The 57,671-nt window shown below is 50.1% G+C and carries 53 protein-coding genes and 2 riboswitches (1 of these 55 running past the window's edge); of the genes, 21 read left to right on the forward strand and 32 right to left on the reverse strand.

Annotated features, from left to right (window positions below; genetic code table 11):
• The coding region (locus tag ACYVJG_RS09820) for a zinc ribbon domain-containing protein (RefSeq protein WP_460430962.1) at nucleotides 1-167 on the forward strand (167 nt) is incomplete at its 5' end.
• A gap of 41 nt (nucleotides 168-208) precedes the next feature.
• On the opposite strand, the gene nadA is transcribed toward ACYVJG_RS09820, so the two are convergent.
• Nucleotides 209-1,126, reverse strand: a complete 918-nt coding sequence (gene nadA, locus ACYVJG_RS09825; protein ID WP_460430901.1) for a quinolinate synthase NadA — start codon at nucleotides 1,124-1,126, stop codon at nucleotides 209-211.
• A gap of 235 nt (nucleotides 1,127-1,361) precedes the next feature.
• Here nadA and ACYVJG_RS09830 point away from each other — a divergent pair, with 235 nt between their 5' ends.
• The 5 genes from ACYVJG_RS09830 to rplS all read left to right on the forward strand — a co-directional run bounded on the left by ACYVJG_RS09830 (nucleotide 1,362) and on the right by rplS (nucleotide 6,085).
• Nucleotides 1,362-4,046, forward strand: coding sequence for a bifunctional acetate--CoA ligase family protein/GNAT family N-acetyltransferase (locus ACYVJG_RS09830; protein ID WP_460430902.1), 2,685 nt, complete (start codon nucleotides 1,362-1,364; stop codon nucleotides 4,044-4,046).
• An 86-nt stretch (nucleotides 4,047-4,132) separates the two neighbouring features.
• A complete protein-coding gene (gene rpsP / locus ACYVJG_RS09835) occupies nucleotides 4,133-4,387 on the forward strand; it encodes a 30S ribosomal protein S16 (protein WP_460430903.1) in 255 nt (84 codons plus the stop codon).
• Between the two features lie 21 nt (nucleotides 4,388-4,408).
• Nucleotides 4,409-4,930, forward strand: a complete 522-nt coding sequence (rimM, locus tag ACYVJG_RS09840) for a ribosome maturation factor RimM (protein ID WP_460430963.1) — start codon at nucleotides 4,409-4,411, stop codon at nucleotides 4,928-4,930.
• Nucleotides 4,931-4,944: 14 nt separating this feature from the next.
• Nucleotides 4,945-5,709 carry a tRNA (guanosine(37)-N1)-methyltransferase TrmD gene (trmD, locus tag ACYVJG_RS09845; protein WP_460430904.1) on the forward strand — a complete coding sequence of 255 codons (765 nt, stop codon included), beginning with the start codon at nucleotides 4,945-4,947 and terminating at the stop codon, nucleotides 5,707-5,709.
• 4 nt (nucleotides 5,710-5,713) lie between these two features.
• Complete coding sequence (gene rplS / locus ACYVJG_RS09850; RefSeq protein WP_460430905.1) at nucleotides 5,714-6,085, forward strand: 50S ribosomal protein L19; 372 nt, start codon at nucleotides 5,714-5,716, stop codon at nucleotides 6,083-6,085.
• A gap of 59 nt (nucleotides 6,086-6,144) precedes the next feature.
• Here the strand turns inward: rplS and clpA are convergent, their stop codons facing one another.
• Together clpA and clpS are read right to left on the reverse strand one after the other, a co-directional pair.
• Nucleotides 6,145-8,436, reverse strand: coding sequence for an ATP-dependent Clp protease ATP-binding subunit ClpA (gene clpA / locus ACYVJG_RS09855; RefSeq protein WP_460430906.1), 2,292 nt, complete (start codon nucleotides 8,434-8,436; stop codon nucleotides 6,145-6,147).
• Nucleotides 8,433-8,747 carry an ATP-dependent Clp protease adapter ClpS gene (gene clpS / locus ACYVJG_RS09860; RefSeq protein WP_460430907.1) on the reverse strand — a complete coding sequence of 105 codons (315 nt, stop codon included), beginning with the start codon at nucleotides 8,745-8,747 and terminating at the stop codon, nucleotides 8,433-8,435. The genes clpA and clpS overlap by 4 nt, the downstream gene beginning before the upstream one ends.
• Before the next feature lie 248 nt (nucleotides 8,748-8,995).
• Between clpS and ACYVJG_RS09865 the strand changes: the two genes are divergently transcribed.
• A complete protein-coding gene (locus ACYVJG_RS09865) occupies nucleotides 8,996-9,199 on the forward strand; it encodes a cold-shock protein (RefSeq protein ID WP_027405071.1) in 204 nt (67 codons plus the stop codon).
• 43 nt (nucleotides 9,200-9,242) lie between these two features.
• Here the strand turns inward: ACYVJG_RS09865 and ispH are convergent, their stop codons facing one another.
• The 8 genes from ispH to ACYVJG_RS09905 all read right to left on the reverse strand — a co-directional run bounded on the left by ispH (nucleotide 9,243) and on the right by ACYVJG_RS09905 (nucleotide 18,357).
• Nucleotides 9,243-10,175 (reverse strand): 4-hydroxy-3-methylbut-2-enyl diphosphate reductase, encoded by a 933-nt coding sequence (gene ispH, locus ACYVJG_RS09870; protein WP_460430908.1) that lies wholly within the window; start codon nucleotides 10,173-10,175, stop codon nucleotides 9,243-9,245.
• A gap of 3 nt (nucleotides 10,176-10,178) precedes the next feature.
• The gene (gene lspA / locus ACYVJG_RS09875; RefSeq protein ID WP_022652746.1) at nucleotides 10,179-10,682 is read right to left on the reverse strand and encodes a signal peptidase II; all 504 of its coding nucleotides are present in this window, start codon (nucleotides 10,680-10,682) and stop codon (nucleotides 10,179-10,181) included.
• Nucleotides 10,675-13,554 carry an isoleucine--tRNA ligase gene (ileS, locus tag ACYVJG_RS09880; RefSeq protein ID WP_460430909.1) on the reverse strand — a complete coding sequence of 960 codons (2,880 nt, stop codon included), beginning with the start codon at nucleotides 13,552-13,554 and terminating at the stop codon, nucleotides 10,675-10,677. The genes lspA and ileS overlap by 8 nt, the downstream gene beginning before the upstream one ends.
• A gap of 23 nt (nucleotides 13,555-13,577) precedes the next feature.
• The gene (locus ACYVJG_RS09885; RefSeq protein ID WP_460430910.1) at nucleotides 13,578-14,504 is read right to left on the reverse strand and encodes a bifunctional riboflavin kinase/FAD synthetase; all 927 of its coding nucleotides are present in this window, start codon (nucleotides 14,502-14,504) and stop codon (nucleotides 13,578-13,580) included.
• 108 nt (nucleotides 14,505-14,612) lie between these two features.
• On the reverse strand, nucleotides 14,613-15,254 hold the full coding sequence (locus ACYVJG_RS09890) for an OmpA family protein (RefSeq protein ID WP_460430911.1): 642 nt from the start codon (nucleotides 15,252-15,254) through the stop codon (nucleotides 14,613-14,615).
• 224 nt (nucleotides 15,255-15,478) lie between these two features.
• Complete coding sequence (locus ACYVJG_RS09895) at nucleotides 15,479-15,982, reverse strand: DUF934 domain-containing protein (protein WP_022652743.1); 504 nt, start codon at nucleotides 15,980-15,982, stop codon at nucleotides 15,479-15,481.
• The gene (locus ACYVJG_RS09900; protein WP_460430912.1) at nucleotides 15,966-17,624 is read right to left on the reverse strand and encodes a nitrite/sulfite reductase; all 1,659 of its coding nucleotides are present in this window, start codon (nucleotides 17,622-17,624) and stop codon (nucleotides 15,966-15,968) included. The genes ACYVJG_RS09895 and ACYVJG_RS09900 overlap by 17 nt, the downstream gene beginning before the upstream one ends.
• Before the next feature lie 31 nt (nucleotides 17,625-17,655).
• Nucleotides 17,656-18,357: a phosphoadenylyl-sulfate reductase gene (locus ACYVJG_RS09905; RefSeq protein ID WP_460430913.1), complete on the reverse strand. Its 702-nt coding sequence runs from the start codon at nucleotides 18,355-18,357 to the stop codon at nucleotides 17,656-17,658.
• Between the two features lie 122 nt (nucleotides 18,358-18,479).
• Here ACYVJG_RS09905 and cysB point away from each other — a divergent pair, with 122 nt between their 5' ends.
• A complete protein-coding gene (gene cysB, locus ACYVJG_RS09910) occupies nucleotides 18,480-19,415 on the forward strand; it encodes an HTH-type transcriptional regulator CysB (protein WP_460430964.1) in 936 nt (311 codons plus the stop codon).
• Here the strand turns inward: cysB and ACYVJG_RS09915 are convergent.
• From ACYVJG_RS09915 to mltA, 3 genes are read right to left on the reverse strand one after another with little or no spacing between them, the layout of a single operon-like run.
• Nucleotides 19,390-22,494, reverse strand: coding sequence for an efflux RND transporter permease subunit (locus ACYVJG_RS09915; RefSeq protein WP_460430914.1), 3,105 nt, complete (start codon nucleotides 22,492-22,494; stop codon nucleotides 19,390-19,392). The genes cysB and ACYVJG_RS09915 overlap by 26 nt on opposite strands.
• Nucleotides 22,495-22,512: 18 nt before the next feature.
• Nucleotides 22,513-23,586 (reverse strand): efflux RND transporter periplasmic adaptor subunit, encoded by a 1,074-nt coding sequence (locus ACYVJG_RS09920; protein WP_460430915.1) that lies wholly within the window; start codon nucleotides 23,584-23,586, stop codon nucleotides 22,513-22,515.
• Between the two features lie 20 nt (nucleotides 23,587-23,606).
• Entirely contained in the window at nucleotides 23,607-24,854 is a 1,248-nt protein-coding gene (gene mltA, locus ACYVJG_RS09925) for a murein transglycosylase A (protein ID WP_460430916.1), read from the reverse strand.
• Nucleotides 24,855-24,966: 112 nt separating this feature from the next.
• On the opposite strand from mltA, the gene ACYVJG_RS09930 reads away from it, so the two are divergent.
• Nucleotides 24,967-27,057 carry a methyl-accepting chemotaxis protein gene (locus ACYVJG_RS09930; protein WP_460430917.1) on the forward strand — a complete coding sequence of 697 codons (2,091 nt, stop codon included), beginning with the start codon at nucleotides 24,967-24,969 and terminating at the stop codon, nucleotides 27,055-27,057.
• 234 nt (nucleotides 27,058-27,291) lie between these two features.
• Nucleotides 27,292-27,618 (forward strand): hypothetical protein, encoded by a 327-nt coding sequence (locus tag ACYVJG_RS09935; RefSeq protein WP_460430918.1) that lies wholly within the window; start codon nucleotides 27,292-27,294, stop codon nucleotides 27,616-27,618.
• Nucleotides 27,619-27,962: 344 nt separating this feature from the next.
• Here ACYVJG_RS09935 and ACYVJG_RS09940 read toward each other — a convergent pair whose 3' ends face one another.
• From ACYVJG_RS09940 to smpB, 3 genes are all read right to left on the reverse strand, one after another.
• A complete protein-coding gene (locus tag ACYVJG_RS09940) occupies nucleotides 27,963-29,594 on the reverse strand; it encodes a methyl-accepting chemotaxis protein (RefSeq protein ID WP_460430919.1) in 1,632 nt (543 codons plus the stop codon).
• 283 nt (nucleotides 29,595-29,877) lie between these two features.
• A complete protein-coding gene (gene guaA / locus ACYVJG_RS09945; RefSeq protein ID WP_460430965.1) occupies nucleotides 29,878-31,461 on the reverse strand; it encodes a glutamine-hydrolyzing GMP synthase in 1,584 nt (527 codons plus the stop codon).
• Between the two features lie 33 nt (nucleotides 31,462-31,494).
• On the reverse strand, nucleotides 31,495-31,944 hold the full coding sequence (gene smpB / locus ACYVJG_RS09950; protein ID WP_022652712.1) for an SsrA-binding protein SmpB: 450 nt from the start codon (nucleotides 31,942-31,944) through the stop codon (nucleotides 31,495-31,497).
• Nucleotides 31,945-32,080: 136 nt separating this feature from the next.
• On the opposite strand from smpB, the gene ACYVJG_RS09955 reads away from it, so the two are divergent.
• Both ACYVJG_RS09955 and ACYVJG_RS09960 read left to right on the forward strand, forming a co-directional pair.
• Nucleotides 32,081-32,518, forward strand: a complete 438-nt coding sequence (locus ACYVJG_RS09955) for a type II toxin-antitoxin system RatA family toxin (RefSeq protein WP_027405064.1) — start codon at nucleotides 32,081-32,083, stop codon at nucleotides 32,516-32,518.
• 11 nt (nucleotides 32,519-32,529) lie between these two features.
• On the forward strand, nucleotides 32,530-32,838 hold the full coding sequence (locus ACYVJG_RS09960; protein ID WP_460430920.1) for an RnfH family protein: 309 nt from the start codon (nucleotides 32,530-32,532) through the stop codon (nucleotides 32,836-32,838).
• A 73-nt stretch (nucleotides 32,839-32,911) separates the two neighbouring features.
• On the opposite strand, the gene ACYVJG_RS09965 is transcribed toward ACYVJG_RS09960, so the two are convergent.
• The 5 genes from ACYVJG_RS09965 to ACYVJG_RS09985 form a co-directional block, all read right to left on the reverse strand.
• The gene (locus ACYVJG_RS09965; RefSeq protein WP_460430921.1) at nucleotides 32,912-34,774 is read right to left on the reverse strand and encodes a GGDEF domain-containing protein; all 1,863 of its coding nucleotides are present in this window, start codon (nucleotides 34,772-34,774) and stop codon (nucleotides 32,912-32,914) included.
• A 62-nt stretch (nucleotides 34,775-34,836) separates the two neighbouring features.
• A complete protein-coding gene (gene ftsB, locus ACYVJG_RS09970) occupies nucleotides 34,837-35,115 on the reverse strand; it encodes a cell division protein FtsB (protein ID WP_460430922.1) in 279 nt (92 codons plus the stop codon).
• A 9-nt stretch (nucleotides 35,116-35,124) separates the two neighbouring features.
• Nucleotides 35,125-36,408: a phosphopyruvate hydratase gene (gene eno, locus ACYVJG_RS09975; RefSeq protein ID WP_460430923.1), complete on the reverse strand. Its 1,284-nt coding sequence runs from the start codon at nucleotides 36,406-36,408 to the stop codon at nucleotides 35,125-35,127.
• A 45-nt stretch (nucleotides 36,409-36,453) separates the two neighbouring features.
• On the reverse strand, nucleotides 36,454-37,308 hold the full coding sequence (gene kdsA, locus ACYVJG_RS09980) for a 3-deoxy-8-phosphooctulonate synthase (protein ID WP_460430924.1): 855 nt from the start codon (nucleotides 37,306-37,308) through the stop codon (nucleotides 36,454-36,456).
• 16 nt (nucleotides 37,309-37,324) lie between these two features.
• On the reverse strand, nucleotides 37,325-38,971 hold the full coding sequence (locus ACYVJG_RS09985; protein ID WP_460430925.1) for a CTP synthase: 1,647 nt from the start codon (nucleotides 38,969-38,971) through the stop codon (nucleotides 37,325-37,327).
• 247 nt (nucleotides 38,972-39,218) lie between these two features.
• Between ACYVJG_RS09985 and rpmB the strand changes: the two genes are divergently transcribed.
• Together rpmB and rpmG are read left to right on the forward strand one after the other, a co-directional pair.
• Complete coding sequence (gene rpmB, locus ACYVJG_RS09990) at nucleotides 39,219-39,452, forward strand: 50S ribosomal protein L28 (protein WP_022652720.1); 234 nt, start codon at nucleotides 39,219-39,221, stop codon at nucleotides 39,450-39,452.
• A gap of 21 nt (nucleotides 39,453-39,473) precedes the next feature.
• The gene (gene rpmG / locus ACYVJG_RS09995) at nucleotides 39,474-39,629 is read left to right on the forward strand and encodes a 50S ribosomal protein L33 (protein ID WP_460430926.1); all 156 of its coding nucleotides are present in this window, start codon (nucleotides 39,474-39,476) and stop codon (nucleotides 39,627-39,629) included.
• Between the two features lie 78 nt (nucleotides 39,630-39,707).
• Here rpmG and ACYVJG_RS10000 read toward each other — a convergent pair whose 3' ends face one another.
• From ACYVJG_RS10000 to ACYVJG_RS10040, 9 genes are all read right to left on the reverse strand, one after another.
• Nucleotides 39,708-40,424 (reverse strand): uracil-DNA glycosylase, encoded by a 717-nt coding sequence (locus tag ACYVJG_RS10000; RefSeq protein ID WP_460430927.1) that lies wholly within the window; start codon nucleotides 40,422-40,424, stop codon nucleotides 39,708-39,710.
• Nucleotides 40,421-40,903, reverse strand: coding sequence for a GNAT family N-acetyltransferase (locus ACYVJG_RS10005; RefSeq protein WP_460430928.1), 483 nt, complete (start codon nucleotides 40,901-40,903; stop codon nucleotides 40,421-40,423). Before ACYVJG_RS10005 ends, ACYVJG_RS10000 begins: the two co-directional genes overlap by 4 nt.
• Entirely contained in the window at nucleotides 40,890-41,555 is a 666-nt protein-coding gene (gene tsaB / locus ACYVJG_RS10010; protein ID WP_460430929.1) for a tRNA (adenosine(37)-N6)-threonylcarbamoyltransferase complex dimerization subunit type 1 TsaB, read from the reverse strand. The genes ACYVJG_RS10005 and tsaB overlap by 14 nt, the downstream gene beginning before the upstream one ends.
• A 76-nt stretch (nucleotides 41,556-41,631) precedes the next feature.
• Nucleotides 41,632-42,849 (reverse strand): EAL and HDOD domain-containing protein, encoded by a 1,218-nt coding sequence (locus ACYVJG_RS10015; protein ID WP_460430930.1) that lies wholly within the window; start codon nucleotides 42,847-42,849, stop codon nucleotides 41,632-41,634.
• A gap of 20 nt (nucleotides 42,850-42,869) precedes the next feature.
• Nucleotides 42,870-44,792, reverse strand: a complete 1,923-nt coding sequence (locus ACYVJG_RS10020; protein ID WP_460430931.1) for a chemotaxis protein CheA — start codon at nucleotides 44,790-44,792, stop codon at nucleotides 42,870-42,872.
• A gap of 68 nt (nucleotides 44,793-44,860) precedes the next feature.
• Nucleotides 44,861-45,958, reverse strand: coding sequence for a protein phosphatase CheZ (gene cheZ / locus ACYVJG_RS10025; protein ID WP_460430932.1), 1,098 nt, complete (start codon nucleotides 45,956-45,958; stop codon nucleotides 44,861-44,863).
• Between the two features lie 27 nt (nucleotides 45,959-45,985).
• The gene (gene cheY, locus ACYVJG_RS10030; RefSeq protein ID WP_022652727.1) at nucleotides 45,986-46,384 is read right to left on the reverse strand and encodes a chemotaxis response regulator CheY; all 399 of its coding nucleotides are present in this window, start codon (nucleotides 46,382-46,384) and stop codon (nucleotides 45,986-45,988) included.
• Between the two features lie 70 nt (nucleotides 46,385-46,454).
• Nucleotides 46,455-47,399: a chemotaxis protein gene (locus ACYVJG_RS10035; RefSeq protein ID WP_460430933.1), complete on the reverse strand. Its 945-nt coding sequence runs from the start codon at nucleotides 47,397-47,399 to the stop codon at nucleotides 46,455-46,457.
• 60 nt (nucleotides 47,400-47,459) lie between these two features.
• Nucleotides 47,460-48,404 carry a chemotaxis protein gene (locus tag ACYVJG_RS10040; protein ID WP_460430934.1) on the reverse strand — a complete coding sequence of 315 codons (945 nt, stop codon included), beginning with the start codon at nucleotides 48,402-48,404 and terminating at the stop codon, nucleotides 47,460-47,462.
• Between the two features lie 187 nt (nucleotides 48,405-48,591).
• Here ACYVJG_RS10040 and ACYVJG_RS10045 point away from each other — a divergent pair, with 187 nt between their 5' ends.
• The 6 genes from ACYVJG_RS10045 to gcvP all read left to right on the forward strand — a co-directional run bounded on the left by ACYVJG_RS10045 (nucleotide 48,592) and on the right by gcvP (nucleotide 55,944).
• A complete protein-coding gene (locus tag ACYVJG_RS10045) occupies nucleotides 48,592-49,758 on the forward strand; it encodes a sensor histidine kinase (protein WP_460430935.1) in 1,167 nt (388 codons plus the stop codon).
• Entirely contained in the window at nucleotides 49,751-50,272 is a 522-nt protein-coding gene (locus tag ACYVJG_RS10050; protein ID WP_460430936.1) for a chemotaxis protein CheD, read from the forward strand. The genes ACYVJG_RS10045 and ACYVJG_RS10050 overlap by 8 nt, the downstream gene beginning before the upstream one ends.
• Nucleotides 50,269-51,174, forward strand: a complete 906-nt coding sequence (gene gluQRS, locus ACYVJG_RS10055; protein ID WP_460430937.1) for a tRNA glutamyl-Q(34) synthetase GluQRS — start codon at nucleotides 50,269-50,271, stop codon at nucleotides 51,172-51,174. The genes ACYVJG_RS10050 and gluQRS overlap by 4 nt, the downstream gene beginning before the upstream one ends.
• A 2-nt stretch (nucleotides 51,175-51,176) precedes the next feature.
• Nucleotides 51,177-51,267, forward strand: a riboswitch (glycine riboswitch).
• Between the two features lie 8 nt (nucleotides 51,268-51,275).
• Nucleotides 51,276-51,385, forward strand: a riboswitch (glycine riboswitch).
• Nucleotides 51,386-51,422: 37 nt separating this feature from the next.
• Nucleotides 51,423-52,514, forward strand: coding sequence for a glycine cleavage system aminomethyltransferase GcvT (gcvT, locus tag ACYVJG_RS10060; protein WP_460430938.1), 1,092 nt, complete (start codon nucleotides 51,423-51,425; stop codon nucleotides 52,512-52,514).
• Between the two features lie 105 nt (nucleotides 52,515-52,619).
• Entirely contained in the window at nucleotides 52,620-53,006 is a 387-nt protein-coding gene (gene gcvH / locus ACYVJG_RS10065) for a glycine cleavage system protein GcvH (protein ID WP_460430939.1), read from the forward strand.
• Between the two features lie 79 nt (nucleotides 53,007-53,085).
• Complete coding sequence (gene gcvP, locus ACYVJG_RS10070) at nucleotides 53,086-55,944, forward strand: aminomethyl-transferring glycine dehydrogenase (protein ID WP_460430940.1); 2,859 nt, start codon at nucleotides 53,086-53,088, stop codon at nucleotides 55,942-55,944.
• Nucleotides 55,945-56,078: 134 nt separating this feature from the next.
• Here gcvP and ACYVJG_RS10075 read toward each other — a convergent pair whose 3' ends face one another.
• Entirely contained in the window at nucleotides 56,079-56,603 is a 525-nt protein-coding gene (locus tag ACYVJG_RS10075; RefSeq protein ID WP_460430941.1) for an REP-associated tyrosine transposase, read from the reverse strand.
• Nucleotides 56,604-57,470: 867 nt separating this feature from the next.
• Here ACYVJG_RS10075 and ACYVJG_RS10080 point away from each other — a divergent pair.
• Nucleotides 57,471-57,671, forward strand: the start of a protein-coding gene (locus ACYVJG_RS10080; protein WP_460430942.1) for a DUF4440 domain-containing protein. Its footprint extends 336 nt past the window's final position; the window shows 201 of its 537 coding nt (coding positions 1-201); the start codon lies at nucleotides 57,471-57,473; its stop codon lies off the right edge, out of view.

Genomic DNA, 57,671 nt, shown 5'->3' on the forward strand with positions numbered 1-57,671 from the left:
AACACCGTTTCGAGTGCCCTCACTGTGGTCTGCGGGCGCACAGCGACTTGAATGCAAGTCGGAACCTTGCCCGCATTGGCGAGACTGCCGTCTCGCCAAGGGCGGCTGTAAATACGCCTGATGTTGGGAGTGTGGATATGGGCAACCATGTCTGCGCTTCACAATAAAGCCTGCGACTTTAGTCGCGGGTTATTTACGTTTTGCTCTGTTAGGCGTAATAGCGCTGGCTGAACTCCAGCATACGCTCAATTGGCAATCGGGCCGCATCCATCTGTTCAGCGCTGAGGTAATCAATCCGTGTGCCCTCACCTGCTTGTGCCCGACGCACCGCTTCGATGGTATTCATCTTCATGTAAGGACAGGAATTGCACTGACAACCAGCGTAAATCGGCGCTTGGCGCAAATCTAGGTCAGGGCGTGCTTGGCTCATATTGAACAAAATACCATCTTCGGTGGCGACAAAAATCGGTGCTGTCACCGCACCTTGATAGGCTTTTACCCAATTCAACATACCAGAGGTTGAACCGACATAGTGCGCTTGTTTCAGCACAGGCAAGGGGCTCTCTGGGTGAGCAATTAAAGAATACGGGCCTTCGACTTCCGCAAAAGCGGCTTGTAAGGCTGCTTCATTAAATTTGTCGTGAACTTCACAAACCGCACTCCACAAAGGCATATCATACCCATATTGATAATTCAAATAGGCGCCCATATTGCGGTCAGGTGAGAAAATGACTTTTTTCCCTTCGGCATACAAATGCGCAATGATATCGTCAACATTGCGTGAAGTCACAATCCAGTCGGATAAAGCTTTATGTTCGGCAGAAGAATTGATATACGAGACATGAACATAATCACCATGTCTTTCACGCCAAGCGCGTAAGGCATTGACATCGGTTTGTGTCACCAAAGAACACGTGGAACCTGCATCCGGCAAGATCACTTCGGCTTGCGGGTTCAAGATTTTGGCGGTCTCCGCCATAAAACGCACGCCAGCAAACACAATGATGTCTGCTTGGGCATCGCGGGCAAAGAGCGAGAGTTCCAAACTGTCACCCACCTTGTCGGCCATGCCTTGAATCTCGGGAGTGGTGTAGTAGTGGGCGAGCGTGACAACGCGTTTGCTCATAATGAAGAAGCTCCTGAAATGCCGCCAGACGACGTATCGATGTGCGGAATAAGACGAAATAAAGCGGTCAAACATAGCAAAAAAGCGACAACACGGCTAGGCAAAAGCCGGCAAAGCGGTATTCATTTTTGTGATCAATTCTATTTTCAGCGCATAATTGCTGCATTGCACAATCGAAAAACTTGGCTGGACACGCAACCCGCACCCCAGCCACCTTCATACGGGAATAAACATCATGAAACCTCACTATCTCACCCCTCTGTTTGCGCCAAAAGCGGTTGCAGTGGTGGGTGCCAGCGACACCGCCGGATCGATTGGTCAGGCCATTTTTTCCAACATCTTAGTCTCTGGCTACAAAGGCAAGCTCTACCCAGTTAACCTCAACCGCAAGTTGGTGGCGGGTATTGCTGCGGTGTCTTCGGTGCGGATGATCGAAGGGCCAGTTGATTTGGCGGTGTTTGCTACGCCAGTCCGCACTTGGCCAGCGGTGGTGAAAGACTGTGGTAAAAAAGGGGTCAAAGCCGTTGTTTTGGTGAAAGAGTTTGGCGACTTTGAGCCGCTTGAAGCCGAAGTGATCGAAGAAACCGTTGCCAGCGCACGCAAATATGGTATTCGTGTCCTCGGTCCCAATACCTTGGGCTTGATGCGTCCGATCATTGGCATGAACGCAAGTAACTACGCTGGCCGTGTCAAGAGTGGCAACCTAGCTTTAGTGGCACAATCCAGCGCGTTGTGTACCGCCATGCTCGATTGGGCTGATGCCAAAGGAATGGGCTTTTCAAGTGTGGTGTCGATGGGGGAAGGGTCGGATATCGACTTTGGTGAAATCCTCGATTATCTGGTGGCCGACCATAACACGCAGGGGATTTTGATTCACACCCATCATATCCATGATGCCCGCCGCTTTATGAGTGCGCTACGCGCCGCTGCGCGCAGTAAACCTGTGGTGGTGATTAAATCGGGACGCAGTGATGCCCACCTCAACGGTATCACCGAATCGAGCCATCTGATTGATGATGCTGACGTATTTGATATGGCTTTGGCCCGCGCCGGTGTGCTGCGGGTGAATACCATTGCCCAATTATTTACTGCCGCCCGTGTGCTGGCGGCCAATTATCGTACGCAAGGTGGTCGCATTGCGATTGTGACCAATGGTATTGGCCCCGGTATTTTGGCAGCCGACAGCGCCATTTCCAACGGCGTACCGCTGGCTCAACTCAGTCCTGAAACCCTCGCCCAACTCGATCACGAGATGCCGCGAGATTGGTCGCGGGGTAATCCAATCGACATCATCGGTGATGCCAGTCCTGCCCGTTTCCGTACCGCAGTTAAAGTGGCGGCACAAGATCCAAACGTCGATGGCATCTTGGTGATCTTTACCCCTCAAGCAGGTACAGATCATCTCGCCACCGCTGAGTTGATGGCCAGCCTGCAAAAAGAAATTCAAAAACCGCTGTTTATGTCATGGTTAGGCGATGCCCGTGTGGCAGCCAGTCGCGAAGTGTTCAGCCGTGAAAAAATTGCCCATTTCCGGACGCCTGAATTTGCTATTGAAGTGTTCCGTGCTTTGGCAGCCTTCCATCATAACCAACAGTTGGTATTACAAACCCCCGGCCCACTCAAAGAAGAAGCGACCCCACCGAATATCCATGCCGCCCGCGAGATTATCGAAACCGCAATGAACCAAGGGCGTGAGGTATTGAGTGAGATTGAATCGAAGATGGTGCTAGAAGCCTTCCACATTCCAACCAATCCAGCCCGTTTGGCACGGACGGCTGATGAAGCAGTGGAATTGGCGCAAACCTTCGGCTATCCAGTGGTGTTGAAAATTGACTCACCCGATATTTTGTATAAATCGGATGTCGGCGGTGTCGAGCTGAATATCCGTACAGAAATTGCACTGCGAGCCATGTTCAGCGCAATTATTGAACGTGCCCGTGAAAAAATGCCGAATGCCAACATCAACGGCATCATGGTGCAACCGATGGTAAAACGCCCATACGGTCGTGAACTGATGTTGGGCTGTACCCATGATAATACCTTCGGCCCAGTGTTGACCTTCGGCGCAGGGGGTATTGCGGCAGAAGCATTAGACGATCGCAAATTGTCCTTGCCACCGCTGAATGATTACTTGGCCAACAGCATGATTGATGGCACTCGCGTGAATCGTATCCTCGGCAGTTTCAAGAACATGCCTGCTATCGACCGCGAGGCACTAAAAGCGACTTTGTTGCGAGTGTCGGAAATGGTGTGTGAATTGCCCGCCATTTATGAAATGGAAATTAACCCGCTGATTGCCGACGAACAGGGGGTTTTAGCATTGGATGCACGAATTATTGTTCGTGCGCCACAAGGCAACCGCCGTCGCTACGGTCATATGGCCATCATGCCGTATCCCACTGATTTAGTGGAATACATGACCTTGCGTGATGGAACCGAAGTGATGATCCGCCCGATGCGTCCAGAAGATGCCGATATGCAGCAGGAGTTTGTACGCAGCTTGTCAGAGGAAAGCCGCTTTAATCGCTATATGTCGAGCATTAAAGAATTGTCGCGTCCGGTGTTGGTACGCTTCACCCAGTTGGACTACGACCGTGAGATGGCGCTGTCGATGGTGGCGACTATTGAGGGCAAAACGCAACAGTTAGCAGCCTCGCGTTACTTTATGAATCCAGACAATGAGTCATGTGAATTTGCGCTGGTGGTTGGCGATGATTGGCAAGGGCGCGGTATTGGCGTGATTATGATGGAGCGTCTATTTGACGCTGCACGCCAGCAGGGCTTGAAAATCATGTACGGTGAAGTGTTGGCCAACAACAAAGGCATGTTGAAGCTAATGGGTAAATTAGGCTTCAAAATCGACCCTCATCCAGAAGATCGTGCCCTGACTTGGGTCACTAAGGTCTTGATTGAGGACTAATTGTGCGAACATCGTTTGCCGGCAGCCGGACTTTCTGTGTAGAATGTTCGGCTTTTACGCAATCGGTTTTTGGAAGGTTTTGAAAAATGGTCGTAATTCGTCTTGCCCGTGGCGGTGCTAAAGATCGTCCTTTCTTCAACATCATCGTCGCTGACTCTCGCAGCCGTCGTGATGGTCGTTTTATCGAGCGCATCGGTTTCCACAACCCTGTCGCTAACGAGAAACAAGAACGTACTCGTATCGCTCTCGATCGCCTGAACTACTGGCTCGGTGTTGGCGCACAGTTGTCTGACTCTGCTGCCAAAATCGTCAAAGAGTTTGAAAAGAAAGCTGCTGCCTAATTCGGCATGACAGCACAGATGATGAAAAATCCAGCACCTGATACAGACATAGTCGTCATGGGCTATGTCTCCGGTGCATTTGGTGTGCGCGGTTGGCTCAAAATCCACGCTGAAACCGAATACGCAGACAGCTTATTCGACTACCCAGAATGGTGGTTAGGTCAACCCGGCCAATGGCAACGCTATACCTTTCTCGACGGGGCTGTTCAGCCGAAAGCCGTCGTAGCACAGCTAGAAGGCATCAACGACCGCGATCAGGCTTTTGCCTTGCGGGGTTCTTTGATTGCCATTCCACGTGCTGCATTGCCTGCCGCAGAGGAAGGTGAGTTTTATTGGGCAGATTTAATCGGCCTGAGTGTGATTAACCGCGAGGGTCAAACCTTAGGTAAGGTCACACGGCTGTTTGAAACCGGCGCAAATGATGTTCTAGTGCTCGAAGACAGTGAACAACAAGAAATCATGATTCCTTTTGTTGCTGTTTATGTACTAGAAGTCGATATCCAAGCGGGCACTATCGTCGTCGATTGGCAAGCTGATTATTGATTGGCGAAACCTCGATGCACATTGATGTCATTACGCTGTTTCCAGCGATGTTCGACGCGATTACCGCGCATGGAATTACCCGTCGCGCGCTAGAACAAAAAATTTGGTCATTCCATAGCTGGAATCCGCGTGATTTCGCGCATGATAACTACCGCACCATCGACGATCGCCCTTATGGGGGTGGGCCAGGGATGGTGATGATGGCAGACCCATTACATCAAGCGATTGAAGCTGCTCGTGCACGGCAATATGCCGCCACTGCGGCACAATCCCATGTAGTGTATCTCTCTCCCCAAGGTAAACCGCTGACAGACAGTAAGGTGTGCCAACTGGCCACTTTGCCGAGTTTGATTCTATTGGCAGGGCGCTATGAGGGGGTAGATGAACGCTTGATTGCACAAGATGTCGATGAAGAAATTTCTATCGGTGACTATGTGTTGTCGGGAGGGGAACTGCCAGCCATGGTGTTAATGGATGCCATTTTGCGGCGTCTGCCTGGTGTGCTTAACGACAATCAGTCGGCAGAGCAAGACTCTTTTGCCAGCGGTCTACTCGACTGCCCACACTACACGCGCCCCGAAGTGTACAACGGGGAAGCTGTGCCCGAAGTTTTATTGTCAGGCAATCACGCTGCTATTGCCCAATGGCGATTAAAACAATCGCTTGGACGTACAGCAGAACGACGGCCTGATTTGTTGTTAGCACGCACTTTAAGTAAACAGGAATCTCGGCTGCTGGCACAGTATCAGCAGGAACAAGATTCCACAAAAAAGGACTGAAAACATGAACTTGATTCAGCAACTGGAACAAGAAGAAATCGCTCGTTTGGGTAAAACCATCCCTGAATTTGCCCCCGGTGACACCGTGATCGTGCAAGTGAAGGTGAAAGAGGGCAACCGTGAGCGTCTGCAGGCTTACGAAGGCGTGGTGATTGCAAAACGCAACCGTGGCCTGAACAGCGCCTTTATCGTGCGTAAAATCTCCTCCGGCGAAGGCGTTGAGCGTACCTTCCAAACTTACTCCCCGCTGGTGGCAAGCATCGAAGTGAAACGCCGTGGTGATGTGCGTCGCGCCAAACTGTACTACCTGCGTGACCGTTCCGGTAAATCCGCTCGTATCAAAGAAAAACTGCCAGCGAAAAAAGCCTCTGCTTAATTCGCCAGACAGCAAAAAGCCCACCAATTGGTGGGCTTTTTTGTTGCGCTTGTGTTGCGTTAGATAGCAGCTTCTTCCACCGAGGGTGCTGCTGACTGTGGTGCTTCGGGGAAGTGCAAAATCACCCGTTCGTTGTCATCCAAATCTGCGGTGACTTCACCTCCGCCTACCAGACGACCAAACAACAGCTCATCAGCCAAAGCTTTGCGTAACGAGTCTTGAATTAAACGCGCCATTGGCCGTGCGCCCATCTGTGGATCAAAACCTTTCTGTGCCAGATAGCGTTTGAGTTTGTCTGAGAAGTGAATATCCACTTTCTTCTCTGCCAATTGCTGCTCAAGCTGCATCAAGAACTTGTCTACCACTCGCAGAATAATTTCTTCATCCAACATCCGGAACGAGATAATCGCATCTAGGCGGTTGCGGAATTCGGGTGTAAACAGACGCTTAATATCAACCATCTCATCACCGACCGCACGACTGTTAGTAAAGCCGATGGTGGCTTTAGACAGGCTTTCCGCCCCAGCGTTGGTGGTCATGATAATAATCACGTTGCGGAAATCGGCTTTACGGCCATTGTTGTCGGTTAATGTGCCATGGTCCATCACTTGCAACAGGATGTTGAAGATGTCTGGATGGGCTTTTTCAATTTCATCCAACAACAATACTGAGTAGGGATGTTTGGTAATTTGTTCAGTCAACAAGCCACCTTGTTCAAACCCAACATAGCCGGGGGGCGCACCAATCAACCGGCTGACCGCGTGGCGTTCCATGTACTCTGACATATCAAAGCGCAGTAGCTCCACGCCCAAGATATACGCCAGCTGTTTGGCCACTTCCGTTTTACCGACCCCAGTTGGGCCACTAAACAAGAATGCTCCAATCGGTTTGCTTGGATTGCCCAATCCAGACCGTGACATTTTGATGGCCGATGATAAGGCTTCAATCGCCTTGTCTTGTCCAAAGACCACCGATTTAAGATCACGCTCAAGTGTTTTCAGGGTGTTGCGGTCATCACTTGAGATGGTTTTTGCTGGAATACGCGCAATTTTAGAAATGATTTCTTCAATCTCATGCTTTGAAATCACTTTCTTCTGCCGTGACTTAGGCAAGATTTTTTGTGCGGCGCCCGCTTCATCAATCACGTCAATGGCTTTATCTGGCAAATGACGATCGTTGATATAACGTGCCGATAACTCTGCTGCCGAACTCAACGCCGACGCGGTATATTTCACCCCATGATGGGCTTCGAAACGCGATTTCAGTCCTTTGAGAATCTGAATGGTTTGTTCCACTGTGGGTTCGACAACATCAATTTTTTGGAAACGGCGGGAGAGCGCGTTATCTTTTTCAAAGATGCCACGGTATTCGTTATATGTTGTTGCGCCAATACAACGCAGCAGGCCGCTGGATAAAGCAGGCTTTAACAAGTTAGAGGCATCGAGTGTGCCACCCGAGGCTGCACCAGCTCCAATCAGGGTATGAATCTCATCGATGAACAAAATGGCGTTTTCGTCTTCCGTCAGCTGTTTAATCACTTGCTTCAGACGTTGTTCAAAATCACCGCGATACTTCGTGCCGGCCAGCAATGCGCCCATATCGAGCGAATAGACCACTGCTTCACGTAATACGTCAGGCACTTCGTTACGCACGATACGGCGCGCTAAACCCTCGGCAATCGCGGTTTTACCGACCCCTGCCTCACCAACCAGCAAAGGATTGTTCTTGCGCCGACGGCACAACACTTGAATCACGCGCTCGACTTCGTGATCGCGACCAATCAGTGGGTCTACTTTGCCTGCTAACGCCTGTTGGTTGAGGTTTTGCGTATAGGCATCGAGCGGGCTGTTGCTGCTGCTGCCTTCTTGTTCTTGCTCGTTATCGTCGTGGTTGCGCGATTCGGCCGGCGGAGGGGATTTTTGTTTACTCACACCATGAGCAATAAAGTTCACCACATCCAGACGGCTGATGTTTTGTTGATGCAGGAAGTACACTGCATGTGAATCTTTCTCGCCAAAAATGGCGACCAAAATATTGGCACCGGTCACTTCTTTTTTGCCGGAGGATTGCACATGCAAAATGGCACGTTGGATAACGCGTTGGAAACCCAAGGTAGGTTGAGTTTCTACCTCATCATCCCCTTCCACTTTCGGGGTGTGTTCTTCGATAAATTGAGTCAGTTGTTGCCGCATCTGCTCAAGATTAGCCCCACATGCCCGCAGCACATCCGCAGCCGAGGGGTTATCTAGCATGGCCAACAGTAGATGTTCCACACTGATGAACTCATGGCGTTTTTGCCGAGCGTCCATGAAGGCCATATGCAGGCTGACTTCCAGTTCTTGGGCGATCATTTGTTTTCCTCCATGACGCATTTAAGGGGATGATGATGGGCGCGTGCACTTTCATGCACCTGCATCACCTTAGTTTCTGCAATGTCACGTGTAAACACACCGCAAACACCGCTGCCTTCATTATGGACTTGGAGCATGACACGTGTGGCACGTTCCCGATCCAAATGAAAGATTTCCTGCAAAACCTGTACCACAAAGTCCATAGGGGTGTAATCGTCGTTCAACAACAACACTTTATACATCGGTGGTGGTCGTAGTTTTTGTTTTTCTGGCGAAAGGCCAACATTGTCTTGATATTGTGGGTTAGACATCGTACTGCTTTCCTGTCTGATCGAGTTTCAATCTTGGCCTTATATTGCCTGTTTTCAAGGGATTGCGGGGGAATCACAAAATTATCATGCACAATGACTTGACGGGCTGGCAAGAGTCGCGTACAACGTCCCACAGGTGGATTGCATGAGGTCTGCAACACAAACAGGGCTTGCCCTTTTTATGCTGCTCTAACCTGTGTTATTTGGGGATCCCACCGCCCTGTTTTTGTATTGATAGGAAGTTTCAAATGGCAACTGGTACCGTCAAATGGTTTAACGACGCTAAGGGTTATGGTTTTATCACTCCGGATGACGGTGGTGAAGATCTGTTTGCCCACTTTTCGGCAATCAACATGAACGGCTTTAAAACGCTGAAAGAAGGCCAACGTGTTTCTTTCGAGCTGACTCAAGGCCCTAAGGGAAAACAGGCTTCCAATATTCAGACTGCCTAAGCTTTTCCAGACATGAGAAAAACCCGCCTTCTGGCGGGTTTTTTTATGCCTCGCGTAATCCTGCTGGTAGTGCAAATACGGTGTTTTCTTCGACACCATCCAATTCTGTAATCTGCGCAACGCCCAAGCTTTGCATCCGCGCAATCACTGATTGCACTAAGACCTCAGGCGCAGAGGCCCCTGCAGTCAATCCAATCGAGTGTTTACCGACAAACCACTCTGCTTGTAATTCGTCTGCCTGATCGACCATATAGGCAGCTACACCGCGACTGGCGGCGACTTCACGCAAACGATTCGAATTTGAACTGGTCGGTGAACCAACCACAATCACAATGTCGCATTGCTGCGTTAATGCTTTTACCGCATCTTGTCGGTTTTGTGTGGCGTAACAGATATCGTCTTTCTTCGGGCTTTGAATGGCCGGAAAGCGTGCACGCAAAGCGGCAACAATTTCTGCCGTTTCATCGACAGACAAGGTGGTTTGACTGACGTAGGCTAATTGGTTTGGATCGTTGACTTGTAAAGCTGCTACATCCGCCACAGTTTCAACCAAATACATGCCTCCCTCAGATTGCCCCATCGTTCCCTCAACCTCAGGGTGGCCGGCATGACCGATCATAATGATTTCACAACCGGCTTCACGCATCTTTTTGACTTCTACATGCACTTTGGTCACCAAAGGACAGGTGGCATCAAACACATGCAAACCTCGTTCAGCTGCCTGTTGGCGGACAGATAGAGGGACACCGTGAGCTGAGTAAATCAGCGTGGATCCTTCTGGTACTTCTGCCAAATCCTCAATAAAAATAGCGCCTTTTTGCTTGAGGTTTTCTACCACAAAGGTGTTGTGCACCACTTCATGCCGCACATAAATCGGTGCACCAAAGCGTTCCAATGCCCGTTCAACAATTGCAATGGCGCGATCAACGCCAGCACAAAAGCCACGGGGATTGGCCAGAATAATTGAAGTTGTCACGCCTTATTCCTTATTTTTCCCAGAACGGAAGCCATCTAACACCATCAATACCGCACCAACGGTGATGGCGCTATCTGCGATATTAAACGCTGGCCAATAGAAGTCTTGCCAATACCACTGGATAAAATCAATCACATGGCCATATAGCACACGGTCAATCAAGTTACCGATGGCACCTGAGAGAATCAAGGCACAGGAGGCATCCATCAGGCGACTTTGCTTACCCTTGACTAGCATCCAACTCAACACGGCGGCCACGGCAAGCGCCAATAGCGTGAAAAAGTGCCGTTGCCAGCCGCCTGCATCCGCCAAGAAACTAAACGCAGCGCCGGGGTTGTAGAGCAACGTCCAATTCCAGACATGCGGGATGACTTCGCGCACTTCACCATATTGCAACTGGCTGTCAAACCATAGCTTGGTCACCTGATCTAACAGCAATAACACCCCTGCCACGCCGAACCAGCGTAGCGGTTGACGGGGTGTTGCTACCGAGGGCAGCTCAGACATGCGCTCTTACCTCACCTGTGCCAGCGATATTGCTTACACAGCGACCACACAAGGTTGGATGTTCGGCATGTTGTCCCACATCAGCGGTGTGGTGCCAACAACGTTCACATTTCTCGTGGCTGGTTGGTGTAACGGTGATTTGCAAGGTCTCGCCTGCCAGCAGTTGGGTATGCGACACGATCAAAGCAAATTTGAGATCGTCGGCCAAGGTGGCTAAGGCGGCATATTCGGCAGCAGGGGCAACAAGCGTGACCTCAGCTTGCAATGATGAACCGACCTTACCCGCCTCGCGCTGTGCTTCGATTTCTTTGTTCACTGCTGCGCGCACCGTACGTACCAAAGGCCAAACCTGTGCTAACTGTTCGGCATCGGCTGGTTGTGGAATATCGTGCCATATGTGGTACAGCGTGCTGTCTTCCTCATCACCCGTTAACACTGCCCACGCTTCGTCTGCGGTAAAGCAGAGAATAGGTGCCACCAGCAGCAATAGGCTGCGGGTGATGTGCCACAGCGCCGTCTGTGCGCTACGGCGTGCCACACTGTTGGCTTGGGTGGTATAGAGGCGGTCTTTCAGGATGTCGAGGTAGAACGCACCTAAATCCTCTGAGCAATAGCCAACAATTTCTTGTACTGCTAAGTGGAAGGCATAGCGTGGGTAGTAATCGCCCGTGATACGGTCAGAGAGCTGTTTGGCGCGCACCAGTGCGTAACGGTCGATGTCTAGCATCTGCTCGATGGCCACGGCATCGGTTGCGGGAGAAAAATCAGATAAGTTGGCCAATAAGAAACGCAGCGTGTTACGCAGGCGGCGATAGCTGTCCGTCACGCCTTTGAGAATCGTGTCGGAAATTGCCAATTCGCCAGAATAGTCCGTCGCGCCGGTCCACAAACGCAAAATATCCGCACCAAGCGAGTCATTGACCTTTTGCGGTGCAACCACATTCCCCATCGACTTCGACATTTTACGGCCTTGACCATCGACTACGAAACCGTGGGTTAACAGCTGGTCGTAAGGTGGGCGACCATCCATGGCGCAACCGGTCAATAACGACGAGTGGAACCACCCTCGGTGTTGGTCTGACCCTTCGAGGTAGAGATCAGCAGGGTAGGTCAGATGCTCGGCATGGGTGCCACGCAAGACATGGTAATGGGTGGTGCCAGAATCAAACCACACATCCAAAGTGTCGCGCATTTTGTCGTATTGTGCTGCTTCGTCACCGAGTAGTTCTTTAGGATCGAGTTCAAACCATGCGTTAATACCACCTTGTTCAACCCGCTTGGCGACTTCTTCCAGTAAAGCGAGGGTGTTTGGATGGGGTTGCCCCGTTTCTTTATGTAAAAAGAACGGAATGGGCACCCCCCAGTTACGTTGACGCGACACACACCAATCAGGGCGATTTGCGATCATCGCGTGTAAACGGGCTTGTCCCCATGCTGGGAAGAAAGCGGTATTTTCTACCCCTTGCAGCGCGCGTTCACGCAGTGAACGACCTTCTACCTGTTTATCCATCCCAACAAACCACTGTGTCGTTGCACGATAGACCACAGGGGTTTTATGGCGCCAGCAGTGCGGATAGCTGTGCTCAATTTTTTCCGCCGAGAATAAACAACCGACTTCGCGCAGTTTTTCGATAATCTGCGGATTGGCCTGCCAAATGTGTTGACCACCGAAAAAGGGTAATTGGCTGGCGTAGGTACCGTTGCTGGTTACTGGATTTAAAATCTCATCATTGCTCATTCCGTGTTTACGGCAGGAGTCAAAATCCTCTAGGCCATAAGCTGGCGCGCTGTGCACCACACCGGTACCAGCATCTAATGTCACATAATCACCTGTGAACACTGGCGAAGTGCGGTCATAGAAAGGATGTTGGAAACGTAAATGATCGAGGGCCGCGCCTTTACAACGGGCGATTTCTTCGCCTTCCAAGCCAAAGCGTTTTAACGCAGACGCTGCCAACTCTGCCGCGACCACCACTAAACCGCGTTCTGTGTCCAACAACACATAGTCAAATTCAGGATGCACATTTAACGCTTGGTTTGCTGGGATCGTCCACGGTGTGGTTGTCCAAATCACCATATAGGCGGTTTTTTCAGCAGGTAGTGCCGCTAAACCAAAAGCCTGTGCTAGTTTTTCTGGTTCCACGCAAGGAAAACCGACATCGATAGTCGGGGAGTGTTTGTCTTGGTATTCGACCTCTGCTTCTGCCAATGCCGAACCACAGTCAAAACACCAATACACCGGCTTCAGGCCTTTGAATAAATAGCCCTGTGCAAACAACTGCCCTAAGGCACGAATCTCACCGGCTTCTGAGTGATAACTCATGGTGCGATAGGGGTTATCCCATTCACCTAATACACCGAGGCGGATAAAGTCTTTTTTCTGCCGCTCAATTTGAATTGCGGCGTAATCACGACATAACTCACGGATAAACGATGCTGGCAGATCAGTTGCTTTGGCATCTAAACCGTGAACTTGGCGGTATTCAACGATTTTGGCGTGAATGGTTGGTGCCGCAGCAACAGCTGTTTTATCGCCTTTCACCAATTTTTCGATTTGATGTTCAATCGGCAAACCGTGGCAATCCCAGCCGGGGACATAAGGGGCATCAAAACCCGAGAGGGTTTTTGAACGCACAATCATGTCTTTCAAAATTTTATTCACGGCATGGCCAATGTGGATATCACCGTTGGCATAGGGTGGGCCATCGTGCAGGATAAATTTAGGCCGTCCTGCTGCATGTTGACGCAGCTTTTGATAACGCTGTTGTTGTTGCCATTGCGCTAACCAGTTGGGTTCACGCTTGGCTAAATCGCCACGCATCGGAAAAGGCGTATCAAGTAGGTTTACAGTTTTACGGTAATCAAGGCTCATGCGGGCTCTCGTACATCAATTGATCAATGGAAAAAGGCGCGAGCGGCAGCAGCATCGCGAGTAATTTGGGCAACCAGCTGTTCTAGGCTGTCGTATTTTTCTTCATCACGCAACTTAGATAAAAAGCGGACGGTGATGCGTTGCCCATATAAATCTTCTGCAAAATCAAAGAAATGGACTTCTAGGTGATAGTCTGGACGTGGCGAGATAGCAGAGGTCACGGTGGGGTTTAATCCTAAACTTGCGACCCCACGCAAACAGCCGAAAGTGGTTTCTGCTTCCACCACAAACACCCCTTGCAATGCGGGTTTGCGATGCAACAAATTGACATTTGCCGTTGGGAAGCCGAGGGTACGGCCCAGTTTCTTACCGTGGATCACCCGACCAGAAATCTGGTAATCCGCGCCCAATAAGCGTTTTGCCAATACCAAATCGCCCTGTTGCAATGCCTGTCGTACCAGCGAACTTGATACTCGCTCACCTTCTAGTGCCAAGGTTGGCATGGCTTCTGTTTCAAAAGAAGGTTGTGCCGCGAGTAAGCCAAAGTCGCCTTCACGTTTCGCCCCAAAGCGAAAATCATCACCAATCAACAGATAACGCGTGTGTAACTGTTGGCACAGCATTTTCTCAATAAAAGCCTGTGGGCTGAGGGCTGCAAAAGCACGATTAAAACGTTGCACAATCACATAATCCACCAAGCCAATGGCCTTTAACCGCGCTAAACGATCACGCAGGGTGGTGAGGCGGGCGGGCGGGTCGAGTGGGGTAAACAATTCACGCGGGAGTGGCTCAAAGGTCAGTAAGGCGGTTGGCAACCCTCGCCGATGCGCTGCCTCACGCAAATGTGCCAACATCGCCTGATGCCCCAAGTGCACACCATCGAAATTGCCAATCGTCAAAGCACAGGGTGGGATGGCGATAGCAGAAGAAGAACCAGAATAGACCTGCATCAGAAAAATTACGCCACGGGGAGAAAGGCTCAGATTGTATGCTGCATCGAAGCAATAAAAAACCCCGTCCAGTGGGACGGGGTGGTGAAGCGGGCAATAATCAGTCGATTATTTTGCAGCTTCTTCGCGCATAGCGGAGATTTCAACATCAACGCGGCGATCTGGTGCCAAGCAGGCAATCAGGTCAGCACGTTTTTTGAATTTCGCTTGGCACTCTTTGGTCATCTTGGCTTCGGATTCACCGTTACCAACCGAAGTCACGCGATCTGCAGGAATACCACCGGCCACCAGGTAGTTTTTCACAGCATTAGCACGACGCTCGGACAGTGCTTTGTTGTAGGAATCGGAACCCAAGTAGTCAGTGTGGCCAACCACTTCAACCGCTTGCAAATCAGCGCCATTGCCTTTGATTTTGGCAATCACAGGATCAACGGCTTTACGGCCATCAGCGCGCAAGGTGGATTTGTTGAAGTCAAACAGCACTTCTGCGCTCAAAGACACTTTTTCTTTCACCAATTTTTTCACTGGTGCTGCTGCTTTTTTCTCGGCATCACCACACTCAACCAAGCCGTTGGTGGCTTTGTCGAATGCGCTGGTGCGCCAGCATTCGTTGTAGCTGTTGCGAACCACGCTATCGGTGCCTTGATCGGCCACGTAGCCCGGCTTAACAGCGTGAGCTTGTGCGGACAGCAGTGCTACCAGCATCGCACCAGCAAGGCTAGTCAATTTCAATTTGTTCGAAGTTTTCATCCGATATGCCTCTTGTTTATTTAAGGAGTGTTAGCGATGCGCCTAGAACCCGCTCACTGCAAAGACAGGGCATTGCCAAACTGTTGTTATGCAGTTAGCGGCCAATATAGGTTTTGGGCTCTACCCTTGTCAATTCGGGCGCGCCGCGAAACGTATCCTATACACAACACTTTGAGCGCAAAAATTATCATCTTGGGGGCAAAGTTGTTGTTTTTTTACAAATGTCACGGCTTTTCGTGACGGCGTAAGAAATAGGGGAGTGGACGAGCCCAAGTGCTTTGGTAGCCATCTGAGAAGTCTTGCAAACCGCGCAAGACACCCGCCACCCGCGTTTCATCGTGAGGGGCGAAGCTGTCAAAACCAACTTGTGCCAGATAATAAGCCTGATCTTGACCGATATCACCCACGGCGCGCAACTCGCCAGTATAACCATAACGCTCACGCAATAGGCGTGCTGTGCTATATCCCCGCCCATCGTGAAACGCAGGGAAGCAGACTGCAATCGCGCTGACTTGCTGCAAGGTTGGGAGCAGTAACGCTGGATCTTCCTCTGGTTGCAAATAAACACCGACTGGGGCGCTATGTGCTAAACAAGCGGCATGATGATTTAACCAACTGACCAATGGCACCCAGATCGCCCCCGTTGGTAAACCCTCGGCGGGGTTGATTTCGTCAACCCAAGTGAATTGTTCTTCTACCTCAATTCCGCGTCTAACTAGCTTTGGCATACACTCGTTCCTTAAACACATCAATTCCAATACGACGGAAGGTATCCAAGAAACGCTCTTCCGGTTCACGTCGTTCGACATAGACTTGAATGATTTTTTCAATTACATCTGGCATGGCTGCCCGAGCAAAGGATGGGCCAATGACTTTGCCCAAACTGGCATCGGGGCCTTGGTGACCACCGAGGGTGATTTGGTACCATTCCTCACCGTTTTTATCGACACCCAATACCCCGATATTGCCGACATGGTGATGCCCACAGGCATTCATACAGCCAGAGATATTCAAGGCAATATCACCGAGGTCAAACAAGTAATCGAGATCGGCAAAGCGGCGCTGAATTGCTTCGGCGACAGGAATCGATTTTGCGTTGGCCAAACTACAGAAATCTCCCCCCGGACAGCAGATAATATCGGTTAACAAACCTGCATTCGGATGGGCTAAACCGACTGCGTCTGCGGCTTGCCATAAAGTAAACAAATCACGCTCGGCCACGTGTGGCAACACAAGATTTTGTTCATGGCTGACACGAATTTCACCAAAGCTCCATTGCTGTGCCCACTCAGCCACTTTCTCCATTCGATCTGCATCTAAGTCGCCAGGAGCTTGGCCAGTGGCTTTCAAGGACAAAATTGCAGCACGGTAACCCTGTTGTTTATGCAGATGGGTATTGCGTTTCACCCAACGGGCAAAAGCCGGTACCTCGGCTAGCGCGGTTTGGAAGGCGGTGTCAGGTTGAGTCAAGGTTTCATATTGCGGCACAACAAAAGCCTGTGCGACACGTTGAATCTCTTCGACCGTTAAGGTTGCTGGGCCATCTTTTAAGTGCGCCCATTCTTCTTCTACCTTGGCAGCAAAAGCTGCGACGGTCATTGCCTTGACGAGAATTTTAATCCGCGCTTTGTATTTGTTATCACGCCGACCAAAGCGGTTATAAACACGTAAGACTGCATCAAGATACGTTAACAGATGCGGTGCAGGGAGGAATTCGCGTACTACATCACCGATCATCGGTGTCCGTCCCAATCCACCGCCGACAATCACTTTAAAGCCAATTTCACCTGCCGCATTACGTTGCATGTGCAAGCCAATATCATGGACAAATGTGGCGGCACGGTCTTGAGCACTGCCTGCAACGGCAATTTTGAATTTACGTGGTAAGAAAGCAAATTCAGGGTGTAAGGTGCTCCATTGCCGGATAATTTCACACCACGGGCGAGGATCAACAAACTCGTCCGCTGCTACACCAGCAAAGACATCGGTGGTGGTGTTGCGAATACAGTTACCCGAGGTTTGGATGGCGTGTAAATCTACCTCGGCTAAACGCTCTAAAATATCGGGTACTTTAGGCAGCTCAACCCAGTTGAACTGGATGTTTTGCCGGGTGGTGAAGTGACCATAGCCACGGTCAAAATCACGGGCGATCCCTGCTAACTCCCGTAACTGGCGACTGGACAACACGCCATAAGGAATGGCTACTCGCAACATCGGCGCATGGCGTTGGATATACAGACCATTCTGTAACCGCAATACACGGAATTCATCTTCAGATAACTCACCGGCTAAAAAACGGCGGGTTTGGTCACGAAACTGTGCCACCCGTTCACGAACCACTCGGCGGTCAAACTCATCATATTGATACATAGCAACTCACTTTATGCAAAACAGCGCGGTTTTAACGAGGCCGTTTCAGCGCAGAAGACACATGCAAACCACATTCTTTCGATTCTGGGTTTTCCCACCACCAACGGCCAGCGCGAACATCTTCCCCCACTGCAATTGCCCGCGTACAGGGCGCACAGCCAATGGAGGGATAGTGACGATCATGTAAGGCGTTATAGGGTACTTGGTATTGTCGCAAGTATTCCCACACTTCTTGTTCTGTCCATTCAATCAAGGGATTGAATTTCATCAACCCGTGATCGGCATCAAAGCTGCGATCACTCAAATCTTGTCGTGTTGGCGATTGTTGTCGGCGGAGGCCGGTAATCCACGCTTGTTGCCCGGCGAGGGCACGGCGTAAGGGTTGCATCTTACGCACTTCACAACAGCCCTTGCGCAAATCAACAGAATCATAAAAGCCATTGATACCATGCGTTGCTACCCATGTTTCAACGGCATGGGTGTCTGGGAAATAAACTTGTAACGCCAAATCAGGGTAATGCTGGCGCACCTTGGCTAATAATTCATAGGTTTCAGCAGGCAGACGGCCGGTGTCCAAACAAAATGCTGGAATCGGTAACTGCTGACGAGCGATAAGATCGGTCAACACCATATCTTCTGCGCCCAAACTATTGGCAAACACAGCGGGGGCGTGGTGTTGGGCAATTTCTGCCAACAACTGTTGTGCGATGGCAATTTTTGCGGCTAATGACATGCTGAATTTCTCGCAAAATAAAATCTTGCCGCAGTCTAAAGCAAGCAGTTTAGAACTATGAAAGAAGATTATGTTAGGATTTAAGCACAATTAGTTATTAAAAATTCAGCAAGGGGCTCATGATGAAATTACAACAGCTGCGTTATCTGGTCGAAGTCTATAAGCAAGGGCTCAATATTTCGGAAGCGGCAGAAAAACTGCATACCTCACAACCGGGGGTGTCAAAACAAATCCGATTGCTAGAGGATGAATTAGGCATTCAAGTCTTTATCCGCAATGGCAAGCGAGTGGTGGCAGTCAGTGAGCCCGGTAAGCATGTGTTACATATCGCCGAAAGAATTTTACTAGAAGCCAAAAATCTGAAACGGGTAGGTGAAGAATTTGCCCATGAAGATCAAGGCAGTTTAACTATTGCCACCACCCACACCCAAGCGCGTTACGCGCTCCCACAAACGGTACGCCGCTTTCGTGAACGCTATCCAGAAGTGGGTTTGTCGATTAAACAAGGCAGCCCAACCCAAATTTGTGAAATGGTGGTGACGGGTGAAGCTGATTTTGCGATTGCTACCGAAGGGATCTCCTCGTTTCCTGAGTTGGCTGCGCTGCCTTGCTATCAATGGAACCGTGCCATTGTCGTACCAGAAGGCCATCCGTTATTGACCCTCAACCGACCATTGACGTTAGCCGATATTGGCCGCTGGCCGATTATCACCTACGACTTTGCTTTTACGGGCCGCTCGAAAATCAATCGTGCCTTTGCCGACGCAGGGGTGGAACCTAACGTGGTGCTAACCGCCATCGATACCGATGTGATTAAAACGTATGTCAACATCGGTTTAGGGATTGGCATTATCGCTGCAATGGCGTTTGAGCCAGAGCGCGATCACGGTTTGCGCCTTATCGATGCTGCTCATCTGTTTCAGCCTTCCACCACCCGCATTGGCATCCGACGTGATGCTTATTTACGTGGTTTTGCTTACCACTTTATCGAGCTATTTGCCGCCCATCTGACGCGAAAAGAAGTGGATAAAGTTATGTTTGCTGGCGAGGAGGACTAAACTTGCGGCGCAACCACGCCGAGGCAGTATCCAAATAGCTATAGACCACCGGTACCACAAACAAGGTGAGTAAAGTGGATGTTAACAGCCCACCAATCACCGCTTGTGCCATCGGAGCATTCAGTTCTGCTCCGCTGGCGCGGGAAAGTGCCAAGGGCAACATGCCAAAAATCATTGCCAAACTGGTCATTAAAATGGGGCGTAAACGCACTCGGCCTGCAGCTTTCAAGGCAGCTAGACGATCTATTCCCTCACGGCGTGCCTGATTGACGAAATCGATCAGCAAAATCCCATTTTTCGCCACCAAACCCATCAACATAATTACCCCAATTACCGAGAACATATTGAGGGTACTGCCCCAGACCAATAAGGCTAAAAACACCCCAATAAAGGCCAAGGGTAGCGACATCATAATCGCGATCGGTTGGAAGAAGCTGCGGAATTGAGCGCACAAAATCATGTAAATAAAAATGACACCGATAGCCAAAGCCTGAACCGCATACGAAAACGACTCTTGTAAATCTTGACTCTCGCCACCTTGGTCAAATTGATAGCCAGTCGGTAAACGATAGTTTTGTAGCAAGGTTGCCACTTCAGTAAACACATGCTGGGCATCTCGGCCTTGGATATTGGCAGTGAGGGTTAACTCGCGAGCCTGATCCATGCGGTTAATTTGACGCGGTACCTGTGTTTCCACCACTGTTGCGACGGTGCTCAAGGGCACCATTTCACGGCTGCCATCGCCTAAACTGCGTCCAGCAATTTGAATGTCCTCCAACAACAGGGGCTGTCGTGCTGGTTTGGGGACGATGACCCGCACATCGTAATTTTCGCCATCTGGTGCTTCCCACGTCGAGACCACTTTACCCGCCAATAACACTGCCAACGTTTGCCCCAGTTGTTCCATGTCAATCCCAAGGCTGGCTGCAGCATCGCGCTGTAGACGCAATGACAGGGCTGGCTCAGCGGCATCTAAACTGGATTCGATATCTGTTACGCCGTCAATTTGGCGCAAACGCTGTCGCACATCAACAGCAATGCGTTCTAAAGTTGCCATATCTTGGCCACGGATACCGACCCGAATCGGTTTTTCATTTCCCCCCGGGCCGCCGCTCACGGCGACCGATTGCAACTCAATCCCCGCGATATGAGGTAGCTGCTGTCGCCATACTTCCATTAGGGTAAAAACAGAGCGGGCACGTGCCGCTTTATCATGCAAAATCACTTGCAAAGAGGCCTGATTGCGACCCTCAGCAAATCCACCGCCGATATTGATATAAATATCTTTTACCTCAGTGGCTTGCCGTAACAGTTGATCGACATGGCGGGCTTTTTGTTCGGTATATTCCAAGCTAGAACCCGCAGCGGTTTTAAACTTAACAGTCACTTTTCCGGTGTCTGACTTGGGCAAAAACTCAGCCCCAATCACCGGCACTAGCGCAAAACTGCCCAATAACAACACCGTGGCAGCGGCTAAGGTGGTTTTACGATGTTGTAACACCCAATCAATCGCCAAAGCATAACGCTCTGCCAAACTGTCCATTGACGTTTCAAAGCGATCCAGCAGACGCCCTAGCGGGCCACGGTGGGCATCACCGTGTCGGTGTGGGTCATACCAGATGGAACTGAGCATTGGATCGAGGGAAAAACTGACCAACAACGAAATCAAGACCGCTACAACCACAGTCAGACCAAATTGTTGGAAAAACTGCCCAATAATGCCGCCCATAAAGCCCACGGGGAGAAAAACTGCTACTACGGTGAAGGTGGTTGCCAAGACTGCGAGCCCGATTTCTTCCGTTCCTTCTAGGGCTGCTTGAAAATGAGATTTCCCTAAACCTGCATGACGGACAATGTTTTCACGCACTACGATAGCATCGTCAATCAATAAGCCAATCGACAAAGTCAGTGCTAATAGACTCATTACATTGATGGAAAACCCTGCCACAGCAATCGCGAATAATGTACCAATCAGCGCAATCGGCAAGGTTAAACCAGTAATCACCGTACTGCGCCACGAACCGAGAAACAGGAACACAATCAGGACAGTCAACGCTGTTCCTTCTAGCAAGGTATCGCGCACCGTGGTGAGTGAATCACGGACATCATCCGCTTTATCGTTCATCACCCGCAGCATCACCCCTGCTGGTAATTGGGCTTTGAGTTCAGCTAATGCCGCTTTCACTGCGGCAGAAGTGGCAACGATGTTGGCACTTCTCGCCGCTTTAATTTCTAAAGAAAGGGCTCGTTGACCGTTGATCAGCGCCAATGACTGGTATTCCTGCTCGCCATCGCGAATCGTTGCAACATCGCGCAAATAGACGGCACTGCCGTTGCGCCAAACCAGTTCAATCTCGGCAAACTGGGCGACGGTTTTTAACTTACCATCCACCCGCAAAGCAATCTCGGGTTCTTGTCCTGTCAGACGACCCGCTGGGAAATCTCGATTGGCTCGTGCAATCGCATCATTTACCGTTGCAATGTCTAGCCCGTACGATTGCAGGCGAATGGGGTCGATTTCAACTCGCACTTCTCGTGTAATCGCCCCGACAACCTTTGCCTCACCCACGCCAGACACCGTTTGCAAACGCTTGCGCAACACTTGATCGGCCCATGTACTCAGCTCACGCGGCGGTAGGCTGTCTGAAGAGACAATCAGCGTCATCATCGGGCTATCTGATGGGTTGACTTGATTGATGGTTGGATTGGAAATTTCACGGCGGAACTGACCGGTGACTGTCGCCACCTTATCGCGCACCTCTTGTACCGCAGTAGCTGGGTCTACGCTGAGCTCAAACTCAACCACAATCACCGATGAGCTTTCAAACGAGTACGAGCGCAGGTGTTTAATCCCTGCCAAGGTATTTAATGCTTCTTCTAAAGGTCGAGTGACCTCACTTTCCACCACTGTCGGGGATGCTCCCGGGTATTGTGTGCTGACCACAGCAATTGGAAAGCGAATGTCTGGAAATTCTTCTACTGGCAAGCGAGCCAACGAGAACAACCCCAAGACCACCAATGCCGCCATCAACATGGCAGCAAAATAGGGGTTATTTAAACTGACGCGGGTAATCCACATAGGGCAACTTTCTCAGGGTTAAGGCTGTGGCAAACGCACTGGTGTTGCAGGCGCAATACCCAACACCTGTGGCAAAATCACCCACTCTCCAGCAGCAATCCCTTCAACCTGCGCCCACTGTTGATTGGTAAAACCCAGTTTTACCGCCTGTTTCTCTGCCTTACCTTGCCGAACCCGCAAGACCCATCCTTGTTCGCCTTGTCGTTGTCGAATCGCACTCAAGGGCAATACAACTGCTGGCGCGGCCTGTGCCAACACCAACTCACCGCGTGCTAACTGCCCTACTCGCAAATGGTGATGGCGATTCTCGACTGCGACATACACCTGAAAACTGCGATTGCCGGCAATGGCAACCGGATTGATGCGCTCAACCTGTCCTTGATAGCGACGGGAATCGCCTTCGACACGCAATTCAGCGTGTTGTCCCACTTTGACGCCAGCAATATGTTGAGCAGGAACGGTGACCTTCCATTGCAAACGGTCGAGGTTCACGATATGAAACAGTTTGCTATTGCGGGCAGCCAATTGGCCGACTTCAATATGGCGTTCGGCAATCACACCAGCGAAAGGGGCTTTTACCTCGGCGTAACTTAATTCTTGTTGTGCGCGTTGCAATTGTGCGCGTTGTGCCTGTCGCTGAGCGCGTTGCACGGCTAATTCTGCTTGAAATTCTTCCAGGGCCAAATGCGAAATAAATTGACGTTGGTACAGCTCTTGTTGCTTGAGCAATTTTTGTTGTGCAAGCTGCCAACGCGCTTCTGTGGTGGCCAGTAGCGCCTGTTGCTCTCGCACTTTTTCCTGCAATTCACGCGCCTCGAACACCACCAATGATTCCCCTGCTGAGACGGTCTCACCGGTTTGTTTCCGCACCTGTTTTGCGACAGCTTCCACTTGTGCATATAACACTGCACTTTGGGTGGCTTCTAACAGACCATTCACCGCTAGGGTTTGCGCTAATGCCTGTTGCCGAGCCTGTACCACATCACTGCTTGAGAGCTGTCGTGGTGGTGCTTCTGCCGTGGTTGCCATAGCAGGTAACAGCAGCCCACCCCACAGGACGATCAGTGTGATTAGTTGTTTCAGCCTCGGCATAACGCCCTTTCCCTTATTCGTTAATAAATTGCGACACCCGCCGGAGGTAAGACTCCACGCGGTAATAATGTCCACATCTGGCCCGGTTGTTTCATCCGCCCAGCCACCTCACCCGCTTTGGCACCAAATCCCCAGAAAAAATCCGCGCGTACCGCCCCTTTAATTGCCGAGCCAGTGTCTTGAGCAAACACCAACCGTTGTAGCGGCTGACTCGACAGCGGTAAGGTTGTATCTAACCAAATCGGTGCACCCAATGGGGTATAACGGGGGTCGATGGCTACCGAATGCTCTGGTGTTAACGGCACACCCAATGCACCGGGCGGGCCTTGGTGTGTTGGGGCATCAGCCAAACGGCGGAAAAACACATAACGCGGGTTAGCGGCTAACAATTCATGTAAACGCTGAGGATTGGCTTGTGCCCATGCTTTGATGCCTTGCATCGAGGCTTCGTTCGGTTTTAATTCACCACGATCAATCAACCAACGGCCAACCGATTGATAAGCAAAGCCATTATGATCGGCAAAACCTACCCGCAAATGGCGACCATCTGGCAATTCCACTCGGCCAGACCCTTGAATTTGTAAAAATAACAGTTCAATGGGATCGGTTACCCATGCTAAGGCCTGTTCGGGGCGTGGGCCGAAACCTTGGGCAATTTCAACATTGCTGTAGTACGGCAGCCACTTCCCATTTTCAATCCGTCCCCGTTGGGTGCCTTTACTTACCAAATCAGAGGGTATGCCATAGATTGGATAGCGCGCTTCGGCGGTGCGTTGCAAACTGCCACGCAACAAAGGCTCGTAATAGCCAGTGACCAAACCCGTGTAGCGATAACTTTGATCCATTAAACGGTACGGCAAAAATTGGCTCTCAAAATAGGCCCGAATCGCCTGAGCATCACGGCCATCCACGCCTTGCGCCTGACGGCACACCTGTTCCCAGCCAGCGCGTTTTTCTAACACGCGACAGCTGGCGACCCATGCTGGCCACGCCGACCGGAAATCGCTGCTTTGCCAACCGGGTAACATCTGCCATTGGCTGCGTAGGTAATGCGGCTGTGGCGACTGTCCCTGAGGGGTTACCGTGGTCGGGGGTTTAGGTGGAGTCGAACAGGCCGCTAACACCAACACAGCGGCTGCAACAATAAGAGAAGGAAGGCGCATGATCGTCCGAGCCGAGAACAAAATAAGCTTCGATTTTAGAGAGTGTTGTGCAATTGCGCCATGCACCATGTCTTGGGCATATTGCATAATGCGAGAATAATTCATGCTTAATGCAGAAAATTTTTTGCGAAAAATCTGCACAATCCACTTTTAAGGCACTAATATGTGTTTTTCGCATTTTCAATCTGCGTACTCACCCGCTTTGCTGTGACCAAATATGAAAATTAACTTACCAATTACCCAAAAAAACATTCCATTCCCTACTGGATGTTACCTAGTTTCGCGTACGGATCTCAAAGGTAAGATCGTGGATTGCAACGATGCCTTTGTTGAAATTAGCGGTTTTGACAAAAAGGAATTGGTAGGTTCTAGCCACAATATTGTGCGTCACCCCGACATGCCACCGCAGGCATTTGAGCAAATGTGGCGGCGATTAAAAAAAGGCTACCCTTGGCGTGGTTTGGTCAAAAACCGTTGTAAAAATGGTGATCACTATTGGGTCGAGGCGGTGGTGGTGCCGGTGAGAAAAGACGGTGAAGTCACCGGCTATCTATCTGTCCGCGCTGCCCCAAAATCGCATGATGTCGCAGCGGCAGAGGCGTTGTATGCCAAGTTGAAAGCCGATCCGAAACGACGGCTCTCGGGCAGTGCGCGTGGTCTTGCTGCCATTCCGCTGCGGATAAAACTGTGGTTTGCCACTGCGCTATCGGTAGTGTCGTTAATTGCCGGTACGGGTATTGGTATGTGGGGGATTCAACACAGCAACCAAGCCTTAGGTGCGCTGCATGATGAGGCCTTAGTTCCATCCAACTTGGTCAGTGAAGTGGTGTTATTGATGGGCGAAAATCGCAGTCAAATCGCGCTTTCGCTACAACACGAACCCACTAATCCTTTTGCTAAGGCACATGACCATGCCTTGACCATGCACTTGGAAAAAATTCAAGCCAACCGTCAGCGTATTGATGAATTGCTCAATAAGTTAACCAGCCTACCGCTAGATAACACTGCTAAACAAAAAATCAGTGAGTGGAGCACAATCCGCCAACGCTACGTTGAAGAAGGTATTGGCCCTGCATTTCAAGCTTTACAAAAAGACAATTATTTAGAAGCCAACCGTATTTTATTGGAAAAGGTGAATCCAATTTATCAACAGGCGTTTAATGTTAATCGTGATTTGATGCAGTATTTTGAACAGCATACCGAATCGTTACATCAAAACGAACAGACCAACTTTGAGAGGATTTTCTGGTTAGGGACGATAGGTGCCATCGTATCAATTAGCTTAGTGTTGTTAATCAATCTGTGGATTTTACGCCGTCTGACACAGGGGATGCGTAATAGCCAATATGTGCTGGCAGGGATTGCCGAGGGTGATTTAAGCCGGTTTATTGATGTCAGTGGCCGTGATGAAATTGGCCGTATGTTGTGTGATCTTGCCGTGGCACAAACCCGACAAAAAGCGGTGTTGGAACGTATTTCACGTGCTTCACACCGAATTGATGGTCATGTGGAATCGCTCAGGCATGAAATGGATTTGGTGCAAAGCCAATCACACCAGCAACAAGGCCGTACACAAGCGGTTGCTGCCGCGACAGAAGAACTGAGTCAAACCATTGTCGAAGTGTCACATGGGGCACAACAAGCAGCCGCTGCGGCGCAACAATCGCGGGAACTGGTGCGTCACAGCAGTGAGGCGATTAAGAGCAGTTTGAATGTCACCGAAAAAGTGGTGACTGCGGTTAGTGAATCGGGCTCGGCGATTGATGAATTGCATCGTTCTATTGATCAAATCGGCGCCATTACACAAACCATCCGTGGTATTGCCGATCAGACCAATTTATTAGCCTTAAACGCCGCGATTGAGGCGGCCCGTGCAGGTGAGGTGGGGCGAGGTTTTGCGGTGGTGGCTGATGAAGTGCGCACTTTGGCGGAACGTACGGGGGTCAGTACGGCAGACATCACTCGCATGGTGGACGAAATCCAAACCGTGACGGAGCGTGCGGTACAGATGATGCAAATTGCTGTGCAGCAAGTGGATGATGGCATGAGCAATATGCGTAGCAGTGTCGCGGGGTTGGATGAGGTGGAAGCGGCTGCCGATCAGGTCGCGGTTCAGGCAGAACGGATTGCGACTGCCGCAGGGCAACAGGCACAAGCCAGCCAAGATGTTGCAAACCGAATTGAGGAGGTGAGTGTGTTAAGTGAACAAAACACTCATGCCGCGCAACAAGCGGCAGAACGCTGTAGCCACCTCGACTACACCGCCAGCCGACTGCGTGAAGTGGTGGCTGAGTTTAAAATTACTTAAAAGCTGTAAGGTTGGTTAATTCACCTGTACGGTGCAGTCACCCCAAAGGGGTGATGTACCAACATTCTTGATGGTCATAGCTGATTGATTTGGGGTAATTGGTGCATCGCCCTTTCAGGGTGATGCACCCTACGCAATGCTGGCTCCAAATTTAGAAATCCGATTTCTAACCTATCATTCCACCGGAGCTGCGCGAAAAACCGTGCAGGTCGGTGAATTCAAACGTTATAAGCAATGAATCTAGACTATTCGCTATTTCCAAAAATGGAATATGGCTATCTCTGCACTCCAACACCAGATGAGGGGCTAAAAGAATTCAGTGATCTATATGATCGATTTTGCTCGGCTATTTATATGGCTTCAAACATAGGTGTGCAATCATCAACTGGCTACACTAGAGCCGCCCTAGCAGAGTTTGCTGGAATAGATGAGTTTATAGAGCAAAACTTCAAACAACTAAAGCGCGAAAATTACATTATTTATAAACAGCCGAACCCATTATTTCACATAATGAAAATGCTCAGAAACTATAACGTGCATATTGCAGAAAGTTTCTTGTAAGAAAAAGAAATAAATGTAGCGTTTCGATCGAAACCAGAAGAAACCTTTGAGATCAAAATATCCTATATAAACAATCTGTCTGCTGATGAGCTAAAGAAATTGAGGAGTGCAAAGGATTATAGCAAAGAGGAGATTGAAAAAATGATCATGCACTTCGAAACCGCACAACATAAATTTGGTGTTTCAGATCTTTTAATTTGTGGGGTAATACTCTACTCTAAGGTGATTGCAAATCTTATAACAAGTCGCTGAAATCCGAGCAAAATTTTGTCCACCTTAATAAGAACACAAAAAAGCCCGCTTAATGCGGGCTAATTAGCGCGGGGATGGTACCGCTGGATTTTTTAAAGTTTGAAAGCTGAAACGGCAAGTTGCAAACTTTGGGCATTTTGATTGAGTGCGTTCGCCCCTTGTGCGGTTTGATCGATGCTCATCTGATTAGATTCAGTCATCGTCGAAATAACCTCCGCTCGCTGCGCAATGTCTTGAATTGCCTGTTTTTGCTCGGTGAGCGTAAAACCAATACTGTCTAGATGCACGCGAATACTTTCAGCATTCTGCTTCACCCCAAGAATAGATTGAGTGGCTTGTTGGCTTTGGGCTACGCTTGTTTCGGTGACGCTGACCTTATTCTTCATCTCGCTGACGACTCGGCTGATACCCGATTGTAAGACCTGAATTTGCCGGCTGATGTCCACCGTCGCCGAGCTGGTTTTTTCCGCCAGTTTTCTCACCTCATCAGCTACCACTGCAAACCCTCGCCCCACCTCACCCGCACGGGCTGATTCAATTGCTGCATTCAATGCCAGCAGATTAGTTTGGTCGGCAATATCGTGAATTGTTTGGGTAATACTCACAATGGTGTTGGCCTGTGCCTGTAAATTGTCCAAGGTGAGACTCGATGCCAAAATTTCCTCAGCCAAATGCTGAACATTACCGGCTGTTCCAGAAATGAAACCAGCACAGGTTTCCACCGCATTATCCGCGTCTTGTGCTTCCAATTGCACAGCGTGCATTTGATTCGCTAATTGAGTGATGCTTTGCAACACCTCCTCTACCGCCACTGCAATGCCGCGCGAGGCTTCGCTTTGGGTGTGGCTGGCTTGTTGAACGGCAAAAACCGATTTGCTTAACACGTCGGCGTGTTCTCGCATGTCTTTGGAGGATCCGTCAATGTGGCCAACCATCTTGCGCAGTTGTGTCTGCATGTCAAATAGGGCGGCAAATAAGGTATCTTTTTGTTGGTATTCTGACTGGTCAGTTGGCTGGCGCAAATCACCGGCGGCAATGTCTGCCGTGCGGCGCATGACATCAATCGGTTCACCGCCCAAGGTGTGAAATACGCGGCGATATTGCAGCCAACCACCGAGCAAAACCAAGGCGATCAACGTGACATTACTGCCTAAAAGTAGGTTTCGAGAAGCCTCAATCTCTGACTGACTCTCTTGAATGATCTTTTCGGTTTCTTTTTCTACGCCTGCTTGCAGGGTTTCCAAATGTTTGGTGAGTTGCTCTGCTCGGTCGTCAAATCCACTTTGTGGTTGCTTCATCCAAGAATTGCCGGCTGCTTGACCTTGGGTAATATAAGCCTCGGCCATCTTTTGGCCTGTTTGGTAAAAGATGTCTAAGGCTTTTTGCACTTCTGTGGCTTGATTCGCGTGTTGAGGGTCGATTTCTGCGAGCTTCTGCAATTTACTCACGGCGTTGCCGTAGTGTTCTTTGGCATCAGAAAAGCCATCGCGGTCGCCTGTTGCACTGACATCAGTTAGAAATTGCTGAATTTGAACCACATGAAAACGTACATCTTTCATGTTTTGAATCAAAGCATTGGCGAACTGGTGTTCGTGTTGACTGATTTGCGCCACTTTAGAGAGTTGATAACTAATCCCCCAAGACTGCGCTAGCAGCAACACAATCATTGACAAGACAAAACCCAATAACAGAGGTTTGAGTTTGTGCGAACCGGAGGAAAACATAATTGATCCAAAGAAGTCGTGATTTTGGAATTATCACCTCCCTTTTCAGCTGTGCCAAATAGATTTGTATCTTTTTTGGTGCATTTGACAATATTTCTTCGGCAAAGGTAATTGCTGTCAAAGCTTTTTATGTTAAGTGATTTTTGTGGTTTCCCTATGACGCGCCAGCCGGCATACTGGGTATTGGTAGTGCGTGGGCAAACCTGTGCGCACCTGATAAAGATAAAGAGACAAAAAAGCCCGCTCAACGCGGGCTAAAAACTGGCAGGTGCTAACGGTGTGGTTATTCCCACTCAATCGTTGCCGGTGGTTTGCCGGATACATCATAGACAACACGGTTAATACCGCGTACCTCATTGATGATACGGTTCGACGCACGGCCTAACAGGCTGTAAGGCAGCTCCGCCCAATGAGCGGTCATAAAGTCACTTGTCACCACTGCACGTAACGCCACCACCCACTCATAAGTGCGGCCATCGCCCATCACCCCCACCGACTTCACCGGCAAGAACACCGCAAACGCTTGGCTCGTTAAGTCGTACCAGTTCTTACCTGTTTTCTCATCGATGGTATTACGCAACTCCTCGATAAAGATCGCATCTGCACGTTGCAACAACTGTGCATATTCCGCTTTCACCTCACCGAGAATCCGCACACCCAAACCCGGGCCCGGGAAAGGATGACGATAGACCATCTCAGCCGGTAGGCCCAAGGCCACACCCAACTGCCGCACTTCATCTTTAAACAGCTCACGCAACGGCTCGAGCAATTTCAAATTCAACGTTTCAGGCAAGCCCCCTACGTTGTGATGGCTCTTGATGGTGTGCGCTTTTTTAGTTTTTGCTCCTGCCGATTCAATCACATCAGGATAGATTGTGCCTTGTGCCAACCACTTGGCCTTATCGAGTTTCTTCGCCTCGGACTGGAATACCTCGACAAACTCTGCACCGATAATCTTGCGTTTTTGCTCAGGGTCGGTCACGCCAGCCAATTTGCCCATAAATGCCGCGCTGGCATCGACATGGATCACCTTCACGCCTAAGTTTTGCGCGAACATTTCCATCACCATCTGGCCTTCGTTCAAACGCAACAGACCATGATCGACAAACACACAAGTCAGTTGATCGCCGATGGCACGATGAATCAACGCTGCTGCCACCGAGCTATCCACTCCGCCGGACAAGCCTAAAATCACTTCCTCATCACCCACTTGGGCGCGGATTTTAGCGACGGCTTCGTCAATGTAGTTTGGCATGGTCCAGCTTGGTTTTGCATTGGCAATATGCAGCACAAAGCGATGCAACATTTCTGTGCCACGTTTGGTATGCGTGACTTCAGGGTGGAACTGCACGCCGTAGAATTGGCGTTGTTCGTCTGCCATCGCCGCAATCGGGCAAGACGGTGTTTCAGCAATCACATTGAAACCTGCTGGCAGCTCGGTCACTTTGTCGCCGTGACTCATCCACACATCCAACAAGCCTTCACCGGCTGGGGTGATGCTGTCTTGCAGACCTTCTAACAATTTCGAATGATGACGGGCGCGGATTTGTGCATAGCCAAATTCGCGTGTATCGCCGGATTCAACCTTGCCGCCCAAAGTTTGGGCCATCCATTGCATACCGTAGCAAATCCCCAATACTGGCACACCCAGTTCAAACAAAGCAGGGTCGGCTTGGTAGTCCGATTCATAGACCGAATTTGGCCCACCAGAGAGGATAATCGCCTTGGGAGCAAAAGCACGGATGTCGTCGATCGACATATCAAACGAATGCAATTCGCAGTAGACATGCGCCTCGCGCACACGGCGGGCGATCAGTTGGGTAACTTGTGACCCAAAATCAAGAATGAGGATTTTATCCATGTTTATCACAGTCAGAGAGAGAAAGAGTAGGCGAAACGATTAACGGTTGTGAACCTTCATGATTCGTTGCCGTTCACGTTGCCATTCGCGTTCTTTTTCGCTTTCGCGTTTGTCGTGTTGTTTTTTACCACGCGCCAAACCGATATTGGCTTTGATACGCCCACGGGAATAGTGCAAATCTAACGGCACTAAGGTGTAGCCCGAACGTTCGACTAAGCCAATCAGCTTGTTAATTTCGTTTTGTTTGAGTAACAGCTTGCGGGTGCGGGTGGCGTCGGGGTGGACGTGGCTAGAAGCACTCAAGAGCGGCGTGATATGACTACCCAATAGCCAAAAAGCGCCGTTTTTTAGAATCACATACGCTTCTTTAATCTGTGCTTTACCGGCACGGATGGATTTCACTTCCCAACCTTCAAGGACGAGACCCGCTTCATAGCGTTCTTCGATAAAATAATCATGGGTTGCTTTTTTATTTTGTACGATGCTCACGACGCTTACCCCTGTCAAAACAGGCAAATAATCTGCCAGTGTACCAGTTTTTGACCGCCTTCCCGAGGTTTAGCGCGGGAAGGAAAAGTCAAGCTCTGAGTTTGCCAATCAACTTTTTATGAGTTTTGCCAAAGTTATGCCAACGATAGAAAAAACCGTTCTTGTCATGCACACCCCAGCGCAGATGTTTCAATTGGTAGATGAGGTGCAGCGCTATCCCGAATTTTTACCGTGGTGTGCCAAAGGTGAGGTGATTTCGCGCCAAGGCAATGAGTTGGTTGCCAGCCTGTATATCGACTATCTGAAAATCCGCCAGCATTTCACCACCCGCAACCACAACACGCCCCCGAACACGATTGATATGGTGTTGGTCGATGGCCCATTTGAAAATTTTGGTGGTGGCTGGCGTTTTCACCCCTTGGGTAGCGAGGGATGCAAAATTGAATTTCGACTGGAATACACGTTTTCTAGCAAATTATTAGAAAAAGTGATTGGGCCAGTGTTTAGCCGCATCATGGGTACCTTAGTCGATGCTTTTATTCAAGAAGCCGACCGTTTGTATGGTGATGATTGAGGAAAACTGTTGTGGCAAAAATTCAAATCGAAGTGGTCTATGCAAAACAAGAACAGCAAGCCTTGTTAAAACTGATAGTTGAAGAAGGAACAACGGCGCAACAAGCCGTGGAGCAATCAGGCATCTTGCAGCAATTTCCTGAAATTGATCCGACCCAATTAAAGTTGGGGATTTTTTCCAAGGCAATTAAAAGCGATACGGTGTTGCGGGAACGTGATCGGGTTGAAATCTACCGCCCACTGATTGCTGACCCGAAAGCGGTGCGCCGCAGCCGCGCTGAGGCGGGTAAGGTGATGAAAAAAGGCGGGGGGGATGCTTAACGGCGCCTCGCGAAAACACTATTGTTCGACGTGTGAAGCCTGCCCGTTTCGGAACGGGCAGCGCCTTAAATCCTTAGAGTAAGGGCGGCTCTGCTGAAAACGAGCCCTCTTCATCGACACCGTTCTCATTGGCTGCAAAAACCCGATTCTTTCCAGCCATTTTAGCGGCATACATGGCACGGTCGGCACGATCAATAATCTCGATCTCGGTTTCTTCCGTCCCACATGCCGCTACCCCTGCGCTAAATGTCAGCACCAAGCGATCGTTATTTGCCATAAAAAAGGCTTTGGTCAATTCGCGTTGTAAGCGTCGAATAATATCGAGCGCCTGCACAATCGATGTTTCTGGCATTAACACCACAAATTCTTCGCCGCCAAAACGAGCGACGACATCTGTTGGGCGCAATTTTTCTTGTGCAATTGCCACCAGATGTTTCAGTGCATCATCCCCTGCCAAATGTCCATAACGGTCGTTGAGTTGTTTGAAGTTATCAATATCAATCAACGCCAATGATAAAGGACGGCCAGTGCTGATTTGTCGTGCGCGCTCACGGGCAAAAATTTCTTCCAGACCCCGCCGGTTATAGGCACCGGTCAGTTGGTCTTCTTTAATCTTTGCACTCGCAGCATCTAAGGCTTGTTCTAGCTCTTGAATTCGATATTCTGCGCTTTCCACCCGTTGTCGTGTGGCTAGCAATTCATCGCGGGCACTGACCAAATCTACTTGGATCGAACGCGTATCGCTCATTAAATAATCGACAATCTGACCAAGGGCAATCGGGTCTTGTGCGGTTTGCAGCTGTTCGGTGTAACCCTGAATCCGATTTTGATATTGATCGGTGTGGTCAACCATCATCGATAAGCGTTGCGTGAATGTGTTTAGCATGTCGCGTAACGAGTCGGTGGCCTGATTGAGGCTGTGTTTTAACAAACCCTGTTTATAAATCACCTCTTTCAGTGAGGCCTCGAGCTGATAAATCGCCCGCATGGTCATCACTTCGCACGTTAATAGCGTACGGACTGCCTCGATTTGTCCCCCTAGATGGCGGTCGGAACCCGCAAGTTCATCTAAGTTTTCTAACAGTAAATCAAGTAAATTGACCAAGCCATTGACGATTCTTTCTTCATGTTGCTGGTGAATCGCCGTTTTAATCCACAGTTTTTTCAGATTGCGGGCAAGCAACTCTTGCTCATCTAAATTTGATACCCCATCCAAGGTTCGTGAGACATGCTCGAGTTCATGCTGTAATTCAGGGAAACCATGAAAACGGGGTGCCACGCCTTGGTATAAGGTCTCGGCCAACATCGCTCGCCACCGTTCCCACCCCACCGGTAATTCAGGGGGTAACAACGTGAGCCCACCGGCGGCAGCCCGTTCAGCCTCCGCTTCTAAATCTTCCATGCCCAACGACAATAGATCGGCTGCTACTGGGGGAAGTGCTGGGGCTTTATCCATCGGCTTGGCCCAGCCCTGCACCAAATTATTCAGTTTTTGATACAGCTGAATTGGGCTTGCCCCCGCTTGCATGGCGAGCACACGCTGTAACGCTTGGCGTTTTTTAGATTGGGTTAATCCGGGTTGATGGGCTTCCCATTCTTGTACAAAGCGTTCAAACAGGGTTCCCCACTCTTGACCGATACTGTTTGCCAACACCCGTTCCTGCCCATACTCACAGGCATAGCGCACTGCTTTTAACCAATCGCGTTCATTGAGCGCTTGTTGAATCCGGTCGCGTTCAACCTCGGCATGCGGATGATCGGCAGGAAGCGAGTGTTGTAATAGATGTCCCCAATCGGGTTGGGCGGAATCAGTGATTGGTTCGGTTTGTAACCCTGCAATTTCTTGGTAGAGGCGGGTGTAGTTTTCAGGAGTCGGTGCCAGTTTTTCAGTGGCAAGGCGGAGGAGAGTTTCTCTGGCAATTTCGGTAGGTGTCATGGTGGAGCATTTATAAGGCATGGAGTTGGGGACAACAACGCACGACACAGAGGGTTAGGGAATTAAGGTTCTTTATTTAGCAACTGGAAAAACACTTCGCCCGATTTAATCATACCAAGCTCACTGCGAGCACGTTCTTCAATGGCCTCTGTCCCTTGTTTAAGGTCTGCCACCTCGGCGGTGAGCGCCTGATTGCGCGCCAACAGGCGTTCATTTTCTTGCCGTTGTTCAACCAGTTGGCTATCAATCTGCATTACCCTGACCCAACTGCCCTTACCAAACCACATGGGCCATTGTAAGGAAACAATCAGGGCGATCAGGATCAGGGTAACACTACGCATCGTGGCAGCTTACTTTAAATGATAGAAAGCAGCACGACCAGGATAGGTTGCGGCATCGCCCAGTTCTTCTTCGATGCGCAATAACTGGTTGTATTTGGCCATCCGGTCAGAACGAGACAGCGAACCGGTCTTGATCTGCATACAGTTGGTTGCTACTGCTAAATCGGCGATGGTGCTGTCTTCGGTTTCACCAGAACGGTGGCTCATCACACTGGTATACGCAGAGCGTTTTGCCAAATCCACTGCTTGCAGCGTTTCGGAGAGGGTACCAATCTGGTTGATTTTTACTAACAGGCTGTTGCAAATACCGGCTTTGATACCCTCAGCCAAGATTTTTGGGTTGGTCACAAACACATCATCACCAACCAACTGTACGGTTTGACCGAGCTTGTCCGTCAAGATTTTCCAACCGGCCCAATCATGCTCGCTCATGCCATCTTCGATGGAGATAATCGGGTAATTGCTGGCTAAGGTTGCCAAGTAATTAGCAAATTCTTCCGATGTCAACGACAAGCCTTCACCAGCCAGATGGTATTTGCCATCTTTATAAAACTCAGAACTGGCACAATCCAAAGCTAACAACACATCTTGGCCTGCGACATAGCCTGCTTGTTCAATCGCTTCCAAAATCAGCTTCAGCGCGTCTTCGTTCTTTTCCAGATTAGGAGCAAAACCACCCTCATCACCCACCGCTGTCGAGTGCCCTTTATCGGCACAGATTTTTTTCAGGGTATGGAAAATTTCGGCGCCACAACGCAAGGCATCGCGGAACGAACCTGCGCCGACTGGCATAATCATGAACTCTTGGATGTCCAAGCTATTGTTAGCATGTGCACCACCGTTGATCACGTTCATCATCGGTACTGGCAGGCTCATTGGGCCCGCACCACCCAAATAGCGATACAGTGGCAAGCCAGCATCTTCCGCAGCTGCACGTGCCACGGCCATTGATACGGCTAAAATTGCATTCGCACCTAAACGGCCTTTGTTATCGGTGCCATCCAATTCGATCAATACTTTGTCGATATAGCTTTGATCAGCGGCATCCAAACCCACTAAGGCTTCACAAATTTCGGTATTGATATGTTCTACCGCTTTGAGCACGCCTTTACCTAAATAGCGGCCCTTGTCACCATCGCGCAGTTCTAATGCTTCCTTTTCACCGGTGGAGGCACCAGAAGGCACTGCAGCACGTCCCATCACACCCGATTCTAATAACACATCAGCTTCTACGGTTGGGTTACCACGCGAGTCCAACACTTCACGGGCGATCACATCAATAATCGAGCTCATTCAAAAGTCCCTATTTATAGGTAGGAAGAAAAAATTAGGTACAGATCAGGCCATGTCTTCTGGCCACGACCCACGCTGTTTGACCAAAGCATCAATCTCACGCAGGGTATACAGCAGTTCGGCGACTCGCGACAACGGCCAAGCATTCGGGCCATCAGATAAGGCTTTAGCTGGTTCAGGGTGGGTTTCCATAAACAGCCCTGCCACCCCTGCCGCCACTGCGGCACGGGCCAATACTGGGACAAATTCACTGCGACCCCCTGACGCATGACCCAAGCCACCCGGTTGTTGTACCGAGTGTGTGGCATCAAACACCACTGGGCAGGCGGTTTGCCGCATGATGGCCAAGCTACGCATATCTGATACTAAAGTGTGGTAACCAAAGGACACACCACGTTCACACACCATAAAGCGGTCATCATCTAGGCCCACTTCTTGTGCTGCTGCACGGGCTTTTGCCACAACCTGTGTCATATCTTCTGGGGCAAGAAACTGGCCTTTTTTGATATTCACTGGTTTGCCGGATTGAGCAACTGCGCGGATAAAATCGGTTTGCCGACATAAAAATGCTGGGGTTTGTAAAACATCCACCACGCTGGCGACTTCTGGTACTTCGGCTTCGGTATGCACATCGGTCACGACTGGCACGCCAATTTGCTGTTTCACCTCGGCGAGAATGCGTAAACCTTGTTCCATGCCTAAACCACGGAACGACTGTCCAGAACTGCGGTTGGCCTTGTCGTAACTGGATTTGTAGATAAAAGGGATGCCCAACTCAGTGGTGATCTCTTTCAAACGACCCGCTGTATCCAAAGCGAATTGCTCACTCTCGATCACACAAGGGCCTGCCATCAAAAACAGTGGCTGGTTCAAACCGATTTCAAATCCGCATAATTGCATAGGTCAGACCTTTGATTTATTTCACTTTTTTAGCTGTTTTATGAGCTAAAGCGGCTTTGATATACGCAATGAACAAAGGGTGACCATTACGCGGCGTGGAAGTAAATTCGGGATGGAACTGACAAGCAAAGAACCACGGATGGGTTGCCGCAGGCAATTCGATCGTTTCAACCAATTTTTCAGCACCCACCGAACGACCACTGATGACCAAGCCAGCGCTTTGCAAGCGTTCAACATAGTGATTGTTGACTTCATAACGATGACGATGGCGCTCGACGATTCGCTCGGCACCATAAATTGTGGCAGCAAGGCTGTCGCTCACTAAATCACACTCTTGACCACCCAAGCGCATGGTGCCGCCAAGGTTGGAGTTTTCATCACGTTTTTCGACTTTACCATCGTGATTGACCCATTCATCAATCAGCGCCACGACAGGGTAGTCGGTTTCGAGATCAAATTCTGTTGAATTAGCGCCCTGCATCCCAGCGACGTCACGAGCATATTCAATCAGCGCAATTTGCATCCCTAAACAAATACCCAAATAGGGGATTTTGTGTTCACGGGCAAATTTCACCGCACAAATTTTACCCTCTACACCACGCTTACCAAAGCCACCCGGCACCAAGATGGCGTCCATGTCTTTCAGACTTTGTGCGCCATTGCGTTCGATTTCTTCAGAATCAATGTAGTGAATGTTGACGCGTGACTTGGTGTGAATCCCTGCATGAATTAAGGCTTCAGACAGTGATTTATAGGATTCGGTCAGATCGACATATTTGCCGACCATAGCGATATTGACTTCGTCCTTTGGGAACTCCAAGGCATGGACGATGCGATCCCATGCTGATAAATCAGCCGCCGGCAAGTCCAGTTGGAATTGTTCGCTGATAATGTCATCGATGCCTTGGGTATGTAACATGCCAGGGATTTTGTAAATCGAGGTGGCATCGTAACAACCAATGACCGCCGATTCTTCGACATTACAGAACAAGGCAATTTTGCGACGTTCTTCATCGGGTAATGGACGATCCATGCGGCACAGCAGAATATCAGGCTGGATACCAATTTCACGCAATTCACGCACAGAATGTTGCGTTGGTTTGGTTTTAATCTCGCCTGCTGCACCGATAAATGGCACGTAAGACAGATGGACAAATAAGGTGTTTTTGCGACCCAAATGCGAGCGCATTTGACGAATGGCCTCTAAGAAAGGCAACGATTCGATATCACCCACTGTACCGCCGATTTCAACAATCGCCACATCCACATCACCCGCGCCTTCGCGCACTTTGGCTTTGATTTCATCGGTGATGTGAGGGATGACTTGCACCGTGCCGCCCAGGTAATCACCACGACGTTCTTTAGTGATGACAGACTCGTAAACTTGGCCGGTGGTGAAGTTATTGCTGCGCTTCATACGGGCTTTGATGAAACGCTCATAGTGGCCGAGGTCAAGGTCGGTTTCTGCACCGTCTTCGGTGACAAATACCTCGCCATGTTGAAATGGACTCATCGTACCCGGATCGACGTTGATATACGGGTCGAGTTTTAACATGGTGACTTTGAGGCCACGAGATTCGAGAATCGCCGCAATAGACGCGGCGGCGATGCCTTTACCCAAAGAGGAGACAACGCCGCCGGTCACAAAAATAAACTTGGTCATTAGAGAGTACGGGGGCTAATGGAATTGGTAATTGTAACCCGAAAGCGGCGCACTCTCAATGCACCTTGCGCTAACCAAACTATTGACTCAACAAGATAAAACCTATTCCCTCGCCGAATGCAGTTCATGCACCAAAAATTGCCAATATTTTCATCATCAGGGTGTTTGCGTCGTCATGTTTGGCTTGAGTGAAGCTGCTAGTTCATGATATAAAGACGGTTTTTATCGGTTTCTGGAGATAACTCTCATGGCGCGAGTTTGCAAAGTCACCGGCAAGCGTCCGATGGTTGGGAATAATGTGTCCCATGCCAATAATAAGACCAAGCGCCGGTTCCTGCCCAACCTGCAGTATCGTCGTTTCTGGGTTGAGAGCGAAAACCGCTGGGTACGCTTACGTGTGTCCAATGCGGCCCTGCGTACCATCGACAAGAACGGTATCGACGTTGTGCTCGCAGATCTGCGTGCACGCGGCGAAATCTGACAGTAGGAAGGTTTCATCACCATGCGTGAAAAAATTAAACTGGAATCGACCGGTGGTACTGGTCACTTCTACACCACAACCAAAAACAAACGTACCAAGCCTGAAAAAATGGAGATCAAGAAGTACGATCCCGTTTTACGCAAGCACGTCATCTATAAAGAAACTAAGCTCAAATAAGCCGATTGTTTCTCGACAGATACCGAAAAAAGCCTCCGTTTGGAGGCTTTTTTCGTATCAAAGCAACATCCGAAACCACTAAGACATCACTTCTCGCGCTAAACACCAATCCTCCCATGCCCGCGCTTTGTCAGGTAGATTGCGCAATAAATAAGCAGGGTGATAACTGACCACCAAAGGAATATCACGCCAACGATGTACCCGCCCACGCAGACGGCTGATGGCTGAATCGGTCTCTAATAAAGTTTGTGCGGCAAAGCGCCCCAAGGCTATCACTATCGCTGGTTTGACATAATCAATCTGTGCTTCCAAATATGAAAAACAAGCGGCGATTTCTGCTGGCTGTGGGTTGCGGTTTCCCGGTGGGCGACATTTCAAAATATTCGCAATCAGGACATCCTGTTCTCGATCTAACCCGATTGCATGCAACATTGCATCGAGCAACTTACCCGCAGGCCCAACGAATGGTAAACCTTGTTTATCTTCCTGTTCGCCGGGGGCTTCTCCAATAATCATCCACTTCGCTTGCGTTGACCCTCGGCTAAATACGGTTTGGCTTCTGGTCTGTGCCAAGCCACACTTTTGGCACTGTTGAACCTGTTGTTGTAGGCTTTCCCACGCTATGACTGGTGCGACAGTGGCGACTGCTGGCGCTGCGGTGAGTGCTGTTGTATCTGATACGGTAGCCGCCGGCGGTATGGGTGCCGCAGTGGCAGCGATAGGCGGGGCATGGCGTGAGTGCCAGAGTGGGGTTACGCCCATTGCCTCTAAAACAAATTGTTGTTCTGGGGTCATGTTGCGTCCTGTAATGGCAAGATTTTTTCTAACACCAGCCCGTCTTCGCGCCCACCTTCAGGCAAAGGGTAATACCCTCGACGTCGCCCAATTTCTTGATAACCTAGACTTTGATATAAACCACGGGCAGGCTGATTGCTGACGCGTACTTCTAATAGCATCCGTTCCTTACCCTGTTGGATTGCCCATGCTTCACACTGGCTTAATAAATAGCGTCCCCATCCTTGCCGTTGTTGTGGTATCGCAATCACGATTTCCAATAATTCCACTTCATCAGGCAAGGGCAATAACACCGCAAATCCTACCCACTGTTGTTGCCATCGCAAGCCGATAATAAGGTGGTCTGCTTGCCAAGAGCTAACTAATTGCGACAATGTCCACGCACCGATTTGTGCTTCTGCCGCCATGATGGCCAATTCAGGTAAATCCGATTCTGCCAGTGAGAAAATACATTGTGGCCGAGCCTTAGTGTCGTTCATGGGTTTTCAGTGCCACTTTATCGCGCAGGTACAACAACGACAGTTGTTCGGCAGATACGGTTGAGAATTGTCCCGACAACGCCAATCGCAGCAGACCGGCAGAGCTAGGAACTGAAACCGGACTGATAGTGAGCGGGCTGTCTTGTACTGCTTGTTGCAAGGCCTCTGTATAGACCGACCATGCTGTGCCACAGCCTGTCCATGCCTGAGTAGGCAAGGCAGCAATATGTTCTGGTGTGGTCAGTTGAGGAGACACAATCGGTTGTTGCCATGCACCCGCTTGATAGGCAGCGAAATAGATTTCGCCCATCCGCGCATCCATTGCGACCAATGGATAATCTGCCTCTGTACTCGCAGCCACGGCGGCTAAGGTTGAAACGGGCATTAACGGTAGATGGTGAGCAAAAGCCAATCCCTGTGCTAAACCACAACCAATGCGTAAACCAGTAAAAGCACCGGGCCCATTGCCTACCACAATCAGATCGATCTCAGCTAAAGTCAGATTCGCCTGTTCCAGCAATTGTCGCAGTTGTGGCAAGGTGTATTCCGCATGACCTTGCTTGATATGGGCATCAGCTTGCCATAGCTGGCCATGCGCATAGACCCCTAATGCAACCCACTCGGTTGCGGTATCGAGAACAATACAATTCATTTTTTGTGTATCGCAAATAAAGAAGCGGCAGCCGTAGGAAACGGTGCCGCTGTCGAAAATCATATTTCCAAGAGACTTAGATACCGAGTTCTTCCACCCACGCCAAAGCATTGACATGCGCTTGGTTGATCTCGTTGGCCGATAAACCGAGTTGTTCACTCAGTGCCTGTACCTGTGTCATTTGTGGATCTTCACATGCCTCGATCAGTTGTAATACCGTACCAAACAAGCCACGGCGTTCTAACAACGCTTCGCGGACTTCTTCAGGTAACAGCATATTGTCTAATACTTCCGACATTGGCATATCTAAAATCACATCCAGCAAAGAGAACATGCCCGTGATAAACAAGTCATCATTGTTAGAGCGATGGCGGATGGATTGTCCCACTAACTCGGCAAAACGACCGCGTGTCACGGTGGTTTTCAATAAAGCTGGAGGTAAGCCGGCTTCTTCGCCAGCAGAGACCAACAACAAGGTCAGCCACCGGTAGAGTTTTTGATAACCAAGCAAGGTCAACGCTTGTCGAATCGAGGTGATTTCACTGCACAGAGCAAATCCGACTGAATTGATGTAGCGGAATAGCTTATACGACATTGCTACATCGGCCTTCATCGCCCGTTCAATATCAGGAATCTCTGCATTTTTACGCAGTAAATTCAAAATGACGATGATATTCGACAGATTGGGGTGAATGGTTTTGGCAGATAATGTTTCTGGGCGTGCAAAGTAGTGTCCTTGGAAGCCATCAAACCCTGCATCGCGCGCTAAGCGGAAGTGTTCGCGGGTCTCTACTTTTTCGGCCAGTTGGATCACCGCGTGTTTACGCAAGTCTTGGCTAATTTGCGGCAAACGGTTTACGTCTGCATGCAAAATATCCACTTTGACATAGTTGGCAATCCCCAAAAGCTGCGCTTGCGTGGTGCCCAAGGCAAAATCATCGAGTGCAATACCAAAGCCTTGTGCCCGTAAACGCTTCGCCCGCTGGATTACTTCTTCATTGCAGGTGATGGAAGGATTGATTTCCAACACCACCCGTTGTGGATGTAACAATTCTAAAAACTCACTCATCAACATTCGTTCACCGACGTTGATAAAAGCCAGTTTATTGCCAATCAACCAACCTGCGCTCATATTGGCCAAGGTGTTAGCCAATACGCTGATTCCTGCTTGTAAATCACTGTCGAAGTCGGCTGTAACCGCCTGACCATCAAGACGAAATAAAAGCTCGTAACCGATAATTTGCTGGTTACGGTTTAACACCGGTTGTCTACCGATAAATGCAGCACTAGGCATGACCGTCCTTCAAAAAAGACTTATGAAGCATCAAACAAGGCTAAGTTATTGCTGACGCGAGAGCTCGACTCGCTGCTTTTCCCAGACAATAAATCTTCCATGTCCAATACCAGAACCACCGAACCATCGCCCGACAGCGTGGCACCTGCAACACCTTTAGGACGGATATTTTGTAGTGGCTTAATCACTACATCATCACGGCCCACAAAGGCATCGATTGCCAAAATAAAGGCTTTTTCTGCCGATTGCATCAAGACACCAAAAGCAGGGTCTTGTGTCGGTGGCCAGTTCAATAAATCTGCCAAGGGGCGTACAGGGAGGATTTCATCACGCACCACAATGGTTGGGCGGCCAGAGACTTCTTGAATCGAATTTTTCTGGATAGGGATAATTTCACGCACCATTGCCAACGGCACGGCAAAGGGTTGTCCACACACTTTCACCACCAACACCGGCAAAATAGCGAGGGTCAAGGGCAAGGAAATGCTCAAACGTGTGCCTTCACCCATCACTGAGCTGATGTCGATGCGACCGTTTAATTTTTGGATGTTGGTACGTACCACATCCATCCCAACCCCACGGCCAGACACATTCGAGATTTGATCTTTAGTTGAAAAGCCGGGCAAGAAAATAAGATGCAAAGCTTGTTTGTCGTCAATGCTGTTGGCGGTTTCTGCGTCGATCAGCCCTTTTTCCACCGCTTTTTTACGCAACACCTCAGGATTCATCCCACGACCATCATCATTGATCTCAATAACGATATGGTCGCCTACCTGAGTGGCAGACAGTTCAACCACGCTCTTGGCAGGTTTGCCCACCGAAATACGTTCTTCTGCCGTTTCAACACCATGATCGACCGCATTACGTACCAAGTGCACCAGTGGATCGTTAAGATCCTCAATCATGGTTTTGTCGAGTTCGGTCTCTTCACCCGAAATGACCAACTCAACTTCTTTGCCTAACTGTCGTGCTAGATCACGAGCCAAACGAGGATATTTTTGGAACAAGCGGCCAATTGGCTGCATGCGGGTTTTCATCACCGCATTTTGCAAGTCACCGACTAATAAATCGAGCTGGCTGACTGCCTCGTCTAACGCACGTAAAGTATTTTGCGAGTTATTGCCTTGCAGAATTTCAGTACGTAGGGTGGTAAGGCGGTTTTTGGTTAATCCAATCTCACCAGACAAGTTCAACACTTGGTCGAGACGCTGGGTATCAATCCGAATGGTGTTTTCTTGTGGTGCTGCAGTCACCATCCCGCTTGGTTTGTTTTGTGTCCGTGGCGGAGGCGGTGGAGCAGGTGGGGCAGCGGCAGGAATCAATTCACCTTCGGTGGCTGGTGTGGCAACGGGCGCAGGTGTTGGAGCCGGTGTGGCAACGACTGCCTGACTGGTGACCGCTGGTACTGCCGCTGCAGGGACAACCACAGCTTGATATAACTGTTGCCAGTCTGGGCCGCTACTTGGCGCGGGTGCGGCGGCAGCAGGTGCCGGCGCGGGCGCAACCGGTGCTGGTGCAGGGGGGGCGGCAACTGGGGGCGGTGCTGCTGCTTCACCACGCAAGGCGCCTTCTAAGCGATCTAATAAATTAGAGTCGGCACTCGGTGGCATCCGGCGTTGTGCCAGATAATCGAACATATCACGGACTGTGCCTGTGGCATCCATGATGACGTCCATTAACTGTACCGAGAGTTGCAATTCGTTATTACGGAGTTTGTCGAACAAGTTTTCCGTACGGTGGCACAACGACACCAGAGAAGCGACATTTAAAAAGCCCGCTCCGCCTTTGATGGTGTGGAACCCACGGAAAATGTCATTTAACAAATTCGTATCGCCAGGTCGTTTCTCTAGCTCGACAAGTTTGTTATCGACATCGGCCAGCAATTCGGACGACTCGGTCAGAAAGTCTTGCAATAGTTCTTCCATTCCGGCGAAGTCGCTCATGATGGGGTTCCTCTTTCACTATAATTTTTAGATATCTGGGGCGGGTGTCGGTCAATTTCTCGAGAACCCTAGAAGCCAAGGCTTTCTAATAGATCATCCACTTGCTGTTGATTTGCAACGACATCGGTACGCCCAGTGGCATTGATCACTGGCCCGTTTTCCAGACCTGTACTGCATTGTTCTGGCTCTCGCTCAGGAGAATATTCCATCAAAAACTCAACCAGCTCACCTTCGACTTGCTGCACCATGTTCAAGACACGTTTGATGACTTGGCCAGTCAAGTCTTGGAAATCTTGTGCCATCACGATTTCCATTAGTTGTTGATTTGTTGCTTGGGTTTTTGATGGCAATTCGTTTAAGAAGCGATGCGAATTTGTCGCCAATAATTTGAATTCTTCAACCGACAATTTATTGTCGAACAACTGTTGCCAACCTTGCGACAACGCCTGTGCCTGACGCTCCATCTCATCTTGCAAGGGTTTAGCGCGATCGGTGGCATTTAACACCCGTTCGGCGGCCTGTTCGGTCATGGTCGCGACATATTGCAGACGATCTTTTGCGTCAGGAATGGCGGAAGCGGCCCGTTCCAGCGATTTGTCGTAGCCCAACTCGCGTAATGCGTCATGGAATTTCCGTGTTAGCTGACCGACACGGGAATACATCACGGCCTCACGATCCGAGGTGTTGGATTCATTCACCGGACTGGGCGCAGGGCTTGATACCGGTGCCGCTGCTGGCATGGCATGTGTCTGTTGCACCACCGCATCAAACAACGCCTCAAGTTCAGGGTTGTCCCCTTCCATTTCCATTGAAACCGGTGCCGGTGCTGGCGGAGGGGGCGCAACGGGGGCATGGGCGGCTTGAGCAATGCTATCGAATAAAGCTTCAAGTTCGGGGTTATCGCCCGAAGGGGAAGATGGGGCGGGAGCAGCAACCGGTATAGGAGGCGGTATGACAACTGCTGTTTGTACATGAGCAGATTGCGCTACGCTATCAAACAGCGCCTCTAATTCGGGACTATCGCCTGAGCCAGTATCGAAAGACGGACTGGGCGCCATCGCAACGGGAGTGGGCACAGGCGCAGGGCCTTGTCCTTGATGTGCCACGCTGTCAAACAGCGCCTCTAACTCCGGTGAGTCTCCGCTTTCCAATAGATGATCCGGCATAATGATTTCCTCCCGTTAAGCGTTAGCTCACTGTTTGGCCAAGTTTTGGAAGATTTTTGCCAGTTTTTCTTCCAAGACTGCTGCGGTGAATGGTTTGACGATATAACCATTAGCACCTGCAGTTGCCGCTTCAATGATGTTTTCACGCTTAGCTTCTGCAGTAATCATCAAGAAAGGCAGATGTTTAATTTGTGGATCTGCACGCACGGCACGCAACAGTTCGATCCCTGTCATGTTCGGCATGTTCCAGTCCGAGATCACAAACTCATACGCTTGTGTTTTGAGTTTGTGCAGCGCGGCAGTCCCATCTTCGGCCTCATCCACATTGGTAAAACCCAATTCTTTCAAAAGGTTACGGATGATGCGACGCATCGTCGAGAAGTCATCAACGACGAGAAAACGAAGATTTTTGTTTGCCTCTACCATAATTTGTCATGTCCTAGTTGGTCGAGAGTTGTAAATGAGCCGCGTATTCTATGGCAATTTGAGAAGATTGTTATCTTTGTAGATAAGGAAGCAAAGTCTCTGCCAACAACGCCGGTTCAAATTTTGCCACGTAAGCATCCACGCCAACACTGGCCCCCATCGCACGATTGGCATTGGAGGAGATGGATGAGTGCATCACCACTGGAATCCCAGCAAAGCGTGGGTCGCTCTTAATATTACGCGTTAGCACAAAACCGTCTAGCTCTGGCATTTCAGCATCAACCAAAATTAATTTGAGCGTATCAGCCAAGCGGCTTTGGCCTGCTGGTTGACGGTTGGCAAAAGACTGCAATTTATCCCATGCTTCACGACCATTGGTGGCCTGATGGTATTTCACCCGCATCTTATCGAGCACGCTGGTGATTTCTTTACGTGCTACCACCGAATCATCTACAAAAAAGACAAATTGATCGGGGGCTAAGTCCGCTTGTGGGATATCTGGCATCCGTGACTCGCCCACTACAGAAGACAGAATTTGCTCAACGTCTAAAATCGATACCAGCTTACCGTCTTCCAATTCGGTAATCGCGGTAATCATGGCTTGGTTGCCGCCACTGCTGCTGACGACGTTTTCTGGTGCCCGCATCTTTTCCCAATCGACCCGAATAATACGATCTACCGAATCGACCAATAGCGCCTGTGTACTGCGGTTAAATTCCGTCACAATCATCGAATTATAGGTGCGTGTTTCTGCCTGAGCCGCACCAATAAACTTAGCCAGCGAGATTATCGGAATAATGTTACCGCGTAAGGAAATCACGCCTTGTACGCCAAAAGGCATGTTGGGTGATTTTGTGATTTCAGGTGTTTGTGAAACTTCACGCACTTTGAATACATTGATGCCAAAAATTTCACGTGTGCCAAGCGAAAACAGCAGGATCTCCATTTTATTGGAGCCTGCCATACGTGAGCGAACATCAATATCCGCCAGAAGAGGAGCGTCTTGTACTGTCATAATGACTTGACCTTAAATCATCTTGGCTATGCCGGAGTAAAGAGGGAGAGCCACACGCAATCAGCCCAATTTGAGCATTTCGCGGATTTTTAGCGACAATTTCTGTGGTTCAAATTTGGATACATACGCATCCACCCCAACCGACTGCCCAAGTTTTTGGTTTGAGGTTCCAGAAAGAGATGAGTGCATCAATACGGGAATACCAGCAAAACGGCTGTCGCTTTTGATCATCTTGGTCAAAATATAGCCATCCATTTCTGGCATTTCGACATCAGTTAATACTAATTGCAGGTGGTCTCGTAATGGCACACCAGATAAATCAGATTGGGTTGCCATGCGTGACAGCTCATCCCAGGCGCGACGGCCATTGATGGCCCCAGCATGGCGCACGCCCATCATATCCAGCGTTTTTTCGATCTGTTTACGGGCAACGGCAGAGTCATCGGCATAAAACACCATACAAGGTTGTTGTATGGGCTCGATATTGACGTATTGGAATGAGTCGTCGATGTTGGTGGTTTCGGCTAACACCTTCTCGACATCAATCATCATCACTAACGAGTTATCTGCCAACTCGGTGACTGCGGTGACTAAACCGCCCATCCGGTTAGAAATCATCTCGGGGGGAACACGCATTGCCGACCAGTCGAGGCGCAAGATGGTATCCACGGCTTCGACTAAAAATCCTTGCGTGTGACCGTTGTATTCAGTCACGATCATGATTTCTGGCTGTTTGTCTGTGATAATGCCAGTGTATTTTGCCAAGTCGATCACCGGTACCAGTTGACCACGTAGACTGACCATGCCTTCTACAGAAGCTTGCATTTCTGGTGCAGTAGTGATTTCTGGTGTACGCATGACTTCACGCACTTTAAATACGTTGATGCCGAAGATTTCTTTTCGCCCGGTGCGCTGATCCATACCGAGAGAAAAGAGAAGGATCTCCAGTTTGTTGGTACCCGCAAGTTTGGTTCGGGCGTCGATTCTTTTCAGAAGGTCGGACACAGGCGGCTCCGCTGAATGGGTCTTTGTCAGAGTTGAATTAAATTTTAGGATGACATCGCGAACAATTTACAGGCATGATGCCAAACAAAAACAGTTTAGCAGTCAAACGCGCAAAACCTGTACGGAATGCATCATCACGCTATTATTACCACAAAATCCCAAGAAACGTCATAAAAGCGATTTGTGAATGTCTCATTCCCCCACAAACTCTCCTGCTGAAGTGCATTCTCTCGAAGAGGCCTTTTCTGTTTTTAATCGAGTTTCAGCCGAGTTAATCGAGTCCTATGAACAGTTACAACAACGTGCTGCTGAACTGACGGCAGAACTGGCCCGCGCTAACTTAGAGTTAGAGCGTAAAGCCGCTGAAAATCAAGATTTATTAGCACGGCTTAGTTTATTGCTCGAACTGTTACCCGCTGGGGTCATCGAAATCGATGCTCAGGGCCAAATTCTGCGGCTGAATCCAGCGGCACGCGAGTTATTTGGTGAGGCACTCACACAGACGACTTGGGCAGCGTATCAGCCTTATTTTACACCGACACCGGTTGAGGATCGCTTTGTTTTTTGTCGTGGTGAAGCTGATATTCGTCAACTTGATATCAGACAGCGCCCACTGCCAGAGGACGCAGGACAAATTGTGTTGATTCAAGATGTCACTCGTCATCACAATTTGCAAGAACGAATTGAACAACAACAACGATTGGTTGCCATGGGGCAAATGGCTGCATCGTTGGCCCACCAACTGCGTACGCCGTTGAGTACCGCCATGTTGTATGCAGGACATTTACGGCGCGAAGGGCTCACGAGGGAAGAACAACAACGCTTTGCGGATAAAGTTTCTGAACGATTGCGGGTGTTAGAAGGCTTGGTGCAAGACATGTTGCGCTTTGTTCGTGGTGGCCCCTCCCAAGTTGAAGCAGTCAGCGCCAATCGTTTTCTGACTGAAACCGTACGCAGCCTACAGCCACAGTTACAAAGTCGAGGCTTGGAATTAGACTTGCAACTTTTGCCTCAAGACGTGGTGATTCAAATTGACAGTCGTGCCCTCGGTGGTGCTGTGCTGAATGTGTTGGAAAACGCCATGCATTTTGCCTCCCCAGCCAGTCAAATCCGCGTGCAAGCCGAACGTGAGAGCAACCAACTCACCATCACCATCAGCAACCAAGGGCCTATCATCCCCGACGCGCTAGCAGAGCGAATTTTTGAGCCATTCTTCACCACACGTTCCGAAGGGACAGGATTAGGGCTGGCCATTGTCCGGCGCGTGTTAACAGAAGCTGGTGGAGAAATTTGTTTGCTCCCTACCCGTGATGATTGTTGTCGTTTTCGTCTGAGTTTACCCTGCCATGATTAACCCTGCCCTACCGCGTGTTTGTATCCCACCGGGGGGGTATCACATCAGCCAACAACCAGCATGTTTAGTTACCCTGCTGGGTTCTTGTGTGGCGGCTTGTATGCGCGACCCGCTGACCAAAATTGCCGGAATGAATCATTTTTTATTGCCCAAAGGGGGGCGGGCATTGCCGGCGGCAATACGAACACGTTATGGTGAATGGGCGCTGCCGATGTTAATGGATGAAATGATTCAACGAGGGGCACACCCCAATCGCATTGAAGTGGCGCTGTTTGGGGGAGGCAATATGATGCCGGGGGTGTTGCGTTGTGAAGTGGGTGACAAAAATGCGGAATTTGCACAAAAATTTGTCCGTGAATCTGGCTTAAAACTGATTCATGCCGACCTCGGCGGCTTGCATCCACGACGGATTAGCTTTGATACCCAAACAGGGCTATTTCATGTCCACCGAGTAGAGCCTCATACCCAACTGCCTTTAATCAATATCGCTTCTGGTAAACCTTCTCGCCCATGATTGCTGTTGCTCTACCCTATCGTGGACGCTTTGCGCCCAGCCCCACTGGTCATTTACACGCGGGTTCATTGTCTACCGCCATTGGCAGTTATCTTGAAGCGCGTTGTCGCGGCGGTGAATGGTTACTGCGGATTGAGGATATCGACCCACCACGAGAAGTGGCAGGCGCTGCTGCTGGCATCTTGCACACTTTGGAACAACTCGGGTTTGAATGGGATGGTCCCGTGCTGTACCAACACACCCGTCTTGAGGCCTATCAAGCCGCACTCAATCAACTGCAGCAACAAGGTTTGGCCTATGGCTGTGGCTGTAGCCGCAGTGAAATTGCTGCCTATGGCCGCCGTGGTTTGGAAGGATGGATCTATCCCAATTTATGTCGAGATGGCTTACCACAAGGCAAAACAGCGCGTGCTTGGCGGATGCGTGTGCCAGCAGGTGACTATCGTTTTTATGACCGCTTGCGTGGTTGGCAACAACAAAATGTTGCAGCAGACATTGGGGATTTTGTGCTGCGGCGTGCTGATGGTTTGTTTGCCTATCAATTAGCGGTGGTGGTGGATGATGCTGCACAGGGCATAACAGATGTGGTTCGTGGGGCAGATTTATTAGATTCGACGGCACGACAAATTGTCTTGCAACAGGCGCTGCAAGTGCCTACCCCAAGCTATTGCCACCTGCCGTTATTGGTCAATCAGGCCGGGGAAAAACTCAGTAAACAGACGCTCGCTCCACCACTGGATTTGACACAACCCGCGCAGACACTGCGTCAAGGTTTACAACGTTTAGGGCTATTAGCACCGCCAGAATGCCAACAGATCAGCGAGTTATGGCAATGGGCGCGGGCACATTGGCAACTGTCCAATGTGAATGCCGCTTGCCAAGTCATTGATCGCACACCATAATGCCGGCTTTTGCAGGAGAGTGTGGTTTCTACCACCGCCGAAGGCGCAAGCGCACCCGCACAATCGCTCAGGCAAATGGACTGCAAAAAACGGGCTTTATGCCCAAACACTCTGGAGAGCGTCGCAGCGTTTGCGACCACCGAAGGGGCTAACGTAGCCACGTGAGCAAATGCTACGGAAAATCTCAGGTGCCCAAGACAGAGGGGTGCATCATTTCACAGGTTTCTCTGCACCTGAAGGATGCACTGATGACGCAAGCTCTCCAAACCACCGCCTTACACGCCCTCCATACCGAACTCAACGCCAAGCTGGTTGATTTTGCCGGCTGGTCGATGCCTATTCACTACGGTTCACAATTGAAAGAGCACGAAATCGTGCGCCAAAGCGCAGGCTTCTTTGATGTGTCACACATGACCATCGTTGATATCACCGGCGCCGACGCCACCGATTGGTTACGCTATTTGTTAGCCAATGATGTGGCGCGTCTTGGTTTTGTGGGCAAGGCGTTGTATTCCGCTATGCTTAATCCACAAGGCGGGGTGATTGATGATTTGATCGTCTATCTGACCGACACCGGCTATCGCATGGTTGTCAATGCTGGCACCCGCGATAAAGACTTGGCTTGGATGCGCGAACAAAGTGCTGGCCGTGCGGTTACCCTGACCCACCGTCAAGATTTATCCATCATTGCTGTTCAAGGGCCTGAGGCCATCGAGCGCGTGTGCCAAGTGAAACCGGAATGGGCAGAAGCCATCCGCAATCTGAAAGTATTCCAAGGGTTGCCATTTGGCGACTGGTTTATTGCCCGCACCGGCTACACCGGTGAAGATGGCTTGGAATTGATGGTGCCGAACCATGAAGCAGACGCCTTTGCCCGTGGTTTGTTGAGCGTGGGTGTGGCACCGATTGGTTTAGGTGCGCGTGATACCTTGCGCCTTGAAGCCGGTATGAACTTGTATGGCCATGATATGGACGACAGCATTAGCCCCCTGCAAGCTGGCATGGGTTGGACCATTGCGTGGGAACCTGCCGAGCGTGATTTCATTGGCCGTGCTGCCATCAGTGCTGAAAAAGCCGCTGGTGTGGCGATGAAACAAGTGGGTTTAGTGCTTGAAGGCCGTGGGGTGTTGCGTGAAGGCATGCCTGTCAATGTGGACGGTATTGGCACCGGTATCATCACCAGCGGTACGTTCTCTCCGACTTTAAAATTCTCGATTGCTATCGCACGCGTTCCCGCTGCGATTGGCGAACAAGCCACCGTTGACCTGCGTGGCACTGCCACACCGGTGCGCGTGGTAAAAATGCCATTCGTTCGCAACGGCAAACGACAATTTGTTTGATCCTTCTTTGATCATTCACTATCCCTAGGTGGGGCGTTGGGCATCCGCTTGCGCCTCACCCCTCTGTATTGTTTACGACTGACTTAAAATTTTGGAGAACTGACAATGAGCCAAATCCCTGCAGAATTGAAATATGTGGCCAGCCATGAGTGGATTCGTGACGAAGGCAATGGTGTGGTGACCGTTGGTATTACCGATCATGCACAAGCGTTGTTGGGTGACGTGGTGTATGTGGAATTGCCAGAAGTCGGCAGCCACTTAGCCGAAGGCGATGGTGCTGGTGTGGTGGAGTCGGTGAAAGCCGCTTCCGATGTGTATAGCCCGTTGGCAGGTGAAGTGTTAGAAATTAACCAAGCCTTGGTCGATGCGCCAGAAACCGCGAACAGCGATCCGTATGGTGCCGCTTGGTTCTTCAAATTGAAATTGAACAATCCTGCTGATCTGGACACGTTGTTAGATGCCCAAGCTTATGCAGCAGAAGTGGGCGCCTAAGCCCTGTTTGATGCGTCTGTTGTCTTTGACAACAGGCGCTTTATTTTTTTGCCTTGCCTCTGTTGTTTGAGACCGGACTATGACCTCCCTACGCTCCCTCGAATCTTCCGACGCTTTTCTTGGCCGCCATATTGGCCCCAACGAAAACGACATCAGCAGCATGTTGGCGACTGTCGGTGCTGCCTCGCTAGAAGACCTCACAGCCCAAACGGTTCCTGCTGCAATCCGCTTTGGCGAAGCCTTACCGCTGCCTGAGGCTCGTGATGAAGCCGATGCCCTTGCTTTGTTAAAAAGCATTGCCAGCAAAAATACCGTTGCTAAAAGTTTGATCGGTCAAGGCTACTACGACACCTTGATGCCGCCAGTGTTACAGCGCAATGTGTTGGAAAACCCCGGTTGGTACACCGCCTATACCCCGTATCAAGCTGAAATTGCCCAAGGCCGTTTAGAGGCATTGTTAAATTATCAGCAAATGGTGATGGACTTCACTGGCTTTGATTTAGCCAATGCTTCGTTATTGGATGAGGCCACTGCGGCGGCTGAAGCAATGGCGATGGCCAAGCGCGTCAGCAAATCCAAAAGCCAAGCGTTTTTTGTTGATGCTCGTGTGTTTCCACACACGCTTGATGTGTTGCAAACCCGTGCCGCTGGTTATGGTTTTGAGCTGATTGTTGGCGATATTAGCCAAGCCACCGCCCAGCCAGTGTTTGGTGCCTTGCTGCAATATCCTGCTGCTGATGGTGCTATCAGCAATCTGTCACAAGACATTGCTGCGATTAAAGCACAAGGCGGTGTGGTGGCGGTGGCAGCGGATTTATTGGCCCTTGCTTTGCTCACGCCACCGGCTGAATTGGGTGCTGACATTGCGCTTGGTTCAACACAACGCTTTGGGATTCCTATGGGCTTTGGCGGCCCTCACGCCGCCTACTTCGCGACCCGTGATGAATACAAACGCGCTATGCCGGGTCGTATCATTGGGGTGTCGGTTGACGCAAAAGGCAAACGTGCGTTGCGGATGGCGTTGCAAACACGCGAGCAACATATCCGCCGTGAAAAAGCCAACTCCAATATTTGTACCGCACAGGTGTTGTTAGCCAATTTGGCTGGGTTCTATGCTGTGTGGCATGGTCCAGAAGGTATCAAACGCATTGCCCAACGCGTCCACCGCTTGGCTGCCCTGTTCGCTGCTGCGTTGCAACAGCAAGGGGTGAAAGTCTTGCACGCGCATTTCTTTGACACGGTGAGCCTGCATACCGGTGATAACACCGACAGCATCTTGGCTGCAGCGACTGCCAAGGGTTATTTATTGCATCGCTTAAATGCTGATACCGTGAGTGTATCGTTTGGTGAAACTTCGACTGCCAACGATGTTGCCACTTTGGTCAATATCCTGACGGGTGCTGAAGTCGATATTTATGCTTTAGACAGCAGCACGGCTGATGCTTTGCCTGCCGATTTAGTGCGTCAATCGGCTTATTTAACCCACCCCGTTTTCCACAGCCATCACACCGAAACAGCGATGATGCGCTATCTGAAACGCTTGCAAAATCGTGATTTAGCACTTGATCACAGCATGATCGCGTTGGGTAGTTGCACCATGAAGCTCAATGCTGCAGCTGAAATGATGCCTGTAAGTTGGCCAGAATTTGCCAATCTACACCCCTTCGCACCACGCGAACATGCCACGGGTTATCTCGAAATGATCGATGGCCTGTGCCAACAGCTGCAAGCGGTGACTGGCTTTGCTGCGGTGTCGATGCAGCCGAACTCTGGTGCGCAAGGTGAATACGCCGGTCTGTTGGCGATCCGCCGCTATCTCGATAGCCAAGGTCAACAACAGCGCACCATCTGCTTAATTCCACAATCCGCGCACGGTACCAACCCTGCCACTGCCCAGATGATGGGCATGAAAGTGGTTGTGGTGGCGTGTGATGAGAATGGTAATGTCGATGTGGCTGATTTACGTGCCAAAGCAGAGCAATACTCGGCGGAATTAGCATGTTTGATGATTACCTACCCGTCCACACACGGGGTATTTGAAGCCGCAATTCGTGATATTTGCGACATCATTCATCAGCATGGTGGTCAGGTTTACATGGACGGCGCCAACTTAAATGCGTTGGTGGGGCTGGTGAGACCGGCTGATATTGGTGCCGATGTGAGCCACATTAACCTGCATAAAACCTTCTGCATTCCACATGGTGGCGGTGGCCCCGGCATGGGCCCGATTGGGGTGCGTGCGCATTTAGCCCCGTTCTTGCCAGACCATGCTGTTGCTGGCAGTGGTGGTGATAATGCCGGTCAGGGCGCGGTGTCTGCTGCACCATTTGGTTCAGCCTCGATTCTGCCGATTTCGTGGATGTATATCACCATGATGGGCGCGGCAGGGCTGAAACGTGCAACACAAGTGGCGTTGCTCAACGCCAACTATATTGCTACGCGTCTGCAAGACGCTTTCCCAGTGTTGTACCGTGGTCAAAATGGCCGTGTTGCGCATGAATGTATTATTGATCTGCGCCCACTGAAAGCTGCGACCGGTGTGACCGAAGTGGATGTGGCAAAACGCTTGATGGATTATGGTTTCCACGCCCCAACCATGAGCTTCCCTGTGGCAGGGACGTTGATGATCGAGCCAACAGAAAGTGAATCGAAGGCGGAGCTGGATCGGTTTATTGAGGCGATGTTGTCGATTCGGGCGGAAATTGCTCGTGTTGAGGCTGGGGAATGGACAGCGGAACAAAGTCCATTGCGTCATGCGCCGCATAGCTTGTCTGATATCACTGGTGAGTGGAACCGTGTTTATCCACGAGAGCAGGGTTTATTCCCGCTGGCGTGGGTGGCCGAGAATAAGTTCTGGCCATTCGTTAATCGGATTGATGATGTGGCAGGCGACCGTCAACTGATTTGTAGCTGCCCACCTTTGAGCGACTACAGCTAATCGGTAAAAACAGACACCGAAACACGCTAAAACCGCCTTGCCCGACACTGGGTTAGGCGGTTTTTTTATGTACGGATAATGAGGGTTAGGGCGTGTTGTAGGGTACGTCACCTGTTAGGGCGACGTACCACTCATTAAGCGTCACCAAGCAAACCCTCATCACCAGCCCAATCCACCGGATAAACCCCAGCAGCCACCAACCTATGAAAAGTCGAATACGGCCAGTCGGCAACACGCGCCACTAGGCCATGTTTCAGCGGGTTGATATGCACATAGTCCATATGTGCGGCGAAATCAGCTTCATCACGGATCAGATGTTCCCAATAACGGCGTTGCCACAGCCCGCGCTCTTGTCGCTTGGCGCGCGATGCCGATATATGCTCCCCTTTGGGCACCCTTTTGGAAAACACCATCTTAATCAACCGCCAGCGCAGCGCAAAGTCATGGTCACTCTCTGGAAGCTCTAACACGCAATGCAAATGATCCGGCAACACTACCCAGCCATGAATGGTAAACGGATGTGTTCGTTTTACCTCGCGTACTGCTTGGCGCAAGACATCAATGTGGCGTACCAGTAGATCATTGTTATGTCGCTCAAGCAGCGTGACCGTGAAGAAATAAGTACCACCTGGATACCACAAGCGACGGTAATTAGGCATGGTTATAGTAATCGAAAATTGAATGGCTAATTTTATGGTCTTTTATATGACTTACAAGTTTTATTGTTAAAGTGTACCGGAAGGTGTCGTAGGGTACGTCACTCGTTAGGGCGACGTACCAAAGTTGGTTTGAGATGGCTTATTGGAATGGTGTCATGGTGCGTCGCCCCTGCGGGGTGACGGCACCGTACGGGTCATGAGGATTGGGTGATGTTGTAGGGTACGTCACCCGTTAGGGCGACGTACCAAGGCTAGTGTGAGATGGTTTGTTGTAATGGTGTCATGGTGCGTCGCCCCTGTGGGGTGACGGCACCGTACGGGTCATGAGGATTGGGTGATGTTGTAGGGTACGTCACTCGTTAGGGCGACGTACCAAAGCTAGTGTGAGATGGCTTGTTGGAATGATGTCATGGTGCGTCGCCCCTGTGGGGTGACAGCACCGTACGGGTCATGAGGATTGAGCCATATTGTAGGGTACGTCACCCGTTAGGGCGACGTACCAAAGTTGGTTTGAGATAGCTTATTGGAATGATGTCATGGTGCGTCGCCCCTTCGGTGTGACGGCACCGTACGGGTCATGAGGATTGGGTGATGTTGTAGGGTACGTCACTCGTTAGGGCGACGTGCCAAAGCCAGTGTGAGATGGTTTGTTGGAATGGTGTCATGGTGCGTCGCCCCTGCGGGGTGACAGCACCATACGGATAATGAGGGTTAAGTGATGTACCAAACTGCTAAGTGCTCGTTTTGATCTCGTGTTTTCTCGCGAAATTGCCGAATTTGCAATAAAAAAGGGGTGCCAAGTTGGGCGATTTCCGCCATGATTAGGACAACACACTTTGTCCCAAATAATAAAAGGTGGAATTTGCAATGAAACATGCCCTGCTCCCATTGAGCCTTGCTGGTGTTGTCGCTCTAACCGGCTGTGTTACCCCTCCTGCTTCCCATCACTACGGCCCTGCCTACGTCCAGCCCGTTTACCAAGATGCCACCTTTGCCCGCACGGAAATGTGCAAACTGACCAGCGAAGGCGAAATTGCTGCTTTGTTTGATCGCTGGAACCAATCCTTG

This window comes from Aquaspirillum soli (assembly GCF_054781915.1).

Bases quoted from the DNA above. Each gene is read 5' to 3' on its own strand.
- nadA (WP_460430901.1), bottom strand. From the start codon at position 1,126: ATGAGCAAACGCGTTGTCACGCTCGCCCACTACTACACCACTCCCGAG.
- ACYVJG_RS09830 (WP_460430902.1), top strand. From the start codon at position 1,362: ATGAAACCTCACTATCTCACCCCTCTGTTTGCGCCAAAAGCGGTTGCA.
- rpsP (WP_460430903.1), top strand. From the start codon at position 4,133: ATGGTCGTAATTCGTCTTGCCCGTGGCGGTGCTAAAGATCGTCCTTTC.
- rimM (WP_460430963.1), top strand. From the start codon at position 4,409: ATGAAAAATCCAGCACCTGATACAGACATAGTCGTCATGGGCTATGTC.
- trmD (WP_460430904.1), top strand. From the start codon at position 4,945: ATGCACATTGATGTCATTACGCTGTTTCCAGCGATGTTCGACGCGATT.
- rplS (WP_460430905.1), top strand. From the start codon at position 5,714: ATGAACTTGATTCAGCAACTGGAACAAGAAGAAATCGCTCGTTTGGGT.
- clpA (WP_460430906.1), bottom strand. From the start codon at position 8,436: ATGATCGCCCAAGAACTGGAAGTCAGCCTGCATATGGCCTTCATGGAC.
- clpS (WP_460430907.1), bottom strand. From the start codon at position 8,747: ATGTCTAACCCACAATATCAAGACAATGTTGGCCTTTCGCCAGAAAAA.
- ACYVJG_RS09865 (WP_027405071.1), top strand. From the start codon at position 8,996: ATGGCAACTGGTACCGTCAAATGGTTTAACGACGCTAAGGGTTATGGT.
- lspA (WP_022652746.1), bottom strand. From the start codon at position 10,682: ATGTCTGAGCTGCCCTCGGTAGCAACACCCCGTCAACCGCTACGCTGG.
- ileS (WP_460430909.1), bottom strand. From the start codon at position 13,554: ATGAGCCTTGATTACCGTAAAACTGTAAACCTACTTGATACGCCTTTT.
- ACYVJG_RS09885 (WP_460430910.1), bottom strand. From the start codon at position 14,504: ATGCAGGTCTATTCTGGTTCTTCTTCTGCTATCGCCATCCCACCCTGT.
- ACYVJG_RS09890 (WP_460430911.1), bottom strand. From the start codon at position 15,254: ATGAAAACTTCGAACAAATTGAAATTGACTAGCCTTGCTGGTGCGATG.
- ACYVJG_RS09895 (WP_022652743.1), bottom strand. From the start codon at position 15,982: ATGCCAAAGCTAGTTAGACGCGGAATTGAGGTAGAAGAACAATTCACT.
- ACYVJG_RS09900 (WP_460430912.1), bottom strand. From the start codon at position 17,624: ATGTATCAATATGATGAGTTTGACCGCCGAGTGGTTCGTGAACGGGTG.
- ACYVJG_RS09905 (WP_460430913.1), bottom strand. From the start codon at position 18,357: ATGTCATTAGCCGCAAAAATTGCCATCGCACAACAGTTGTTGGCAGAA.
- cysB (WP_460430964.1), top strand. From the start codon at position 18,480: ATGAAATTACAACAGCTGCGTTATCTGGTCGAAGTCTATAAGCAAGGG.
- ACYVJG_RS09915 (WP_460430914.1), bottom strand. From the start codon at position 22,494: ATGTGGATTACCCGCGTCAGTTTAAATAACCCCTATTTTGCTGCCATG.
- ACYVJG_RS09920 (WP_460430915.1), bottom strand. From the start codon at position 23,586: ATGCCGAGGCTGAAACAACTAATCACACTGATCGTCCTGTGGGGTGGG.
- mltA (WP_460430916.1), bottom strand. From the start codon at position 24,854: ATGAATTATTCTCGCATTATGCAATATGCCCAAGACATGGTGCATGGC.
- ACYVJG_RS09930 (WP_460430917.1), top strand. From the start codon at position 24,967: ATGAAAATTAACTTACCAATTACCCAAAAAAACATTCCATTCCCTACT.
- ACYVJG_RS09935 (WP_460430918.1), top strand. From the start codon at position 27,292: ATGAATCTAGACTATTCGCTATTTCCAAAAATGGAATATGGCTATCTC.
- ACYVJG_RS09940 (WP_460430919.1), bottom strand. From the start codon at position 29,594: ATGTTTTCCTCCGGTTCGCACAAACTCAAACCTCTGTTATTGGGTTTT.
- ACYVJG_RS09955 (WP_027405064.1), top strand. From the start codon at position 32,081: ATGCCAACGATAGAAAAAACCGTTCTTGTCATGCACACCCCAGCGCAG.
- ACYVJG_RS09965 (WP_460430921.1), bottom strand. From the start codon at position 34,774: ATGACACCTACCGAAATTGCCAGAGAAACTCTCCTCCGCCTTGCCACT.
- ftsB (WP_460430922.1), bottom strand. From the start codon at position 35,115: ATGCGTAGTGTTACCCTGATCCTGATCGCCCTGATTGTTTCCTTACAA.
- eno (WP_460430923.1), bottom strand. From the start codon at position 36,408: ATGAGCTCGATTATTGATGTGATCGCCCGTGAAGTGTTGGACTCGCGT.
- kdsA (WP_460430924.1), bottom strand. From the start codon at position 37,308: ATGCAATTATGCGGATTTGAAATCGGTTTGAACCAGCCACTGTTTTTG.
- ACYVJG_RS09985 (WP_460430925.1), bottom strand. From the start codon at position 38,971: ATGACCAAGTTTATTTTTGTGACCGGCGGCGTTGTCTCCTCTTTGGGT.
- rpmB (WP_022652720.1), top strand. From the start codon at position 39,219: ATGGCGCGAGTTTGCAAAGTCACCGGCAAGCGTCCGATGGTTGGGAAT.
- rpmG (WP_460430926.1), top strand. From the start codon at position 39,474: ATGCGTGAAAAAATTAAACTGGAATCGACCGGTGGTACTGGTCACTTC.
- ACYVJG_RS10000 (WP_460430927.1), bottom strand. From the start codon at position 40,424: ATGACCCCAGAACAACAATTTGTTTTAGAGGCAATGGGCGTAACCCCA.
- ACYVJG_RS10005 (WP_460430928.1), bottom strand. From the start codon at position 40,903: ATGAACGACACTAAGGCTCGGCCACAATGTATTTTCTCACTGGCAGAA.
- tsaB (WP_460430929.1), bottom strand. From the start codon at position 41,555: ATGAATTGTATTGTTCTCGATACCGCAACCGAGTGGGTTGCATTAGGG.
- ACYVJG_RS10015 (WP_460430930.1), bottom strand. From the start codon at position 42,849: ATGCCTAGTGCTGCATTTATCGGTAGACAACCGGTGTTAAACCGTAAC.
- ACYVJG_RS10020 (WP_460430931.1), bottom strand. From the start codon at position 44,792: ATGAGCGACTTCGCCGGAATGGAAGAACTATTGCAAGACTTTCTGACC.
- cheZ (WP_460430932.1), bottom strand. From the start codon at position 45,958: ATGCCGGATCATCTATTGGAAAGCGGAGACTCACCGGAGTTAGAGGCG.
- cheY (WP_022652727.1), bottom strand. From the start codon at position 46,384: ATGGTAGAGGCAAACAAAAATCTTCGTTTTCTCGTCGTTGATGACTTC.
- ACYVJG_RS10035 (WP_460430933.1), bottom strand. From the start codon at position 47,399: ATGACAGTACAAGACGCTCCTCTTCTGGCGGATATTGATGTTCGCTCA.
- ACYVJG_RS10045 (WP_460430935.1), top strand. From the start codon at position 48,592: ATGTCTCATTCCCCCACAAACTCTCCTGCTGAAGTGCATTCTCTCGAA.
- ACYVJG_RS10050 (WP_460430936.1), top strand. From the start codon at position 49,751: ATGATTAACCCTGCCCTACCGCGTGTTTGTATCCCACCGGGGGGGTAT.
- gluQRS (WP_460430937.1), top strand. From the start codon at position 50,269: ATGATTGCTGTTGCTCTACCCTATCGTGGACGCTTTGCGCCCAGCCCC.
- gcvT (WP_460430938.1), top strand. From the start codon at position 51,423: ATGACGCAAGCTCTCCAAACCACCGCCTTACACGCCCTCCATACCGAA.
- gcvH (WP_460430939.1), top strand. From the start codon at position 52,620: ATGAGCCAAATCCCTGCAGAATTGAAATATGTGGCCAGCCATGAGTGG.
- gcvP (WP_460430940.1), top strand. From the start codon at position 53,086: ATGACCTCCCTACGCTCCCTCGAATCTTCCGACGCTTTTCTTGGCCGC.
- ACYVJG_RS10075 (WP_460430941.1), bottom strand. From the start codon at position 56,603: ATGCCTAATTACCGTCGCTTGTGGTATCCAGGTGGTACTTATTTCTTC.